A 50800-nucleotide genomic window follows, 5' to 3' on the forward strand; every position below is an offset into this window, starting at 1 on the left:
GTCCGCGGTCGCCGGGCTGCTGTCCCCGATCACGTTCGCGGCGCCCGCGGCGGCCCCGCTCATCCCGGCGGGACGCGTCGGCGGCCTGCTGGTCAGCGGCATCTCCGGAGCCCGCCTGGCAGGCGCCGCGTAAGACGAGCAAGCCCGCCGGGCCGGCACCGCGCAGCGACGGGCAAGCCCGCCGGGCCGGCACCGAGCAGCGACGGGCAAGCCCGCCGGGCAAGCGCCGCGCAGCGACGAGCAAGCCCAGCCCGCTGGTACCGCGTGCTTACGCTCAGGTGATGACTCCCGTCAATCGCCTGTCGCGTCGGGGAATCAACTACGACACCGGCATCAACTTCATGCCCGGTTACCTCTCCCGCGAGTTCTGGCACCGCAGCGCGGTCGAGCGTGACATGCGCGCCATCGCCCACGACCTGCACTGCGACACCGTCACCGTGCTCGGCTCAGAGATCGAGCGGCTCCGCGACGCCGCCGAGATCGCCCTGGCCGAGGGTCTCGACGTGTGGATCCAGCCGCGGTTCGTCGAGGGCACCCGGACCACCACTCTGGAACACCTGGCACGCGCCGCCGACCTCGCCGAGGAACTGCGGATGGCCCACCCCGACCGCATCACGCTCAACGTCGGCTGCGAGCTCAGCCTGTTCATGAAAGGCATCCTGCCGGGCCGGACGTTCATGAGCCGGATCCGCGTCCTCACGGTCGCCTGGCTGTTCATGCCGCTGTTCAGCCACCGCCTCAACGCCCATCTGCGCGCCGCGTGCGAGCTGGCCCGCAGCCGCTTCCACGGGCCGCTCACCTACTCGTCCGGCGAGTGGGAGGGCGTGGACTGGGCGCCGTTCGACTACGTCGGCGTCGACTACTACCGGCAGTCCAGCAACGCCGCGACATACGTCGAGCAGCTCCGCCGGTTCCGGCGGCACGGCAAACCGGTGGTGATCACCGAGTTCGGCTGCTGCACCTATCAGGGCGCCGAGAACAGGGGCGGCGCGGGATTCATGATCGTCAAGTGGGGTGATCCGCCGACCATCAAGAGCGGCTACGTGCGCGACGAGCGGGTGCAGGCCGACCACCTCGGCGAGCTGCGCGAGATCTACGAGCGGGAGGGCGTCGACGCGGCGTTCGTCTACGCGTTCAGCGAGCCGTCCAACCCGTTCGACCCCGACCCCACCCGCGACCTCGACATGGCCGGTTACGGCATCGTCAAAGTGGTCCGGCTGGCCACCGCGGACGAGGTGGAGGAATGGGAACCGAAGGCGGCGTTCGCGCGGCTGCGCGACCTCAACAAGCGGTAGCGGCCAGGGCGTCACCGAGCGGCGTGCGCCGGTAGAGCACGGAACGGCCGGACCGGGCCCGGCTCACCAGGCCCGCACGGTGCAGCACGGCCAGGTGGTCGCCGACCGCGCCGGTCGCCATACCGTACGCCCGCGCCAGCTGACTCGTGCTCGCCGCGTCGGCGAGGGTGACCAGCAGCAGCGCTCGCGACCGCCCGAGCAGCGCCGACAGGTGCTCGGGCGCCTCCGGCGGGCCGTGCTCCAGCAGCGTCGCCACACCCCGCGCCGGATAGACGATCGCTTTCGGCCACGGCTCGTCCGCATAGACCGCGAACTCGGGCCAGACGAACACCGACGGCACCAGCAGCAGCCCGGCGCCGCCGAGCGCGATCATCCCGCCCTCGCGGCCGGCCAGGTCGATGCCGCCGTCGCGCCAGCGGACCTTCGGATGCAGGCCGGCCAGCGCCGCCGCCCACCCCTCGCGGCCCAGCTCACCGGAGCGGTGCACCACGTCGCGCTCGCACAGCAGGCGCAGCCGCGGCCAGTCGCCGGCGAGCAACTCGGACCAGGCCACCGCGAGGAAATCAGCCAGCCGGTCCAGCACGTCCGGCGCGTTCAGCACGGATCGGGCGGCGTCGGTGGCGTCCGGGCGGCGCCGCAGATAGAAGTCGATCTCGGCGCGGGCCACCTCCGGCGCGGTCGCCCGCAGCGCGGCCAGGTCGTCCTCGATGGTCTGCCCGAGCCGCCGCGGCGGCGGACACAGGATGTTCGCCCCCGAGCGCGGCAGGCGCAGAGCCAGCAACGCGTCCATGACGGGATCGGCGCGCAGCGGCGCGAGTCGCGGCCGCAGCCGCTTCAGCCACGCCTCGGGTACGCCGTGAGGATGCGGACCGGCCAGCCCGCGGATCAGGTGCTGGAGTTCGAAGATCGGCGAGAGCGCGAACCGGGTCCGCAGGAGGTCCTCAGCGCCGGCCTCGAAGCGGATCACCCCTCGACCTTACGCCTCACGGCGAAACATTCGAGGTTCCCCGGACCGGTTGGCACGCTCACCGCATGACCGTCACCGACCGGCCGGCCACCTATCGTGAGGTGTTCGCGGAACCCACCTTCCGCGCCCTGTTCGTCGCGCGGACCCTCGCGATCGGCGGCCACTCGCTGCAGATCTTCGCGCTGTCGGTCCTGGTGTACGCCGGGACCGGCTCGCCGCTGCTGAGCGCGCTGGCGTTCGGGGCCGGGTTCCTGCCGCAGTTCGTCGGCGGCATGCTGCTCGGGTCGCTCACCGACCGGCTGCGCCCGAGGCGGCTCATCACCACCGGCTTCGGGGTGGAGGCGGCGCTGGCGGCCGTACTCGGGCTGGTCGTCCTGCCGGTGCCGGCCAGCCTCGGGCTGGTCGCGGTGGTCGCCTGCTTCGTCCCGGTCTTCAACGGCTCCGCGGCCCGGGTGATCGCGGAACGGCTCACCGGTGACGCGTACGTCCTCGGCCGCTCCGTGACCAGCATGTCGTCGTCGGCCGCGCAGCTGGCCGGCCTGGCCGGCGGCGGCGTCGCGGTCGCGGCGCTCGGGCCGCGACCGGCGCTGCTGATCGCGGCCGGTTGCCAGCTGGCCGCCGCGCTCGTGGTACGAATCGGACTCCCGCTGGACAGGCCGCCGGTGGGTGGGCGTGGGGGAGCGGTGCGGGACAGCTGGACCGGGGCGGTCAGCCTGCTGCGGGACCGCACCATCGGGCGGTTGCTGTTCGCGCAGTGGCTGCCCTCGGCGTTCGTGGCGGGGGCGGAGGCGCTGCTGGTCGCCTACAGCGCGCGGCGCGGCTTTCCGGCCGGCGCGGGCGCGGTGCTGATGGGGGCGTCGGCGGTCGGCATGTTCGTGGGCAACTTCGTGGTGGGGCGCTTCGTGCGGCCGTCGCTGCGGGAACGGTACGCGGCCGCTTTCGTGGTCCTGCTCGGCGCGCCGCTGATCCTGCTGCCGCTGTCGTTGCCGCTCGGGGTGGTCGCCGGGTTGCTGGTGCTCGGGGGGACCGGCTTCGCCTACGGCCTGGGGTTGCAGCGTGAGTTTCTGCAGGCCGCGCCCGACGGGCGCACCGGCCAGCTGTTCGCGCTGCTGTCGACCGGGTTGATGGCGTTGCAGGGCGTCGGTCCGCTGGTGCTGGGCGTGCTCGCCGAGTTCACGTCGCCGTCGCTGGCGATCGCGGTGGCCGGGGCGGCGACGGTGCTGGTGGCGCCGCTGGTGCGCCGCCGCCGAGACGCCGGTGCCACTCGCTGAACGTCAGCGGCTCGCCGTCCGGGCCGGTGATCGGGGTCAGCGGGACGTCGCTGCCACGGGCGTCGTCCCACACGGTGCCACGATGGGGGCCGGAGACGGCAAGCCGCCAGACGTGCCCGCAGCCCTGGTGGGCGAGAACGAGCGTGCCGTAGGCCTCCTCGTCGTAGAGGTCGTCCTCACGCTGGATCCAGGCGCGGCAGGCCGCCTCGAACGCCGCCGCGTCGGCGAAGTCGCCGGCGACCGGCCGGGCCCGCTCGTGCTCCTCACGGACGGCCGGGTCGAACGGCTGGAACGGCGTGCCGAGCCGGGCGATCAGCGCGGGGTCGTTCCCGGTCCAGCGCCAGCCGTCGCCGTCCCGGACGACGCGGGTCAGCTCGAACCCGCCCACCGGCCCGCCGTTGCCGACCTCGGTGAGGAACGTGCGGTAGTCCTCGGGCAGGCGCACGCCGACGGCCCGCTCGATCTCCGCCAGCTCGGCGAGCGTCAATGCCTCTGTCACGCTGCCACGATAGTCAGCGGCTCGGTTACGGTGCAGCGATGGCGAACTTCGTCTTGGTCGCGGGCGCGCGGCTCGGGGCGGGGGCGTGGGCCGACGTCGTGCCGCATCTGCGGGCGGCCGGCCACGGTGCTCACCCGCTGACGCTGTCCGGGCTCGCGGAGAAGCGGGGTGTGCCCGCCGGGCAGCAGACGCACGTCCGGGACATCGTGGACGAGGTCGTGTCGCGGGATCTGCACGACGTCGTCCTGGTGGGTCACAGCTACGCGGGTATCCCGGCCGGTCAGGCCGCGCAGCGGATCGGGGACCGGCTGGCCCGGGTGGTCTTCGTCGATTCCAGCGTTCCGGCCGACGGCGAGGCGTTCGTCGCGGCCTGGCCGGACGGCGGGGTGATGATGACCGAGGTGTTCGCCGCGAACGGCGGGTTCTGGCCGCCGTCGCCCGCGGCGCACTTCGCCGGTCACGGTCTCACCGATGAGCAGATCGCCCGGATCGTGGCCGGGGCGACGCCGCACCCGGGTGCCACGCTGACCGAGCCCGCCGCGCTGGTGCGGCCACTGGGCGAGCTCCCGGCGACCTATGTCCACTGCACGCTTCCCGGCGATGAGCTGAGCGAGGACGTGGCCGGTCTGCTGGCCGGCGGACGGTGGCGGCTGGTCGAGTTGGACACCGGCCACTGGCCGATGTTCTCGCAGCCACGTGAGCTGGCGAGGGTTCTCCTCGACGCCGCCGCGGAGTGACCGCCGACTCCCCTTGTTGCGTGATCAATTGAATGGTGGTTCACTTCTTGACCTAGCTCTGAATCTGGATTCAAAACTTGGGGGCCTCCGGATGCCATACCGGCAGACCGCGTTGACCAGGAAGAACGCCGAGGACAAGCGGGAGGGCCTGCTGCGCGCCGCGCGTTCACTGGTGGCGGCGGACGGGTTCAAGGCGGCCACGGTCGCGGCCATCGCGGCTCGGTGCCAGGCCAGCGTGGGGTCCGTGTACTCGTACTTCGACGGGCGCGACCGGCTCCTCGCCGAGGTGTTCCGGAGCGCGGCCGGGCACGAGATCGACGTGGCGCGCGCGGCGGTGGCCGCGGCGGGGCGGCCGGTGGAGCGCCTGGATGCGCTGATCCGCACCTTCACCTCGCGGGCGCTGCAGGGGCGGCGGATGGCCTGGGCGCTGCTGTTCGAGCCGGTCAACCCGGCGGTGGAGGCGGAGCGGCTGATGTACCGGCGGTCCTACACCGACCTGGGCGAACAGATCATCGGCGACGGCACCGCGGCCGGGGAGTTCGTGCCGCAGGACGCGCGGCTCGCCTCGGCGGCCGTGATGGGCGCCATCTCCGAGGCGCTGGCCGGGTGGATCCGGCCGGACAGCCCCGAGCCGTCAGCCGACGACCAGCGGACCGCGCTCGACGGGATCCGGATGTTCTGCTTCCGCGCGCTCGGCGCGCGGCACCTGGCGCTCAGCGCGCAGCACCTGGCTACCGGGGGTGCGCGATGACGTCGCTGGCCACCGCGCAGCGGGTGCTGGCCGACCAGGCGGTCACCCGGATGCTCGGCACACGGCTGGTGTCGTTCGGCACGGACGGGGCGGTCGTCGAGGTCGACATCCGGCCGGAGATCACCAATCAGCACGGGGCGGTGCACGGCGGGATCGTCGCCTACGCCGTCGACTGCGCGGTGGCCTTCGCGGGCGGGGCGGCACTCGGGCCGGACGTGGTCACGGCCGGGCTCACCATCGACTATCTCGCGCCGGCGCGGGGCCGGACCTTGCGCGCGCACGGCAGCACGGTGCGCGCGAGCGGGCGCCGGGCCACCTGCCGTTGCGAGGTCGTGGCCGTTGACGCTGATGGCTCCGAGACGCTGGTCGCGGTCGCGCAGGCCACGATCATCACACCGGAGAAATCAGACAAGGCGGCGAACGCCGAGACATCCGCCCCCTCCGGAATGCCCGGCGCAGCGGCAAGCACCGAGGTCGCGGGAATCGGGTCGGCGCAGACGGCCGAAGCCGCTGAGCGGGCCGCGCGAGCTCAGGAGGTCGCGGGTGCTGAGCGGACGGCGAGGACGGCCCGGCGGCGGCTGCGAGCCGGCCGGAAGCAGACGCCGACCGTGCAGGAGATCCTCCGCGCGCGCCGCCACAGCGGGGACAACGACGACGGGGCCACGGTCGCGCTGGTCATCGAGGGCGGCGGCATGCGGGGAATCGTCTCCGCCGCGATGGCCGCGGTCATCGAGCAGGAGGGCATCCTGCCGTCGGTCGACCTGATCGTCGGGACCTCGGCCGGCGCGGTCAACGCCGCCGCCCTGGCGGTCGGTGCGGCGGGGCGGATGGCCGAGTCCTACGCCGAGGTGTTCGCCTCGCCGGACTTCATCGACGTGCGGCGCATCGCCCGCGGCCGCCCGGTGATCGACGGCGCGCGCATCGTCAGCCACGTCGACCAGCTCTTCGACGTGGGCGCCGCGGCCGGCACCGCATGGGCGGCCGGGCGGCTCGCGATGGTCGCCACCGATGTGGACACCGGGCGGGCCGAGGCGCTCACCGACTTCACCGACCGGGCCGATCTGGTCACCAGCATCCACGCGTCCGGCCTGCTGCCGCTGCTCGCCGGGGATCCGGTGGCGCTGCGCGGGCGGCGCTGGCTGGACGGCGGGATCGTGCAGGCCGTGCCGGTGGTCACGGCCGCCGCGCTCGGCGCCACCCACGCGATCGTGCTGGCGACCCGGCCGCCGGGCACCCAGCCGGCCTACGGCGCCGCCGACGTGCTGGCCGAGCGGTATCTGCGCCGGCTGAACCCGGAGCTGGCCGCCGCCTACCGGGGCCGACCGCACCGCTACCGGGAGACCCTGCAGCAGGTCGGCGAGGGCTGGGCGCACGGCCTCAGCACGGTCGCGCTCACCCCGCGCCTGAGCGACCCGCTTCCCTCCCGCCTGGAACGCGACCAGGCCGCGCTGCGCGCCGCCCGCGCCGCGGCCACCGACGCGGCCCGGCAGCACCTCGCCTTCTTGCTGGAGAGCGGCCGGTGAGCGGCCTTGTTGCGGGGCGGCCGGTCAGCAGACTTCCTGTTGACGGGCGGTCGGCGAGCGGGCGAGACGCCGCGAGCCTTCCTGCTGAGAGCGAAGGCGTGAGCCTTCCTGCTGATGGAGCAAGCCATGACCGGTACGCATGAGGTCCTCAACCAGGCGCCACCGCGGGCCGGGCTCAACGAATACCTGATCAACCCGGCGCTGACCGAGGCGGTGAGACGCTACGACGCGCAGTGGGCCACCGCGCACCTCAGCGACGTCGGCGCCCTGGTCGGGCAGGCCGGCTTCCAGCGCGACGCCGAGCTGGCCAACACCCATCCGCCGGTGTTCGCCAGCCACGACCGGTGGGGGCACCGGGTCGACGCGGTCGACTTCCATCCCGGTTACCACCGGGTGATCGCCGCGGCGATCGAGCACGGCGCGCACACCGCCTGCTGGTCGCAGCCGCGGCCCGGCGCCCACGTCGCGCGGGCCGCCACGTTCATGCTGTTCGGCCAGATCGAGCCCGGCCACGGCTGCCCGGTGAGCATGACCCACGCGGTGGTGCCGTCGCTGCGGTTCACCCCGGAACTCGCCGAGTTCTGGCTGCCCAAGGTCTACTCCCGCGACTACGACCCGGAGCTGCGCGACCCGGCCACCAAGACTTCCGCGATCTTCGGCATGGCGATGACCGAGAAGCAGGGCGGCTCGGACGTGCGCGCCAACACCACCCGCGCGGCCGACGCCGGCGACGGGACCTGGCGGCTGACCGGCCACAAGTGGTTCTGCTCGGCCCCGCAGTCGGACGCGTTCCTCGTGCTGGCCCAGGCGCCCGGCGGGCTGTCCTGCTTCCTGGTGCCGCGGGTGCTGCCCGGCGGGGAACGCAACGTCTTCCGCATTCAGCGGCTCAAGGACAAGCTGGGAAACAAGTCCAACGCGTCCTCCGAGATCGAGCTGGACGGCACCACCGGCTGGCTGGTCGGCGAGGAGGGCCGCGGTGTGCGCACCATCATCGAGATGGTGGCGCAGACCCGCCTCGACTGTGTGCTGGGCAGCGCGGCCGGCATGCGGCAGGCGGTCGCCGAGGCGGCCTGGCACGTGCGGCACCGCAGCGCGTTCGGCGCCCTGCTGATCGACCAGCCGGCGATGACCGCGGTGATCGCCGACCTGCAGCTGGAGGCCGAGGCGGCGACCTGGACGGCGATGCGCCTGGCGGCCGCCTACGACAGCGAGGACCGCGAGTCGGTCGCGTTCCGCCGGCTGGCCACCGCGGTCGGCAAGTACTGGGTGTGCAAACGCGGCCCGAACCACGCCTACGAGGCCCTGGAGTGCCTGGGCGGCAACGGCTACACGGAGAGTTTCCCGCTGGCGCGCCGCTACCGGGAGCAGCCGGTGATGGCGGTCTGGGAGGGTTCCGGCAACGTGATCGCGCTGGACGTGCTTCGGGCGATGAGCCGGGAACCCGACTCGGTCGAGGCGGTGCAGAACGAGCTGATGTCCGCGGTCGGGGTGCATCCGGCGTACGACGAGCATGTCGCAGCCACCCGCAAGCTGCTCGCCCAGATCTCCGCGAACCCCGCAGCGGCGGCCGGTACGGCCCGCCGCGTCGTGGAAGCGCTCGCCCTCGCCCTGCAGGGCGCCGTGCTGATCAAGGAGGCGCCGGCCGCGGTCGCGGACGGTTTCGTCGCCGCCCGGCTCGGCCCGGATCGCAGCCTCGAGTACGGCGCCCTCGACCCGGGCCTGGACCTGGCCGCGATCAGCGCCCGCGCCTGAGCCCGGCGATCCACGACAGGACCCGTTGGATGGCGCGGTCCCAGTACTGCCAGTCGTGGTCGCCGGCCCCGAACTCCACCGTCGGCTGCCGGCCGGCGCGGCGGGCCCGCTCGGCGAAACGCACGTTCGACGGGTAGGTCATGTCCTCGGTGCCGCAGTCGAGGTAGAGCGGCGGGACCGCGGCGCCGGGACGCTCCAGCAGCGACAGCAGGTCGTAGTCGCTGCCGGTCAGATCCCCGGCGGGGAAGGCGTGCGGGACCCCGTCGTGCAGCATCTGCCGGACGACGGGGTGGGCGACGTCCAGCACGCCGGAGAGGCTGGCCGCGCCGGCGAAGCGGTGCGGGTGGTGCAGCGCCCAGTGCAGGGCGCCGTAGCCGCCCATCGACAGGCCGGCCACATAGGCCGGCTGGTCGGCGACCCGCAGCCAGCGGGCCACCACCCGCGGCAGTTCCTCGGTGAGGAACCGGCCGTGCTCGCCGACGTAGAAGCTGCGGCCGCCGCGCGGCATCACCACGGCGAGGTCGTACGCGGCGGCGTACCGTTCCAGCGCGGTGTTGCGGGTCCACGACGTCTCGTCGTCGCCGAGCCCGTGCAGCAGGTAGAGCACCGGCGGCGGCTGCGCCGAGTCCGGCATCAGCACCGTCACCGCCGTGCTGGTGCCGAGCGTCTCGGCGAAGAAGTTGCCGGTGAGCAGTGCCATCAGCAGGCTCCGGGCAGGACACCGGCGCGGGCCAGCTCGCCGTACCAGCGGGCGCTGGGCTTGACCGTGCGGCGAAACGTCTGCCGGTCGACGGCGACCAGGCCGAAGGTGTGCGCCCAGGAGCCCCACTCGTAGTTGTCCAGCAGCGACCAGTGCAGGTAACCGCGGACGTCGAGGCCGTCGGCGACCGCCCGGCCCAGCCCGGCCAGGGCCTGGTGGGTGTATTCGCGGCGTTCGTCGTCGTCGGCGGTGGCGATGCCGTTCTCGGTGACCAGGATCGGCACCGAGATCCGCGAGGCGGTGTGCCGGACCGCCGCCTCCAGCGCGCCGGGGTAGAACTCCCAGCCGATCTGGGTGCGCCGCGCGGCCGGATCGGCCGGCACCGGCCCGTCCGGGCCGATCACCACCCGGGTGTACGCCTGCACCCCGATGAAGTCGTCGTCGCGGGCCGCGTCGATGAACTGGTCCTCCCGTGCCCACGCCCACTGCTCGGCGTGCTCTTGCGCGCCGGGAACGGCCTGGAAGGTCTGGTTGGCGATGGTCCAGCCACTGGCGACAGCGTCCAGTTCACCGCGAGCCGCGTGGTGCGCCGCGATGAGCGCCTCGGCGACCCGCTGGTCCGGCGGCGGCAGCGCCCCGGCGACCAGGTTCGGCGCGCCGGAGTGCAGCCGCGCGGCCACCATGGCCAGCATGTTCGGCTCGTTGATCGTGCACACCCACGGCACCCCGTCGAGGATCGGCCGGACCGCGCGGACGTAGCCGGTGAACTGCCGGATCGCGTCCGGCCCGGTCCACCCGCCGCCGTGCCGGAACCAGGCCGGTGAGGTGAAGTGGTGCAGGGTGACCACCGGCGTCACACCGCGTTCCAGGCAGCCCTCGATCATCCGCCGGTAGTGGTCGAGCGCCGCCCGCGACACGTGACCGGGCGCCGGCTCGACGCGGGCCCACTCGATGCCGAACCGGTAGGCGTTGAGGCCGAGGTCGCGCAGGATGTCCAGGTCCTCGCGCCAGCGGTGGTAGCTGTCGCAGGCGTCGCCGCTGCGCTCGGGCAGCGGCGAGCCGGCCATGTTCTCGATGGCCCACAGGTCGCTGGCGGTGTTGTTGCCCTCCACCTGGTGCGGCGAGGTCGCCGCACCCCAGAGAAAGGACGAAGACACGGGTACGGGCACGGGTGTTCCTTTGCGGGGGAGGGGGTTCACCGGTCGCGGTACGCGCCGGAGCGGATCAGTTCGGCGCGGTCGTGTTCGGCCTGGCCGACGAGCAGGTCGACGACCTCGGCGGTGAGCCCGACCCCGAACGTGCGCAGTTTGATCAGCGGCATCCCGTCGACCATGCGCAGCAACTCGGGGGCGATCTCGGTGGCCCGCCCGGCGCGGGCCTGCTGCAGCAGCCGGCCGAGCAGCGGCCCGCCCGCCGGGTGGGCACGCCACTCGCCGACCGTCGAGTCACCGGTCAGCGGCGGCAGGAACCGGTCGCCCTCGGTGTGCAGGTCGCCGGTGAGCCGGATGTCGCGGGACGAGGCGCCGACCCGGATCTGGCGAGCACCGGCGTCGACGGTCCAGCGCTGGTGCCGTACGTCCCAGATCGCGAGGTCTCGCGCGGTGAGCGCGAGGGTGACGCGCTGCTCGCCACCCGCCTCGAGGGTGATCTTTTCGAAGCCGCGCAGCTGGTGGCCGACGTAGAGCTGGACCACCTCCTGCCCGTCGCGCTCGCCGGTGTTGGTGATCGTGCAGCCGACCTCCCAGGTCAGCTCGCCGGTCTCGGTGATCGTCAGGTCGCGGTAGCCGAACGTCGTGTAGGTCAGCCCGTGGCCGAACGGGTAGGCGACCGGCGTGCCGAGCGCCTCGAAGTGCCGGTAGCCGACGTGCACGCTCTCGCCGTAGACGACCTGCCCGTCGCGGCCGGGAAAGTGCAGGTGGCTGGGGTGGTCCTCCAGCCGCAGCGGGATCGTCTCGGCGAGCCGGCCGGACGGAGCCAATACGCCGAGCAGCAGATCGGCCAGGGCTTCGCCGCCGGCCTGACCGGGCAGCCAGCCCTCCAGCACGGCCTGGGCGTGGTGCTGCCACTCGGCGACCGACACCACGCCGCCGTTGGCCAGCACCACCACGATCCGCGGGTTGACCCGGGCCACCTCTTCCAGCAGGCGTAGCTGGTCGGCCGGCAGCGCGAGGGTGGTCCGGTCGTAGCCTTCCGACTCGGCCTCCGCGGGCAGGCCCAGCATGACCACCACCGCGTCCGCGCCCTGCGCCACGGCAACCTCGTCGCCGGCGAACGCGACCACGTCGCCGAGCCGTGCGGTCAGCGCGTCCAGCAGCGACGACAGCGCGGTGGGCACCACCCGCGACGAGCCGCCGCCCTGGTAGCGCGGGGTGCGGGCGAACTCGCCGAACACCGGCAGCCGGCGCAGCCCGGTGGGGGACAGGGGCAGGATCGCACCGTCGTTCTTCAGCAGCACGGCCGCCTCGGTGGCGGCCTGCCGGGCCACGTCCTCGTCGGCGACCGGCGCCGGATCAGCGCCGCTGACCCGCTGGTGCAGCAGCCGCAGGCGGTCGCGGACCCGGTCCAGCACCGCCGGGTCCAGCTCGCCGGCCCGGACCGCGTCGGCGACCAGGTGATCGGTTCCGGTCGGCGGCATCTCCACGTCGCAGCCGGCGCGGACCGCGGCCACCCGGTCGCCGACCGCGCCCCAGTCGGAGACCACCACGCCGTCGAAACCCCACTCGCCGCGCAGCACGTCGGTGAGCAGCCACGGGTGCTCGCTGGCCGGCACGCCGTTGACCCGGTTGTAGGCGCTCATCAGCGCCCACGGCCGGGCGGTGCGCACCACGTGCTCGAACCCGGCCAGGTAGATCTCGCGCAGCGCCCGCTCGTCGACCCGGGCGCTGACCCGCATCCGGTCGGTCTCCTGGTTGTTCACCGCGAAGTGCTTCACACAGGCCCCGACGCCGGCCGCCTGGATGCCCTCGACCATGGCCGCGGCGAGCACCCCGGTCAGGTGCGGGTCCTCGGCGAAATACTCGAAGTTGCGCCCGCCCAGCGGCGACCGCTTTATGTTCATGCCGGGGCCGAGCAGCACGTCGACCCCGAGAGCCCGGGCCTCCTGGCCCAGGGCCCGCCCGACCCGGCGCAGCAGGGCCGGGTTCCACGTCGAGCCGAGCGCCACCGCCGGCGGGTAGCAGGTGGCCGGGATGCTGTCGCCGATGCCGAGCGCGTCACCGCCCTCGCGGGCGCGCCGCACGCCGTGCGGGCCGTCCGCCAGGGTGAGCGCGGGCAGCTCGCCGTCGCCGGTGGTGTGCCAGGTGTCGCTGCCGGAGGTGAGCGCGGCGCGGCCGTCCAGATCCATGTGGACCCTTTCTGAACAGGCGAAACAACGATCGGGAAAGAGAATCTACCACTTGGTAGATTTTTCGCTATGCTCGGTTCCCGCACCGCGGTGTCCCGCCGTGCGTCCCCCTTTCACAACGAGGTGTTCGTCCATGAACCGGACTCTGCGCACCGCCACGGGCGTGCTCGCTCTCGGCGCGCTCCTCGCCCTGGGCGCCTGTACCGCTGACGCCGGCACCCCCGCCGGCGAGAAGCTGAAAACCTTGACCATCGGCACCATGACGCCGGCCCGCAGCATGGACCCGGTCGACGCGGGCGGCGGGAGCATCCCCTTCTACCAGGCCGTCTACGACACGCTGATCAAACGCGAGCCGGACGGCAAACTCAGCCCGATGCTCGCCAGCGACTGGAAGTACGACGCCACCAACACGGCGCTCACCCTCACCGTCCGCGACGGCGTCACCTTCGACGACGGCACCCCGGTCGACGCCAAGGCGGTCAAGGCCAACCTCGACCGGTTCCGTGCCGGCGGCGCCGCCGAGAACGCCCAGGCGCTGAGCACCAAGTCGGTCGAGGTGACCGACCCGAAGACGGTCGTCATCAAGCTGACCGGACCGGACCCGGCGCTGCTGGACAGCCTCTCCGACGCCTACGGGCTCGTCGCCAACCCGGCCAAGTTCAGCCAGGACAAGCCGTTCGCCACCGTCCCCGACGGCACCGGGCCGTACCGGCTGGTCGCCGACGCCACCATGGCCGGCACCCAGTGGACGTTCGCCCGCAAGGAGAAGTACTGGGGACCGGCGCCGGCGTTCGCCACGGTGACCATGTACGTCTTCGACAACGAGAACGCGATCGTCAACGGGCTCAAGACCGGCCAGATCCGCGCCGCCGTGCTGCAGAGCGTCGACCAGCAGATCGCCGCCACCACCGGCACCCAGCTCAAGACCACCACGCAGGAGATCGACCTCAAGCTGCTCAACATCTTCGACCGCAAGGGCGCCAAGGTGCCCGCGCTCGGTGACCCGCGGGTGCGGCAGGCGATCAACTACGCCATCGACCGCGACGTGCTGGTCGAGCAGATCCAGCAGGGCCGCGGCACGGCCACCAGCCAGATTTGGGGCAGCCAGGCGCCGGGTTACACCAAGGAACTGGACTCCTTCTACCGCCACGACCCGGCGAAGGCCAAGTCGCTGCTCGCCGAGGCCGGTCACGCGGCCGGGTTCACCCTCACCCTGCCCCGGCTCACCGCGCTGGTCCCGGACTCGCTCGCCGAGGCGATGAAGGCCGACCTGGCCGCCGTCGGCATCACGCTGAAGTGGGACGACCTGGACCGGGTCTCGTTCCTGACCAAGACGTTCCGCGAGTTCCAGTACCCCGGCGTGGTGATGAACGGCGGCCAGCCCGCCAAGGACTGGGCCACGGTCAGCGGCTCGATCCTGCCTAAGACCATCGCCAACCCGTTCGGCGACACCGACGCGACCATCCAGGACCTCACCGCGAAGATCCGCGCCGCCGACCCGGCCCAGGCCGCCACCCTGGCCCAGCAGCTCAACCGGCACATCGTCGAGCAGGCCTGGTACGTGCCGCTCTACCGCATGCAGTACCTGCACGTCACCGTCCCGACGATCAGCGTCGTCCCGCAGGCCGGCCTGGCCGTCCCCGCCCTGTACAACTACCAGCCGGCAGCCTGATGCTCGGCTTCGTGCTCCGGAGGACGGGCGCGGGCGTGCTGCTCGTGCTCGTCATCTCCTTCGTCACCTACCTGCTGCTGTCGCTGCCGGACAACGACGTGGCCCGCAGCCTGCTCGGCCCGGACGCCCCGGCCGAACTGGTCGCGGCGACCAACGCCGAGCTCGGCGTGGACCGCCCGGTGCTGGTCCAGTACGCCGACTGGCTCGCCCACGCGGCCCGCGGCGACCTCGGCACCTCGTGGTTCACCAGCGAGAACGTCGGTACCGCGATCGCCGGCCGGCTCCCGGTGACACTCAGCCTGATGCTCGGCGTCACCCTGGTGACCGCGGTCGTCTCCTTCGCCCTGGGCATCTGGGCCGGGGTCCGCCGCGGCGCCGCCGACCGCCTCGTGCAGATCCTCGGCGTCCTCGGCTACGCCCTGCCCGGCTTCCTGGTCACCCTGGTGATCGTGCTGGTCTTCGCGGTGCGCCTCGGCTGGTTCCCGGCCATCGGCTACATCCCGCTGACCGAGTCGGCCGGCGGCTGGCTCTCCACCGTGACCCTGCCGATCGTCTCGCTGTCGATCGGCGCGGTCGCCGGCACCAGCCAGCAGGTCCGCTCCGCGGTGATCGAGGTGCTGCGCCAGGACTACGTGCGCACGCTGCGCTCCCGCGGCCTGTCCCGGCGCAGCATCCTGGTCAAGCACGTGCTGCGCAACGCCTCCGCCCCCGCGCTGACCGTCCTCGGCATGCAGTTCGTCGGCCTGCTCGGCGGCGCGGTCCTGGTCGAGCAGATCTTCGGCCTGCCCGGCCTGGGCAGCATGGCGGTCACCTACACCACCCGCGGCGACATCCCGGTGATCATGGGGATGCTGATGGTCACCGTCGTCGGGGTCGTCCTGGTCAACCTCGCCGTCGACGTGGCCATCGGCGTGCTCAACCCGAAGGCGAGGCGCGCGTGAACGCCTGGCACCGCTTTCTGCGCAACCCCCTCGGCGTGCTCTCCGCGCTGGTCCTGCTGGTGGTTATCGGCGCGGCGCTGGCCGCGCCGCTGCTCACCGACGCGCGCCCGGACGCGGCCGTGCTGCGCGACGCCTTCGGCGCGGCCCGCGACGGCCACCCGCTGGGCTTCGACTCGGCCGGGCGCGACATCTTCAGCCGCCTCGTTCACGGCGCGCGCAACACGCTCGGCGGTGCGGTGCTCGCGCTGGCCGTCGCGGTGGCGCTCGGCATCCCCGCAGGCCTGCTCGCGGGGTACGCGGGCCGCTGGTTCGACGCCGTCTCCAGCTGGCTGGTGAACCTGGTGATGGCCCTGCCGGCGATGATCGTGCTGCTCGCGTCGCGGGCGGTGCTCGGCCCCACCGTCTGGGCCCTCATGATCATCCTCGGGGTGCTGGCCGCGCCGAGCTTCTTCCGGCTGGTCCGCGGCATCGTCGTCAACGTGCGCGGCGAGCTCTACCTCGACGCGGCCCGGGTCGCCGGGCTGCCGGCCTGGCGGATCATCACCCGGCACGTGCTGGTCGTGGTCCGCGCCCCGATCATCATCCAGCTCGCCCTGGTCGCCGGCGTCGCCCTCGGCCTGCAAGCCGGCCTGGAGTTCATCGGCGTCGGCTCCAGCGGCAGCCTGCCCACCTGGGGCGCCATGCTCAACGAGGGCTTCCAATACGTGCAGCGCGCCCCGCGGCTGATGCTCTGGCCGGGCCTCGCCCTCGGCCTGACCAGCGCGGCCCTGGTGCTGCTCGCCTCCGCGCTGCGCGATGCCCTGGAAGACCGCGCCACCGGGCCCCGGCAGGCCCGCCGCCGGCTTCCCGCAGACGTACGCCCGGCGCGGCTGGACGGCGAACCCCGGGCCGCCCTGCTCTCGGTCCGGTCGCTCGCCGTCTCCTACCGGCTGCCCGACGGCTCGGAACGCGAGGTGGTCCACGACGTCGACCTCGACGTCGAACCCGGCCGCATCGTCGGCCTGGTCGGCGAGTCCGGCTCCGGCAAGACCCAGACCGCGTTCTCGATCCTCGGCATCCTGCCCGAGGGCGGCCGGGTCAGCGGCGGCAGCATCACCGTCGACGGCACCGAGGTCGTCGGCCTGGGCGCCCGCGACTGGCGCCGGCTGCGCACGAGCGTCGTCGCCTACGTGCCGCAGGAGCCGATGAGTAACCTCGACCCATCGTTCACCATCGGCTCCCAGCTGATCGAACCGATCCGCGCCGCCGGGGTCTCCCGCGCCGCCGCCCGGCAACGCGCCGCCGACCTGCTGCGGGCCGTCGAGATCCGCGACCCCGACCGGGTTCTGCGCAGTTACCCGCACCAGATCTCCGGCGGCATGGCCCAGCGGGTCCTGATCGCCGCCGCGATGGCCGGCGACCCGCGGCTGCTGATCGCCGACGAGCCGACCACCGCCCTGGACGTCACCGTGCAGGCCGAGATCCTGGCCCTGCTGCGCCGGCTGCAACGCGAACGCGGCCTCGGCGTCCTGCTGGTGACCCACAACCTCGGCGTGGTCGCCGACCTGTGCGACACGGTCGCCGTCATGCGGCAGGGCCGCATCGTCGAGACCGGACCGGTCGCCGAGGTGCTCGGCGCACCCCGCCACGACTACACCCGCTCGCTGGTCGACGCCGTCCTCGACGAACTGCCCCTCACGGAGTCCCGATGACCACATCCCCGCTGCTGCGCCTCGACAGGGTGCGGGTCAACTTCCCCGGCAAGGGCTGGCGCGCCGCGCCGACCGAGGTGCTCAAGGGTGTCGACCTGGTCGTCGAGGCCGGGCAGACGCACGGCCTGGTCGGCGAGTCCGGCTCCGGCAAGACCACCATCGGGCGGGCCGTGCTCGGGCTGGTCCCGGTGGCGGCCGGCACGATCCACCTCGACGGCTCGCCCATCCACGCGTTGACGTCGCGCCGGCGCCGGGCGCTCAGCCGCGACCTCCAGGTGATCTTCCAGGATCCCTACACGTCGCTGAACCCGGCGCGGCCGGTGGGGGACACCCTCGCCGAACCGCTCTACGGCCAGGGACAGCGGCCACGGGAGGCCCGGCAGCGGGTGGCCGGGCTGCTGGAACGCGTCGGGCTGCCGGCCGGCGCGATGGACCGGCTGCCCCGGGAGTTCTCCGGCGGGCAGCGGCAGCGGATCGCCATCGCGCGGGCCCTCGCCATCGGGCCCCGGCTGATCGTCTGCGACGAGCCGGTGTCGGCGCTCGACCTGACCACCCAGCGGACCGTGCTCGACCTGCTGCAGGAGATCCAGCGCGACACCGGCGTGGCCTACCTGTTCATCTCGCACGACCTGGCGGTCGTGCGGCACATCAGCCACGTGGTCTCGGTCATCCGGCACGGGGAGATCGTCGAATCCGGTACGGCCGAGCAGGTCACCGCCGAGCCGAAGCACCCGTACACCCGGCGGCTGCTGTTGTCGGCGCCGGTCGCCGACCCGCAACGGCAGCGACTGCGGCGTGCGGCGTACGAGCGCGAGTTCGCCGGGGAACGGTCGTGAACCCGCCCGTCGTCCCCGCGCCGCAGCGGGTCACGTGGACCGGCACCGCCCGCCACCTCGGTGTTGACACGCTGCGCGTCTGCGGGCCGGCGTCGCTGGTCGAGGCCGTCGCGGAACTCGCCGAGCGGTGTGCCGGCCGCAAAGTGCTGACGGCGGGGGCGGACGAGGCGGACGTGGTCGTCGAGATCGACCCCGCACGGCGGTCGGGGTCGCCGAGCGGGCTGGCGCCCGGCTTCGACGGCGACGAGTCGTACACGGTGGAGCGGCGCACGATCCGGGCCGCGACCGAAGCCGGCGCGTTCCGGGCGCTGACCGTGGTCGTTCAGGCGGCCGGGCCGTCAGGGCTGTTGCTGTTCGAGGCGGCGGACGCGCCGGACCTGCGGTGGCGCGGGCTGACGCTGGACGTGGCGCGGCACTTCCTGAGCGTCGCCGAGCTCGAGGCCGTGGTGGACCTGCTCGCCTGGTACCGGCTCAACGTGCTGCACCTGCACCTGACCGACAACCAGGCCTGGCGGGTGGAGATGCCGGGGCGGCCCGCGCTCACCCCGGCCGGCAGCGGCAGCTACAGCGCCGCCGAGATCGCCGGGCTCGCCGAGTACGCGCGGCGGCGGCACATCACCCTGCTGCCGGAGTTCGACATGCCGGGACACGTGGGGGCGGTGCTTGCCGCGTACCCCGAACTGGCCGGCGAAGGGCCGGCCGCGCTGCCGGGCCTGGGCCACCTGCGGCCCGGCGTGCCCGCCGCCGTCGCCTTCGCCGAGCAGGCGGTGGACCTGCTCTGCTCACTGACCCCGACGCCCTACGTGCACGTCGGCGGGGACGAGGCGTTCAGCATGGACCCGCAGGAGTACGCCGCCTTCGTGCGGCTGCTGCACCGGCGGGTGCGGGCCAACGGGAAACGGCCGGTCGCCTGGCAGGAGGCGGCGCGGGCCGGAGCCTTCACCGAGGGCGACGTGCTCCAGCAGTGGATCTCGCCGCGTGACGCGCCGGGACCCGACGTGCTCGATCGGCTGCCGCCCGAATACGCGGCGCTGCGTGACACCCTGTCGGCGACCTTCGCGCAGGCGCCGCACGACCAGCCGCGGGCCATCGCCGACGGGGCGTGGCTGCTGCTGTCGCCGAGCTACCCGTTCTACCTCGACCGGCGATATGCCGAACCGTCGCTCAACACGTCCCAGAACACGCTGATGGCGCGCCTTGGGCACGGCGGGTACCCGGCGGCGCGTACCCGTGACCTGCATGACTGGGCCTGGGATGAGCTGCCTGCCGTGGCCGGGGCGCAGGCGGCCCTCTGGGCCGAGACGATCGGCGGCGTCGACGACCTGGCGGCGTTGCTGCTGCCGCGCCTGCCGGTGCTGGCCGAGATGATGTGGAACCGGCAGCGGCAGCCGTGGCCGCGGCTCGCCGCCCGGATCGCCGCGCACGCACCCGTCTGGGAACGGCTCGGTTTCGGCGGCTACTACCGTTCGGTTGACGTTTTCCCCAAGGAGTTCCTGTGACACAGACGCCCGAGCGCCTCACCAAGGGCGAACGGACCCGGCGGCGGATCCTGCACACCGCCCTGGAGATCTTCGCCGAGCGCGGGTACGCCGGGGTGTCGCTGCGTGAGGTCGCCGCCCGCGCCGGGATCACCCACGCCGGGCTGCTGCACTACTTCACCGGCAAGGACGACCTGCTGCTCACCATGATGATCGAACGGGACCGGGCGGAGATCGAGGCGATCCGCGGATACGTCGCCGCCGGCACCGGACCCGCCTCGGTCGACGAGGTGATCATCCGGTGGATGATCCGCGACATCGCCCGCAACCAGAGCCGGCCGGACATCGCCCCGTTGTTCGTCAAGCTCTCCACCGAGGCGACCGAGAGCAGCCACCCGGCGTACGACTACTTCCGCGGCCGCTACACCCGGCTGCGCGAGACCCTCGCCCGGGGATTCGCCCACGAGTTCGCGGCGGCCGACCCGCCGGTGACCGGACGGGACCCGCGGCTGTGCGCGCAGCAGTTCATCGCCATGGCCGACGGATTGCAGGTGCAGTGGCTGCTCGACCCCGCATCGACCGACATGGTGGCGTCGCTGCTGGACTACCTGCACGTGCTCGGCATCGACGCGCAGGGCTGGGCGGAGCTCACCGTGCCCGAGGACCGGCCGGCATGACGGGTCTGCTGATCTTCGCCGCCGTCGTCGTTGCGCTGGTGCTCGCCGCCTGGCTGGCGTTCCGGCTCAGCCCGTGGCCGATGGTTCTCGTCATCCGGCACCTGCCGGCGTTGAGCGGCGAAGGGATCAACGAGCGGCTGCAGCCCGCTGTGCCGTCGGGCATCGTCAGTGTGCTGGACGAGCGTTATGACCCGGCGGACCGCGACGCCTATCTCGATGTGTTCCGGCCGGACTCCGCGACCGGCCCGCTGCCGACGATCGTGTGGGTGCACGGTGGGGCGTTCATCGCCGGCACCCGGAAGGACCTGCGCAACTATCTGCGGATCCTGGCGGGCCGCGGGTTCACCACGGTAGGGGTGGAGTACTCGCACGCGCCGGAACGCCGGTATCCGACGCCGGTGCTGCAGGTGGCGGCGGCGCTGGCCTACCTGCGGCGCAACGCTGCACGGCTCGGTGTGGACCCGGACCGGATCGTCCTCGCCGGGGACTCGGCGGGGGCACAGATCGCCGGGCAGATCGCGCTGGCGCTGTGCGACGCGGCGTTCGCCGCGGCCGCCCGGCTGCCGCTGGTCGCGCCGGGCGTGCGGATCCGTGCGACCGTGCTCGCCTGCGGGCCCTACGACCTGAACCTGCCGGACTACCAGGGGGAGTACGGACGGTTCCTGCGGGCGATCATGTGGGCGTACACCGGAACCAGGGACTTCCAGAACGATCCACGGTTCGCCTTCGCGTCACTGCCGCAGCACGTCAGCGAGCACTTTCCGCCGACATTCCTGACCGTGGGCAACGGGGACCCGCTGCGGCGGCACTCGGTGGCGCTGGCCGAGGCGCTGCGGGCCAGGGGAGTGACGGTGGACGCGCTGTTCTATCCCGACGACCACAGCCCGATCCTCGACCACGAATACCAGATCGACCTCAACACCGACGCGGGAGCGGCCGCGCTGGAACGGATCGTGGCGCACGTCGACACCTACACCCGCGATCGGCGGCCGGCCAGGTAGCGCAGGCCCCGCTTGAGGTACGTGCGAGGGTTCGTGTCCAGGAATCTCGCCCATGACGGATCTTTCTCGCCGCGCAGCCAGGCGTAACGGGCCAGGGCGTAGCCGTACATCGGCTCGGTCAGGTAGCCCAGCCGGGACGTGCGGTAGCTGCCGGTGTCCTGGGCGAACGCGAAAGCCGAGTTGGCCGAGAAGATCCCCAGGCCGAAGAAGACCGTCAGCAGGTCGGTCAGCGGCTCATGGTCCCGGCGCTCGGGCGTGATCCGGCCGTCGCCGAGCAGCAGGACATGGCCCAGCTCGTGGGCGATCGTCGCGACCAGCGCCATCGGGGCGGCGGCCTGAGCGTCGTCGACCGCGACGATCGCCCGGCCGTCCCGGATGCGGAAGTGGCCGGCGGCGCCGGACGACCGGCTGCTCAGCGGAACGTGGGCGGCCAGCTCGGCGGCGTCCTCGTCGTCGGCGTAGTGCTCCAGCGTGATCCGGGCCGGGTCGACGCCCATGTGCGCGCAGACGATGCCGAGCACCGACCGGACGTCGTCCCGGCCGGCCCGGTAGGTGCCGGGGAAGAAGTCGTCCGTCGGCAGCACCACCGTGCCGAGCAGCCGGTCCCGGCCGAACTCGGCGACCATCCAGTCCAGCGAGGTCTCGATCCACTGCTGCTCGACCGGCCGCATATCTGGAGTGTGCGGGCACGCGTCAACGGCGATGAACAGATCCGGGTCATCAGGGTGCGCGCGTTCCGGATTGCTAGAGTTCCCTCAAGTTGAACGTGTTCAACAATGGGGAGCGGTCGTGTGGGCGCTGGTGAATCTGCTGGTCACCGTAGGGATGCTGGTGGTCGTGCCGCTGGGGCTGCGGCTCCTGGCGGACCCGGCGGGGGAGGCGGCCCGGCGGTGGTGGCCCGTCGGGGCCGTGGCGGGGGCGGTCAGCCTGTGGCTGCCGCGGGGGCCCCTCGCGGTGGGGCTCGCCGTGATCTACGCGGCGTCGGCGGGGGTGCTCGGTGCGTACGCGATCCGGGTGTTGTGGCGTGCCGAGCGTGACCGGCCCGCCCAGCTCGCGGTGGTGACCGCCCTGATCAGCCCGGCGATCGCGGCGAGCGCGCTGATCGCCGAGCGGGCCGGCTACCGGCTGTTCGGCTTCGAGCTGGGGGTGCTGGCGCTGACCGTGGCGCATTTCCACTTCGCCGGGTTCGCGGCCGCGCTGATCGCCGGGCTGCAGCGTCAGATCGCGCCCGGGCGCTGGGCGGCCGCTGCCGCGCTCGCCGTGCCGGCAGGCACGATGCTGGTGCTGCTCGGCTACTTCACCGGCGAGTTCGTGGAGCTGGCCGGAGCGCTGGTGCTGACCGCCGGCATGTGGACGGTCGGGCTGCTGACCTGGCGGCACGCCAGAAACGGCCGGCACGACCGGCTGACCGCGGTGCTGCTCGGCACGTCAGCGCTCGTCCTCGCCGCGTCGATGCTGCTCGCGCTGAGCTGGGCCGTCGGCGAGGCGACCGGGGTCCCGCACCCGTCGCTCAGCTGGATGGCGGCCACGCACGGGGTGGCGAACGCGCTCGGTTTCGCGGTGTGCGGCCTGGTCGGCTGGCGGCGTGCGGGTGTCGTCGCGTCAGGACGCCGGTCGTGAGGGTGCGAGGTCGTTCGCGGCGGTTCGCGGCATGCTGCGCAGGCGCAACTCGTGGTGGAGTGCCATCGGGTCATGGGCGTTGGCGCGGCAGGCGAGGTCCTCGAAGAAGTCCATGAACAGGCCCTGCCGGGCCTCGCGTTCGGCGTGGATGTGCGGTTCGAGTGCCCGCCACATGCGCCGGATGCGGAAATTGGTCGTGGCCACCACGAGCCGTTCCTCGATGCAGCCGAAGGCCACCAGGATGCCCATCGAGTCATAACATGACGCGATCGAATATGCGGCGCTGCGCAACGGGTCCGGCAGTTCGGAGACCGGGGTGTCGGGGGAGACGTCGGCGAGGCCGCTGACCAGCAGTTGCTCCTGGTTCCAGAACTCGGCGAGGCCCATGTCGCGCGTGATCAGCTCGATCGCGACGGGCAGATGATTCGCGCTGCGCAACGATCGCAGTTGTCGCCAGGTGAGTGCGGATGAAACGGCGATAGCTGTCACTGACACCAGGACTGCCGCTATCGCTACGGCAACCTCGACGCTCATATTCACAGATTGTCATGCCGCGGCAACGCGCCGTCACGTGAGTGATGGCTCGTGAACGCCTTGGCGAGCGATCAGGGGATCAGGACGATCTTGCCGCGCAGGCCTCCGCCTTCGAGCCGCTGGTGGGCTTCGGCGGCGGCCGTGAGCGGGAGGGTGGCGGCCACCCGGGTGCGCAACGAGCCCTGCGCCACGGCTTCCAGCAGGTCGCGCAGGGCCGGCTGGTCCAGTCGCACCAGGACGATCTCCTGGCGCACCTTGCGGGCCGGGTCGAGAGGTGGCGTCGGGCGCGTGGTTATCACGGTGCCGCCGGGACCGACCGCGGCCGCGGCCGGGTCGCCGAGAGGGACCGCGTCGAGCGCGGCGGGCACCGGGCCGGCGTCGGCCAGGCTCGCTGAGCGGGGGATCACGGTGTGCGCGCCCAGGCTGCGCACCCACTCCTCGTCGCCGTTGCTGGCCTGCGCCAGGACCCGGTGACCGGCCTGGGCGGCGAGCTGCACGGCGAAGCCGCCGACACCGCCGCTCGCGCCGGTGACCAGGAAATCGGTGGGGACGGGCAGGTCGAGCATCCGCAGGGCGCGGTGGACGGTCAGCGCGTTGAGCGGCACGGTGGCGGCGGCCACCGGATCCAGGCCGGCGGGCAGCGGCACCAGCCAGTCGGCGTCGGCGGCGACGAGTTCCGCATAGCCGCCGACGGACCCGCGGGTGAGGAACCACGGGATCATGCCGGCGACGAGATCTCCGGAGCGCAGGGCGGTGACGTCGGCGCCGGTGGCCACGACCTCGCCGGCGATGTCCCAGCCCAGCGTGAACGGTGGCGGGACCGGACCGCCCGGGATGTGGCCGGTGCGGGCGGCGACGTCGGCCGGGTTCACGCAGGCGGCGCGCACGCGGACCAGCACCTGATGGGAGGCCGGCACCGGATCGGGCTGGTCGACGACCCGCAGAACCTCCGGTCCGCCTGCCGCGGTCACCGCAATCGCACGCATCGATACCTCCCTGGCGTTGTCGCCTACTCTCTCACCGGGCCGGGGGCGCGTCCAACATGGACGCCCGCGGACGGGTTGTGCGGGAAGATCTCGCGAAGGGGGTCTCCGCCGTCGATGAACACCCGGCCCGTGGGCCGGGTGACCGCCGCGATCCGGGCCAGGGCCAGCCGGCCGGCCGCGGGATGGCGGCCGTCGAGCGCGCCCACCCGCACGGCGAAGACCAGGTCGAAAGGCTCCTCACCCGGCTCCAGCGCGAACTCCTCGGCGGTGGCCCGGCGCACGCTCATCCGGCCCGCGGCGATCTCGGCGGCACAGGCGGCCGTGGCCTGCTCGACCGCGGTGGCGGAACGATCGATCGCCACGATGTGGCCGGTGGTCAGGCGGGCGGCGACGGCGCGGGCCGCCGCGCCGGGGCCGCAGCCGATCTCGAGCACGCGCAGGTGCGGGGTGAGGGGGAGAGCGTCGACGATCGCGGCCAGACGGGGTGAGAGGGCTGCCATGACTGCCGCGCGTCTCACTGTGCCGGGCTGGTGTGCACGTCGTCGCCCCTCTGGCGGGCGTGGTGGTGGCATGACGGGGCAACCTCGATCATGGCCGAAACCTAACACCGGGGTACGACAGGAATCGGCGCTCAGGCCACGTCCTGCCGGTGGGTGCTCCGGGCGGGAGCGACGGCGACCAGCAACGCTCCGGCCAGCACGGCGAACACCACGTTCCCCGCCCAGCGCACGCCGTCGTCCGGCTCCAGCAGGGCGGTGAGCACGAAACCCAGCCAGGCATAGACCGGCAGCACGCCGGCCACCAGCGCGTAGCCGTGCCACGCGGTCCAGCCGGGAGCCTGCGACCACCGTCGCACCAGGATCCACGCGACGATCAGGAGGCATGCGCCGAACACCAGGCCCGCCGCCGTCTCCGGCCGGGCGACGAAGACGCTCGCGGTGACGAACGTGCCCCAACCCAGCAACAGCGGCCGCGGCACCGGGCCGGTGCCCGGGCGAACGCGAGACGGCGCCAGCAGGCCCCACGCCACGAACGCGGCGATCGCCACCAGCACCGCAGCCACCTGTACGGCGGACGGGCGCACGGAAACCGTGTCGTACGCGTCCGAGAAGATCAGCGCGCACCCGGCCACGTAGACGACAGCGGTCACCACCAGTCCCCGGCCGCTCAGCCACGGTGTGCGCCCCCGCGGCCCGGCCACCCTCTCCGCGATGGCGATCGGGACCGTCACACTCCAGACGGCATGGCCGGCGACGAAGGAGACCGCGCTGACCAGGTCGAATCCCGCCCCGGCGAGCGGCGGGTTGAACAACGTCAGATCGGCGAGGCCGGCCTCCGCGATGCCGTAGGCGGCACCCAGCAGCAGCATCGCCGGATAGCCACGCCCGGCCCGGCGCACCACCTCGCGGATGAGCAGCGCGCCACCGCCGTACATCGGCATCAGGAAGACGATGAGCGGCAGCGTCCGGACGGACAGGTTGCCGAGTAGGTACTCGCCCACCCACGGAGCGAGAAAGATCAACGTCAGTACGGGGACAGCGCGTCGGCTCACACCCTGACGCTAGGGGCGGGCGCGCCGGGTGCGCTGGAGCCGAAGGTTCACCGCGCGATGACCAAAGTCGATGCCGGGTCCGCGGGACGAGCCCGGCACCGGGCGGTCAGGACTCCGGGGCGAAATGCTGCACGCCGAAGGCGACGGCCGCCGCCAGATCCTCGTCGCTGGTGCCCCAGGCGGACTGGACGACAGCGCCCCAGGCGTGGCAGCTGCGGGTGGCGAAATCCTTCGCCTCGGGAGCGTCCTCCCAGGTGGCGGGATCCATCGTGGCGCCCCGCAGGTGCATGTCGAGAGCGAGCACGGTCAGGTCCCAGCCGCCCCCGATGCCGATCGTGCCGCCGGGGCCGTAGGTGCGGACCATCTCGTCGACGATCTCGGCGGGGGAGGAGTGCTCCAGTTCGAAGACGGTGCGGCCCGGCGCGCCCGGGGTGAGACGGACCTCGACCTCGGTGGACATGCCTTCGCCGAGCACCCAGGTCACCTTGAGCAGGCGGGGGCGCTCGCAGCGCAGGACCTCGCCGCCCGCGTTGTCCTTGAGCTGGAAGGCGCCGCCGAGGCGGAAGTCGCCCTCGACCGGGCCGAGCCAGCGGTGCAGCCGGCCGGGATCGGTGCAGGCGTCCCAGACGTCCTCGACCTCGGCGTCGTACTCGCGGCGCAGAAGCAGCGAGCGCCCTTCGCCGGACGACACCGGCAGGGAGCCGAGCTCACGGTGGGTGGCGTTGATCTGGCTGACGATGTCGAACATCAACTTTCCTCACTGTCAGGCGAACGGTCGGAAGGGCGCCGGGCCGGGGGATCGGCCGGGCGATCGGGAGGATCGTCGGGTGGCGGGGCAGCCGCCGAACCGGGCCGGCTCGCCGTCTTGCGGCGGCCGCGTGCCAGTTCGGTGGCGAGAGCGTCCAGCCGCTGGGTCCAGAACGGGCGGAAGCGCTCGAGCCAGTCGTGCGCCGCCAGCAGCGGCTCGGCCTGCACGGCGTAAAGACGCCGGGTGCCGTCGGCCCGGACCGAGGCGAAACCGGACTCGCGCAGCACGCGCAGATGCTGCGAGACGGCCGGCGGCGAGATGCCGAACTCGGCCCGGACCACCTCACTGATGGCGCCGGCCGGCTGCTCGCCGGTGGCGAGCAACTCCAGGATCCGGCGCCGCACCGGGTCACCCAGGACATCGAACGCGTGCATGCGCCGACTATTTCAGTCGTCGCTTAATTAAGTCAAGCCTGAATCAGACGTCACACAGTGAGGACGACCCGGCCGCCGGCCACCCCGGCAGCCTGGCGCTCCCAGCCCTCCCGCACCTGCTCCAACGGCACCACCTCGTGCGCGACCGCCAGCCTTCCCGCCGCCGCGTGCTCGGCGACCACCGTCAGCGACTCCGCCCGCTCCGCCACCGTGAGCGCGTTGTTCGTGTACCCGAGGATCCGCAACGACCCGGCCCGCAGCGTCGCCGAATCGAACGGCGCCGTCGGCGCCGCCGAGCCACCGAGATTCACCAACCGCCCACCCGGCCGCAGCACCCGCAGCGCGGCCGCCGCCGGCACCCCGAAAACCGGATCCAGCACCAGGTCCAGCGGCCCGTCGGTCGCCGCGCGCAGGCGCGCGGCCAGAGTGGGTACGTCATCGTCCGCGTCGAGCGGCACCGCCGCCGCCGCCCCCAGCTCCAGGGCGCGATCCCGGGCGACCGCCGACCGCGCCACCGCGATCACCCGCCGCGCCCCGGCCAGCCGGGCGAGCTGGATCGCGCTCTGCCCCACCACCCCGCCGCCGCCGAGGACCAGCACCTGCTCGCCCTCCACCAGCGACCCGGTGCGGGTCAGCGCCGAATGCGCCGCCACCGCCGACAACCCCAGCGCCGCCACCGCCGTCAACGGCACATTCCCCGGCAGCGGCACCACATCCACCTCCGGCACCGCCACCGCCCCCGCCATGCTCCCGTCTCCCGGCCGCATCCCCGCGGACGTCGCGAACCACACCGGTGTGCCGTCCGGGCGGTGCCCCACCCCCTGCACCCCGGGGACGTACGGCAGCGCCGGCACCCCGAAGTAGCTGCTGCCGGACGCGCACAGCAGGTCGAGCGGCGTGATCGGCGCGGCGACCACCGCGATCGGCACCTGCCCGGGACCGGCGATCGGCACCGGCCGGGACCGCATCACTGGCGGCTGCCCACAGGCCGTCACCACCGCCGCGCGGATCATGTCGCGATGTCCGGGTACGGCAGGTCGAAGTGCGCCAGCCGGGCCCCGAACGCCTTCTGGTACTCCAGGGGCTCCCGGTTGTCCCGCTCGAACATGGCGATGAACAGGGTCAGGGTCAGGAACGGGTGGGCACCGAGCGCGAACAGCCGTACATGATCGTGGTTGGCCAATGCGGACCGCTCGTCGTCGGTGAAGCGCAACCAGGTGCTCGCCTCGCCGGTGTGGCAGTTGAGCACCGCGTTCGCGCGGTTCTCCTCCCACCAGGTGACGAACGCGGCCGGGTCGTTGCGGTAGCGCTCCACGAGCGCGGGGTCCCGGTCCACGGTGTAGAGGAACTTGTCCAGCAGGTATTTGCTCATGCCGGTGCTCCGTTCGGGTACCAGGTGAAGTACGCCTCCATGGTGTGGAACAGGTCGAGCGTGTCGACGTGGTCGGCCTTCGCGCCGGCGCCGGCCACGCCCATCATCAGCATGAAGTCCATGAACCCGTGGGTGGCGTTGCCCGGCGCGTGCAGGCTGTCCAGCGTCACTTCGCGCAGGCACCCGTCCAGGTCGCCGGTGGCGATCCACTCGACCGCCCGCTGGTCGAACTCAGGGTCGGGCCCGTGCGGCCCGAACTGGCGCGGCCCGCCGAGCTCCAGCGACAGGTGGCCGGTGCCGATGATCGCGACCCGCAGGTGCGACGGCCACTGCTCGACGATGCGGCGGATGGCCGCGCCGAGCTGCACGAACCGGGAGGGCTGCGGCAGCGGCGGCGCGAAGATGTTGGTGTAGATCGGCACGATCGGCAGGTCGGCTTCCGGCCGCAGCGTGATGATCGGGCAGGTGATGCTGTGGTCGATGCGCAGTTCGTTGCTGAACGCCAGGTCGAAGCCGGCGTCCAGGCCGGAGCGCAGGATGTGCGCGGACAGGTCCTCCTGGCCCTTGAGCAGCATCCGGGGCAGGCCGAACTCGCGTTCCTCGTTGTACCAGTTCGCGTCGTAGAACGGCGCCTTGCCGACCAGGAACTGTGGCATGTTGTCCAGCCACAGCTGGTGGAAGTGGTCGGAGCCGACCATCACCAGCACGTCCGGGTTGGCCCGGGTCAGGGTCTCCCGGAAGGCGAGGATCTTGCGGGTCCACTCGTCGGCGAACGGGGGACGGTCCGCGCCGGTGGCGGTGCTGGCCCGCAGGTAGAAGGGGTGGTGGGTGGAGGCGATGACCGCGACGATGCTGGCCATGGTCGATCCTTAGGGTTCGTAGACGGCGTTGCGGTCGACGGTGCGGTAGACGTCCATGCCGACCGGATGGCGGCGTTCCTCGGCGAGGTGCCCGAGCAGGCCCGCGGCGCGGGCCAGCAGCGCGAAACCGCGCAGCAGATCCACCGGCAGGCCCAGGTCGGCGAGGGCGGCGCCGCAGACGCCGGCGCCGTTGAGCGGCAGCTTCTTCGGGTGTACGCGGCCGACCGCCTCGAAGAGTTCCAGGTGCCGCCCGTAACACCCCTCCTCCTTGGCGATCCGGATCAGCACCGGTGTCCGCGGATCCTGTTCCTTGTGGACGGGATGGCCCAGGCCGGGCACCCGACGGGTGGCCTTGACCGCTCGCAGCGCGATCTCGTCGCAGCTCTCGCCCGGTTCGGCGTCGTCGAGCGCCTCGCTGAGGAACCGGGCGCAGTCCTCGGTCACCCCGAGAAACCGCGATCCACCCCCCAGCAGGCCGGCCGCCAGCGCGCCCTGCAGGGCTTCCGGCGCCGAGAGGTACGTCAGGCGCGCGGCGATCGCCGTCGGGGTGAATCCGTGGTCCGCGAGCGCGACCAGGACGGCCTCGAACACCCGGGTCTCGCCGGGACTCGGCCGCCGCCGGGCGACCAGCCAGAACGCCAGCTCCCCGAAGCCGACCCGGCCCATCAGGTCACCGGCCAGGTCGTGCCCGAGCAGGGAGATCGTGGTCGCGTCCGAGGTGCCCAGACCGGTGGGGAAGCTCAGTTCCTCAGCCACGCGCGGATCTCCTCGCCGTGCTCGTCCAGCCCCGGCGGCGGCAGCTCGTAGCGCGCCGGGGTTTCGGAGAAGGTGATCGGGTTGCGGACGCCGGGCACCCCGCCGGTGGTCACCACCGGGTTCAGGCCCAGCTCCTCGGCGAGCCCGAACCCGCCGTCGATGGTGTTGATCGGCGCGCACGGCACCCCGGCGGCGGTCAGTTCGCGGAACCACTCGTCGCGGGTGCGCTCGCGCAGGCGGTCCACCAGCAGAGGCCGCAGCTGTTCGCGGTTGGCGGTGCGGTCCTGGTTGCGGCCGAACCGCGGATCCTCCGGCAGGCCGGGCAGCCCGAGGACCTGGCAGAGCCGGCGGAACTGGCCGTCGTTGCCGGCGATCACGATCAGCTCGCCGTCGGCGACGGGCAGCGGCTCGTAGGGGAACAGGCTCGGGTGCGCGTTGCCCATCCGGTAGGGCACGGTGCCCGAGGCGACGTATCCGCCGGAGTGGTTGACCAGCCCGGACAGCGCCGACGACAGCAGGTTGACCTGGACCTGCTGGCCGCGGCCGGTCCGGTCGCGGTGGTGCAGGGCGGAGAGGATGCCGATGACGGCGTGCATGCCGGTCATCACGTCGAAGACGGAGATCCCCGCGCGGTAGGCGGGGCCGTCCGCGTCCCCGGTGAGGCTCATCAGCCCGGAGATGGCCTGGACCATCAGGTCGTACCCCGGCAGGTCGGCGCCCGCGCCGGCGCCGAAGCCGGTGATGCTGGCGTAGACGACCCGCTCGTTGCCGGCGGCGACGGTGTCGTAGTCGAGCCCGAACCGGGCCAGCCCGGCCGGTTTGAAGTTCTCGATCATTACGTCGGCGCGGCGGGCGAGCTCCTGGGCGGCGGCCCGGTCGTCCGGGTCCTTCAGGTCCAGGGCGATCGACCGCTTGTTGCGGTTGATCCCGAGGTAGTACGTGGAGACGCCGTCGCGGACCGGCGGCATCCAGGTGCGGGTGTCGTCCCCGGACGGACCCTCCACCTTGACCACCTGGGCGCCGAGATCGGCCAGCAGCATCGTCGCGTACGGACCGGCGAGGATCCGGGAGAAGTCCGCGACGAGCAGTCCGTCCAGTGGTGGGTGTTGCTGCGTCATCATCACCGACCGTTCTACGGACACTTGTCCGCCGACCCAGACTGCGCGCATGATGCTCACGTGTCAACGGCCTGCCCGGACAGCGGACAGCCGTCCGAGAGGGGGAGACGATGAGCGCTAACGACCGGCCGGTGCTGCTGCGCAACGGTCTGGTTCTCACCATGGACGATTCACACACGGTCCTGCCCGGCGGTGACGTGCTGGTCGCCGGCGACCGGATCGTGGAGGTCGGGCACCGCCTCGACGCGCCCGGCGACGCGCTGGAGATCGACGCGTCCGGCGGGATCGTGATGCCCGGCATGATCGACACCCATCGGCACATGTGGCAGACCGCGATGCGCGGCTACGGCGCCGACTGGACGCTCACCCAGTACTTCGTCTGGTACTACCTGGAGTCCGGCAAGCTGTTCCGGCCCGAGGACGTCCACGCCGGCAACCTGCTGTCGGCCATCGAGGCGATCGACGCCGGGGTCACCACCAGCGTGGACTGGTCGCACGGCCTGCAGAGCGCCGACCACGCCGACGCGGCGGTCGACGCCCTGGAATCGGTGCCGGGACGCTTCGTCCTCGCCTACGGCAACATCCAGCAGGGGCCGTGGGAGTGGTCCACCTCGGAGGCCTTCCACGACTTCTACCGGCGGCGCGTCGACGGCGGGAAGCTGGCCGGCTTCCAGCTGGCCTTCGACGTGACCGGCGACCCGGCGTTCCCGGAGAAGGCCGCCTTCGAGGTGGCGCGCGAACTGGGCGTCTCGGTCACCACCCACGCCGGGGTGTGGGGCGCCACCAACGACGAGGGCATCCGGCTGATGTACGAGAACGGCTTCATGGCCCCGGGCACCGTCTACGTGCACGCGGCCACGCTGGGCGCCGACTCGTACCACCGGATCGCCGCCACCGGCGGCTCGGTCTCGGTCTCCACCGAGAGCGAGCAGAGCGCCGGGCAGGGCTACCCGCCCACCTTCCAGCTGCGCGACTACGGCATCCCGGTGTCGCTGTCGATGGACACCAGCGTGTGGTGGAGCGGCGATCTGTTCACCGCGATGCGCACCACGCTCAGCGCCGACCGGGTCCGCGAGCACCTCGAGGCGCACGGCCGGCAGGAGACCGTCACCCACCACAAGCTGCGCGCCGAGCAGGTCGTCGAGTGGGGCACCCGGGGCGGCGCGCGAGCGCTCGGCATGGACTCCCAGGTCGGCGCCCTGACCCCCGGCCGTAGGGCCGACATCGTGCTGATCAAGAACGACGCGTCGCCGGCGATGTCACCGATCCTCAACCCCTACGGCCACGTCGTCTACCAGGCCCAGCGCGGTGACGTGCACACCGTGCTGGTCGGCGGGCGCCTGGTCAAGCACGAGGGCCGGCTGCTCGGCGTCGACCTCGCCGCGGCCCGCGCCAAGGTGGCCGCCACCGTCGACCACCTGCGCGAGACCCTCGGCGAGGAAGCCTGGCAGCGCGGCATGAACCCGGACATCCCGGAGACCAGCGTGCTGGAGAACCCCTACCAGTACACCGAATACGACGCCGGATCGGCGCAATGGAAGCATTAGGGGTATGACCGACTGCACCGAGCGGCACTCAGCCGCACCTGCGGACGACCTCGCAGGCGAGGGCCAGGAGGGCATGCCGAAAGCTGGCACGTCATGACCGACACGAGGGGCGCGGGTCCCGACTTCATCGAGGCCCTCGCCCGGGGTCTCGACGTCCTGCGCTCCTTCCGGTCGGGCAGCCCGGCGCTGACGCTCAGCGAGCTGGCGGCGGGCACCGGGCTGGCCCGGCCCACCGTGCGCCGCATCCTGATCACCCTGGAGCAGCTCGGTTACGTGCGCGCCGACGGCCGCGGCTACGCCCTCACCCCGCGGGTGCTGGACCTGGGCATGGCCTACGTGCACTCGCTGACCATGTGGGAGGTCGCCCGCCCGCACATGGAGAGACTGGTCGCCCAGACCAACGAGTCCACCTCCATGGCGCAGCTCGACGGCTCCGACATCGTCTACGTGGCGCGCGTGGCCGTACCGAAGATCGTGACGCTCGGGGTGAGCATCGGCACGCGCTTTCCCGCGCCGCCGACCTCGATGGGCAAGGTCCTGCTGGCGGCGCTGCCGCCGGCAGCGGTCGCCGGCGTGCTCGCCGAACCGTCCCGGTCCGGCATCACCCCGCGCTGGCAGCCTTCGGCCGCCGAGCTCGAAACCGCGTTGCGAGAGGTCCGGGCGAAGGGCTGGGCGCTCGCCGACCAGGATCTGGCGCCGGGCATCCGGTCCGTCGCCACCGGGGTACGCGACGGGGAGGGCCGCGTCGTCGCCGCGGTGAACGTGACCGTGCACGCCGCCGAGACCACCGTCGAGACCCTGGTCGAGGAGCACCTGCCGAAGCTGCTGCGGACCGCCGCCGACATCAGCCACGACTGGTCGCTGACCGCGAAGATCCCCGCCGTCACGGTGTGAAATGGGTGCCGGCCCGGATGGTCGGCGCGCCCGCCATCCGCCAGCCTGGAGAGCATGACCGTCGAACGCACCGTCCTGCCGGGTGTCGGAGTCGCCCACGCCATCACCACCCGGGCGAGCCAGCGGGCCGGCGTCGTCTGCCACCTCGACGGGCGGCGCGAGATCGTGCTCTACGACCCGGAGGACGGTGAACGGGCGATCTGCCTGCTCGTTCTGGAGGCGGACGAGGCCCACCGGGTGGCCGACCTGCTCTCCGCCACGGTGACCGTGGACCGTCTCGCCGAACTGGAGCAGGAGCTCACCGGGGTGATCGCGGCCCGTGTCCGGCTGCCGGCCGGGTCACCGTTCGACGGGCGGCCGTTGGGGGAGACGCGAGCCCGCAGCCGTACCGGGGTGTCGATCGTCGCGGTGGTGCGCGACGGCGAGGTCATCGTCGGCCCGGCCCCGGGGTTCGTGCTGCGCTGCGGCGACCTGCTGGCGGTGGTCGGCGCCCGCGGTGCGGTCGCCGACCTGGTCGCCCTGCTCACCTAGCGGACCAGTTCGCGGCCGCCGGCCACGGAGAGAACCTGGCCGTTGACGTGGCCGTTGGCCGCGGAGGCCAGGTAGGTGACCGCGGAGGCGACGTCGTCGGGTGTGCAGATGCGCCCGGTCGGTGTCTTCGCCGACTCCTCGGCGACCGCCTTCGGGCCGAGGAACGGCGCGGTCAGCGCCCGGTCGGTGAGCGTGAAACCCGGGCGGACCACGTTGGTCAGGATCCCGTGCCGCGCCTCGCGGACGGCCAGCACCCGCGCGGCGGTCTCCATCGCGCCCTTGGCGGCCGGGTAGGCGAGCGGTCCGCCCATCGGCTGCTCCACGATGTCGGTGGAGACGATCACGATCCGCCCCCAGCCGGCGGCCCGCATCCCGGGCAGCGCGGCGTCGATCAGCGCGGCCGGGTCGACGGTGTTGGCGGCCAGCGACGCCGCGAGGCCGGCGATCTCGTCGTCGTCGAAGGACGGCCACCGCACCGCGTTCGCCACCAGGACGGTGACCGGGCCGGCCGCCGCCACCGCCCGGCGGGCGTCGGCCGGATCGTTCTGGTCCAGGCGCACCGCCCGGGCGCTGCCACCGCGCTCGGTAATGGCCGTGACCAGGTCGGCGGCGGCGCGCTCGTTGGTGTGCCAGGCGACCACGACGGTGGCGCCCTCGGCGGCCAGGTGCCGGGCGATCGCGCTGCCGATGGCGCCCGAGGCGCCGGTCACCAGTGCGGTCCGGCCGGCCAGTTCTGTCTCCACACGCACTCCTTAGTCGGCTAACTATTAGCCGACTATGCATCTCTCGGGCGGCCTCGGTCAACACCCGTAGACTGCCGGGGTGGAATTCGAGGAAGCCCTGGCCACCAACCGCGCCCTGGTCAAGGTGGCCCGGCTCTACCGCGCCGCGCAGGCCGCGTCGCTGAGCGAGCTGGGCCTGCACGCGGGCCAGGACGTGCTGCTGTGGCACCTCGGCCGGCAGCCGGACGGCATGCTGATCAGCGAACTCGCCGGGCGCCTCGGGGTGGAGCAGCCGACCGTGACCCGCAGCCTCAGCCGGCTCGCCGGCGGCGAGTGGTTCGTGCGCGAGGCGGTGCCGGGCGACCGCCGGGCGAGCCGGGTCCGGCTGACCGGGAAGGGCGCCGCGGCGATCCCGCGGATCGAGGCGGCCTGGCAGGCCCTGGCCGAGACCGCCACCGCCGGCATGGACGCCGGCCAGCGGGCCGACCTGACCGGCCTGCTGGAGAAGGTACGCGGCAACCTGCTCGGATTAGGGGTGGATGAAGTGCTGGTTAGGGGTGACAGTGCCTCGTGAAAAGTGTCGTACCCCAGGTCTAATTTGTGCGATGAGTCTCAGAGAGTCGGAGGGTCATAACCGTCGAGGACATCGCACAGGAGGCGATCACGATGACGACCGAGACCACGATGCTGACCGCGGCCCGCGCCGAGGCACTGTTCACCAGCCCGCTCGCCACCGGTAGCCGGCCGGCCCACGACGTCGTCGACGCGGCGATCCGCCTCGCGGTGCGCGCCCACGGCGGCGTGCGGGGATGCGCCGGCGAGGTCGCCGCTGAATACGGCGACCATCCCGAGACCGCGGTGCCACGCATGCGCTGGGCCCGCGAGCTGATCGACGAGCTCTATGTGGTGCGCCGCCCGTTCCACGGCTGGGCTCTCGTCGCCTGACCAGCCCCGGATGCACCGCTGTTGACGGTGATGGTCATGATGTCGCGGTGAAGAACGAGGAACCCGTGGTCTGGCTCGCCACGAGCGACGACCCCGGCTACGCGTGGCGCCGGGGCGGCCAGATCCTGATCGCGTCCCTGGTTCCGGCGGCGCTCATCTTCTGCGGCTCCGGCGTTGCCGGCGAGCTGATCCCGGCCTTCTGGCTGTCGCTGCTGCTGGTCCCGGTCGCCGGGGCCTACGCGCTGGCCGCCGTCGCGGCCGACCGGCGAGCCGCCGTCGAGGTCCGGGTGGCCGGCGGCACCATCACCCTGATCCGGCCGGACGGCAGCACCACGACGATCCAGACCCGCGACGTGCGGCGCGTCGACGTGTTCCGCACGGTCTACACCGGTGGCGCCACCCCCGACACGGTCCGGCTGCGGCTGCACACCGGCGGGCGGGTCGAGCGCACCCGTCCCGGCCCCGCCCTCTCGCCGGAGTTCCGGCAGGCCCTCACGATCGCCGAGCTCGACCTGCGGATCAGCGTGAAACACCGCGAGGAGTGACCCGGAACCACGCGGTCCGGCCCGGCGTCATAGCCGGATGCGATCAACGGGATGGCCGGTTGCCCTCGCCGCCGCGTGCGTGCTGACCCTCTCGGCCGGATCCGCGCCGCCACGTGCCGGCGGTGAGCCGCCCTCCGACCCCGGCACCCTGGTGCTCCAGCTGCACCTGTGGGAGAGCATGACCGGCCCGGCCGAACGGGCCGAACTGCCCGAGTTCAGCCTCTACGGCGGTGGCCGGGTGATCGTCGGCGCCGGGTGGGACGGTTCGCTGCTGCGGGGCCACGAGTTCACCCTCGATCCGCGCGACTACCGGCAGGTCTACCGGCTCGCGCACGCGGCCGGGCTGGCCCGCCCGCGGCATCTGCGCGAGCCGGCGACGACCACCGACGGCACCCTGCTCGTCGCCGAACTGCGGGCCGGCGAGCGCCTGCGGACCACCACCGCGATCTCGCTGGGCCGCCACGACGACACCGGGCAGCGGCTGCGGCTCACCGAGCTTCGCGAGGAGCTTCAACGACACGTGGTGGCGCCCGCCCGGATCACCGCCGGCGAGTACCGGCCGGACCGGGTCGCGGTCCTGACGGCCGGCGGGCTCGGCGCGTCCGACCCGCCCGTGCCGCGGCCCTGGCCGTACCGGGACCCGGCGCAGGGCGAACGGACGGTACTCGGCCTGTGCACGATCCACCACGGCGCGGAGGCGGCGGAGATCCAGGAGCTGGCCCGCATCACCGGTCAGGACTCCCGCTGGTGGAACGCCCGTACCGGGACCCACGACATCGCGGTACTGGTCCGGCCGCTGCTGCCGGAGGAAGCCGGCTGCGCCGACCTGGGCTACCCGGCGCAGCGGTAGGCGCTAGGGTGAGCGCCCGTGGGGATGGAACTGATCGGGCACCGGCTGTCCGCCGCCCGGCTGCAAGAGGCGTTGGACGACCCGTCCGTCGTCGAGACGCTGCTCTTCGGCGACCTGGACGACGACGACGCCGAGATGCCCGAGCCGGAACTCGATCTGGACAAGTCCTGGCACGGGCTGCACTACCTGCTGACCGGCACGGCCTGGGAGATCGGCCCGGGCGCCGGCGCGGCGATCCTCGGCGGCGAGGAGGTGGGCGAGGACGGCGGTTACGGCCCGCCCCGCGTCCTCGGCCCGGAGGCGGTGCGGTCGATCAGCGCCGCGCTGGCCGCGATCGACCCGGCCGCGCTGCGCGAACGGTTCGACCCGGCGGCGATGACCACCGCCGAGATCTACCCCGAAGTGTGGGACGAGGGCGAGGAAGTCTTCGACGACTTCCTCGCCCCCCGCTTCGAGCAACTGCGCGAGTTCTACCGGGCCGCGGCTTCCCACGGCGACGGCGTCGTGCTCGCCATCACCTGACCGGCGCGCAGATCACGTCGTCGACGGCCTTCATGGCGCGCTGGTGCACGGCGAAGGCGGCCTTCTCGTCGGCGAGCTGGGTGGTCAGCGACAGCACCGCCACCCGGTCACCGTCCGGGCTGACGCCGTTGGCGGTGCTCATCCCGGGCACGTCACCGCCGTGCGACCAGTAACCGCCGCAGTCGTTCGGGATGAACATGATGCCCAGGCCGTAGCGGGCCCCGGGCATGAAGTCCTGGAACGTCTCGGCCAGCACGGTCTCGTGCAGCTGCTTCATCTGCCGCGGCTTGAGCAGCTTGCCGCGCTGCAGCGCCTGCCAGAACCGGGCCAGGTCGGTGGGCGTGGTGATCAGGTTGCCGGCTGCGCCGGCCGCGGTGGTGTTCCACATCGTGGTGTCGGTCAGCTCGCCACCCGGCTCCCACTGCTGGTAGCCCTTGGCGTGCGGGTTCGGCACGGTGGGGCGGTCGCCGGGCGCCGACGTACGGTGCAGGCCCAGCGGCCGCAGGATGCGCGAGCGCACCTCGCGGTCCCAGGAGCGGCCGGTCACCGCCTCGATGATCATGCCGGCCAGGATGTAGTTGGTGTTCGAGTAGTCCCAGCCCGTGCCGGGCGCGAAACCGGGCTCGTGCTTCATCGCGAGGGCGACCAGCTCCTCCGGTTCGTAGTGGTCGAACCGGTGCCCCAGGTAGCCCTCCTTCGAGCCCAGCGCCGCGATGTCGTTGGTGTAGTTGTAGATCCCGCTGGTGTGCTGCAGCACCTGGCGGACGGTGATCCGGCGCCCGTCGTTGCCGTTGCCCGTGACCACGCCGGGCAGCCACCGGTCCACCGTGTCGTCGAGCGAGAGCCGTCCCTCCCCGACGAGCTGCAGGACGACGACGGCGACGTACGTCTTGGTGTTGCTGCCCATCCGGAAGTAGCCGTCGCGCGGCACCGGCGTGCCGCGCTCGAGGTCGGCGAAGCCGGCCCGGGCGCTCGTGGTGACGCCGTCGACGCGGGCGAGCGCCTGCACCCCGGTGATCCCCAGCCGGTGCAGGTCGTCAGCCGCGGTCTGCAGCGGGCGGCTCGTGGCGGCCGCCGGGATCGCGCTCCCGGCGATCACGGTCATGGTCAGTGCGCTGGCAAGGCCCCAACGGGCGAATCGTCGCATGAGGAGAACCTATGAGGACGCTGGATGCGTTCCCATCCAGCGACCACCCCGGATAGTGGTAGGGCTGGCCCCACCCCCTAGGTTGGGAGCGTCATGGGAACGCACCGATCCACGCTCGGAACCCTGCTGCACCACGTGCACGTGAGCGGGCCCCTGACGCGTGCCGCGCTGGCCGAGCGGATGGGCGTCAACCGCAGCACCGTCCTGGCCCTGACCGCCGAGCTGGCCGCCGCCGGCCTGGTCCGTGAGGAGCATCCCGCCGCGACCACCGGCGCCGGCCGCCCCTCGCTGCTGGTGCGGCCGCAGTCGGAGCGGGTGTGCGTGCTCGCCTTCGACGTCGCGGTGGACCGGCTCGTCGCCGCGCGGGTCGGGCTGGGCGGGCCGGTCCTGGACCGGCGCGAGACGGTACGTCCGCGCGCCGGCGTCGACCTGGACACCGTCGTCGGCAACCTGGCCGCCCTCGGCCGCGAGCTGATCGAGGCGATGCCGCCCGGCACGACCTGCGTCGGGGTGGGCGCCTCCTACTGCGGCATGGTCCGCCCCGGCGACGGCATGGTCCGCTACGGCCCGGAGCTGGGCTGGGTCGACCAGGCGTTCGGCGCCGAACTGGAGCAGGCGCTCGGCCTGGGCCTGCGAGTCGCCGTCGGCAACGAGGCCCACCTGGGCGCCCGCGCCGAGTTCGAACGCGGCGCCGGCGTCGGCTCACCCGACCTGATCTACCTGCACGGCGACGTCGGCGTCGGCGGCGGCATCCTGGTCGGCGGCAAACCGCTCGGCGGCGAGAGCGGCTACGCCGCCGAGGTCGGGCACATGCTGGTCAACCCGGTCGACGGCCGGCCCTGCCTGTGCGGTTCGGCCGGTTGCCTGGAGGCCGAGACGGGGGAGTACGCGCTGCTGGCCGCCGCCGGCCGCGGCGACGGGCCGATCGGCCGGGACGCGGTGCGCGCCGTGGTCCGCGACGCGGCCGCCGGAGACCCCAGAGCGGCGGCCGCGGTCGCGGAGATCGGCGACTGGCTGGGCATCGGCGTCGCCAACCTGATCAACCTGTTCAACCCCGGCGTGGTGATCTTCGGGGGCATGCTGCGTGACGTCTACACCGGCGCGGCGCCGCAGGTGGCGGCCCGCATCGCCCAGCACGCCATGCCGGTGTCGCGGGAGCGGGCCAGGCTGCGCCTGTCCGGCCTGGCCGACGACGCCACCCTGATCGGCGCCGCCGACCTCGGCTTCGCCGGCCTGCTCGCCGACCCGCTCCCGGTCGCTCAGGCCGGCTGAAATCCCCGTGGCTGTCTCGCCACCTGTTCTCGCAGCCGGCGTGAACGCTGATCGGCTGATCTCTGTCTCTGCCGTCCGTGTGAACGTCACGCTGACGGCAGTCCGAACGCCGCCCGCGTTCAAGCTCAGGCGCGGGCGCCCCGCATCGCTTCCAGCAACGCCGTGCGTACGGGTTCGTGGACGAGCGGCGGCAACTCCTCAGGCCGGAACCAGCGAATCTCGTCATGTTCCTGGGGAGCGACGTTTGCCGGTGTCCCGTCCCAGTCGTCGACAAGCCAGGCGCTGATGCGCACGGACTGCTCTCCGCGGCCGACCTCCAGCCGAACCAGGTGGATTGCCGTCCCTGTTGTTATCCGCACGCCGAGTTCCTCGCGCATCTCCCTGGCGAGCGCAGCCAGTTCTGTCTCGCCTGCGTCGATGTGTCCGCCGGGCAGATCCCACACGTCCGGGTAGACATGGCGATTCGGACTGCGGTGGACGAGCAGGACCTGACCTTCGCGAACCAGCGCCGCGGTGACGATCTCGGGCATGGGCGGGATTCTGGCACGACCCTCCGACAGGAACGTCCGCAACTGCCACAGGCTTCTGGACCGCTACGCACCAGCCGCGCCAGCACCACCAAGCATCATCGCCGGTCCGGCGCGCCTACGTCGTCGGCACCAAGGGTGCGGTCGAGCCGGCCTCGATTGCCTCTTGGACCCTGTTGAGGGCGTCGCGGATCATGGCGCCGTAGTCATCCGCCGGGAGTTCGTCGAGCGCACCGGTGGCCTCGCCCAGGAAGTGCCGCGCCTGCTTCTCGTGTCCGGCCCGGCGGTGGACGTCGGCCAGATTGAGGTGCAAAGAAGGCAGGAAGGCACGCGCCCGCCACGAATCGTCAAAAGCGCGGGTCCGCTCGTCGGTGAGATCCGTGAACGCCGCGAGCGCGAGTTCGTCCCACCGCAGCTCGTCTTCCACCGAGTCCTGCAGGTCAGCGAGGTAATGGGCGATGGTGCACCGGTGAAGGGGGTCTTCGGTGGTCCCCCACAAGCGCTCCAAGGTGGCGCGGGCACCGGCCCTGTCGCCTGCGACGTTCAGCTCCTGGGCCTTGCGGATCTCTTCCATCACGACATCGGTCATAGCTCTTCCTCTGGTCAGCGGTCCCGCGACGCGCAGGGCGGCACGTCGTCCAACCCGGGACAGAGCTTTGACCCTCAACCAGGTCGAGGGTCAAGCAACAGACCATGAAACCGACCCGACGTCCGCGGTTGACACCGCCAAGCCGGCCGAGCACCAGCCGTGCCCACTCGTCATCGGGCTCGCTCTGGAGGTGCGGGATGACTAGCGCCGGCCTTAATACTGCAACCCGGTGTTGCGACGTGAGCTGCGGTGGATCGTTGACTGGTCATGCTGGGTGGCGAGGTGCTCGCGGAGTGGCAGTCGGGTCTGGATGATCTGTTCGCGGTGATCGCGGGCCGGTTTTCGCGGGTGGAGCCACGTCGGTTGGCGTTCGCCTATATGCGGGGGCTGCTCGCGCCGTTGGAACGGCGTAACGGGTGGACGATCGCTGAGCATGCCGGCCGCCGGGCCGGTCGAAGTCGGCGTGGATGTCGTTGACGAACGTGGAATGCCAGTCGCCGGTCAGCACCACCGGGTTGCTCACCCGATGGCCGGTCCACGCCCGGGTCAAACGGTTGCGCGCCGCCGGATAGCCGTCCCAGGCGTCGTGCCACAGCCGCTGCCCGGCGTCGCCGTCGTGGTCGAGGCGGGCCACCATGACGTTGCTGCCGAGGATGTTCCAGCGGGCAGTCGAGGCGGCCAGGCCGGCGTAGAGCCACTTCTCCTGGGCGGCGCCGAGCATCGTGGCCTGCGGGTCGTACTGGGCGGCGCAGGCGTCGCCCTCACCCCACGAACAGGCCGGCGCGGTCCGGTACTGGCGGCCGTCCACGATGTCCAGCTGGGCCAGGCGGCCCCAGTGCAGCCGCCGGTAGATCCGCGGTCCGGCACCGGTCGGCCGGGCCGGGGCGCGGACCGGCTGGTGCTCGTACCAGGCCTGGTAGGCGGCGGCGCGCAGCGCGGAGATGTCCGGGTTGTGCTCCTGCGAGGTGCCCGCGTAGTCGTTGACCACCTCGTGGTCGTCCCAGGTCACCGCGAACGGCACCCGGGCGTGCGCGGCCTGCAGGTCGGGGTCGGACTTGTAGAGCGCGTACCGGATCCGCCACTGGTCCAGGGAGACCGGGGCGGGCCGCGCGGACTCCGGCACGGCCACGTTGCGGTAGCCGCCGGTCGCGGAGATGCCGCCCTCGTAGACGTAGTCGCCCAGGTGCAGCACCAGGTCGACGTCGTCACGGGCGATGTGGGCGTAGGACGGGTAGTAGCCGTCGCCCCAGGCCTGGCAGGAGACCACGGCCAGGTCCAGCGCGCCGCCGGCGGCGAACCGGGCGGGCGCGGTGCGGGTCCGGCCCAGCGGCGAGCGCTGGTCGCGGTAGGCGAACCGGTAGAACCACTCGCCGTCCGGGGCGAGACCGTTCACCTCGACGTGCACGCTGTGGCCCAGCTCGGGCAGCGCCCAGGCGACGCCTTCGCGCACCACCCTGCGGAACCGTTCGTCCCGGGCGACCTGCCAGCGCACCGGCACCGGCACCGCGGGCATGTCCCCGCCGGCGGCGAACGGCTCGGGCGCCAGGCGCGTCCACAGCACCACCCCGCTCGGCGTCGGATCCCCGGAGGCGACGCCGAGCGTGAACGGGTACTTGCTGCCGGGCAGAGCCGGCGCGGCCGCGGCGGAGTCGGCGGGGGTCTGCGCCAGCGCGGCGGCGCCGGCGACCGCGGCGACACTGGCGATCAGCCGGCGACGGTCCACGGTATCGGTCCTCTTCGTTGTCATGAGCCGGTTGTAGGCGGCACAGCTGACGTTCGCCTGGATCGCGTGTGACGCCCGGGTGTCCACTAGTGGATCATGTCCGGATGGGCATCCCGACCGACCGGCAGATCCGCGCCTGGCACGAGCGGTTCGCGCCCAGCCGCGCGGCGTTCGAGCTGGTCCACACGCACTGCGAGATCGTCTGCGCGGTGGCCGAGGAGTTGTTCACCGACGGCGACCTGGAACTGGTCCGGGCCGGCTGCCTGCTGCACGACATCGGCGTCTACCGGCTGCGGGAGAGCGACCACTACATCCGGCACGGGGTGCTGGGCGAGGAGTTGCTGCGCGAGCTCGGCCTGCCGGAGGAGCTGGTCCGGTTCTGCTCGCACCACACCGGCGTGGGCCTGACCCGCGACGACGTGCTCCGGCAGGGCCTTCCGCTGCCGGCCGGCGACTACGTCGCCGAGACCGACGAGGAACACCTGGTCATGTACGCGGACAAGTTCCACTCCAAGTCCAGCCCGCCCGCGTTCGTCTCCGCCGACTCGTACGCCCGCCGCGTCGCCCGGTTCGGCGCGGACAACGTGGACCGCTTCGCCGCCCTGCGCGCCCGATACGGCGAACCGAACCTGGCCGCGCTGGCAAAACGCTACGGCCACGCCATCGTCTGACCGCCCCACCCGGGCGGCCTCGCCGGCTGCCCTCGCTCGCTGGCCTCGCTAGCTGCCTTACTCGCTGGCCGCCTCTACTCGGTGGCCTCGTTTGCCGCCGCTGGCTGCCGCAGCGCGAGGGTGGCATGCAATTGCCCGAGCCGGACGGTGGTGTCGAGGAAACCCCAGACCGCCTGGTCGACCTTGCCGCCCGCCTCGACGTCGTGCCGGAGATCGGCGTACAACTGCTCAGCCTCGGCAACCAGTTCCGCTGCCCGCGTGGCGTGCTGCTCCGGATTCATGCCGCTCATGCTCCCAGCCGCGCGCAACGTCCCACCAACACCAACACCAACACCTGCCCGGCCCTACCCCGGCCCGGCCTCGGCCTGGCCCTGCCCGGCCTGCCTCGCCCAGTTCGGCGCAAGCCAGCCTGCACTGCACTGCACTGCACCGCACCGCACTGCCCGGCCCAGCTCAGCGCACCGCAGCCCAGCCCGACTCAACTTGTCCGCATCGTGAAGGCGCCCTTCCGGGTGCCGAGTCGTCGCGGTCGCAAAGCACGTCGCTCGGCGGAGGCGGGTCGAAACATTGGCGCCCGGTGCTTACGCTGAGGCCTGCGGAACCGGGCTCACAGGCGAAGGGCTACGGCGATGGCGCAACCGAGAAGGCGTTCCCGTCCCCATCGACTGACCGGCTCGCACGGCGAGCCGACCCTGCCGGCCGAGCAGCCCCGGCAGACCGAGCAGCCCCGGCAGACCGAGCAGCCCCGGCCGGTTCAGCCGCCGGCTGAACAGCCCCAACAGACACCGCCAGCTCAATCGCAGGCCGAACAGCCCGAGCAGACACCGCCAGCTCAACCGCAGGCCGGGCAGGCCGGGCACGCTCAGCCGCAGGGCGGGCAGGCTCAGCCGCAGGCCGAGCCGGGGCCGGAAACGCCCGGCCGGATCAGCACCCGTGAGGTGCTGGCCGTCGGATCAGCGCTGCTCCTCCTCCTGTTCCTCATCAAGATCTACGGCGTGGCGCGTTACTCGCTGACCACCACGACAGCGCTGCTGGCCGCGACGCCGGTGCAGGTCGCCCTCGGCACGGTGACGATCTACGCCTACTACGTGCTGCCGGCGGTGGCGCTCGGCACGATGTGGTTCGCCGTCCGCTACCGCAGCCGGGTTCAGCCCGCACTGTGGCCACTGATCATCATCGTGGTGGCGGTGACCGCGCTGGCGTCTCCCTTCAAGTACCTGATCCGCGGGGTCGCCGTGGTCCTGGCCGCCCTCTGCGTCGAGATGCTGATCCGCCGGTTCCGGCGGCGGCGCCAGGCCCTGGCCGGCTGGCAGGGGCTCTCCGTGGTCTACCTGGGTGCCGCCGCGCTGGCCTTCCAGTTCATGCACAGCCTGGACGCGCCGTGGGTCTCCGCGCAGGCCTTCCTGCTCAGCGAGAGCGCGGTGACCTCGACCCAGCGGATGACCGTGGACCGCAACCAGCTGCGGGTGGTCCCGGAGAGCCGGTTCGTCGGTTACCCGATCGCCGAGACCGAGCAGTGGCTGACGGTGCTGCACGCCGACACCCGTTACGTCATGCGGATCCCGCAGTCCGCCGTCGATGCCCGGCTCACCTGCCACAACGAGGACGACCAGCTGGCCGGCGACCAGCCGCTGCTGGAGACGCTGCAGGGCAACGTCTACAACTCGCCCAACCTGGACTGCCGCAAGGTCCTGCAATATCTCGGCAGCAAGACCCCGGGGAAACCGCTGCCCACCTGGAACTGACTCCTCACCACGGCTCGGCGCCGTCCTCGCTGAAGAAACCCGCGGTCGGCCCGTCGGGCGGCAGGGTGGCGAGCCGGATCGCGGCGATCGCGCCCTGCTCGGGGCTCCGCGGGCCGGCGTGCCCGTTCATGTCGGTCGCGCAGTAGCCCGGATCGGCGGCGTTTACCCGGATCGGGGTGGCGCGCAGCTCGTTGGCGAACGACACGGTGACCGCGTTCAGCGCGCTTTTCGACGCGTTGTAGGCCAGCAGTGGGAACTGCGCATAGGGCCCCTGTGGATCGCTGGTGATGCCGAGCGAGCCGAGCCCGCTGGACATGTTGACGATCCGGCCGGCTGGTGCGCGCCGGATCAGCGGCAGCAGGGCGTTGGTCACCGCCACCACGGCGAACACGTTGGTGGCGAAGGTGCGCTCCAGCATCTCGACCGGCACCGCGCTCGGCGCCTGACCGCGCTCCAGCAGGATGCCGGCGTTGTTGACGAGGATGTCGAGCCGGCCGAACTCCCGGCCGATGCGGGCCGCGGCGGCCGACACCGACACCGGGTCGGTGACATCGAGCTCCACCGGCACCGCGGTGATGCCCTCGGCGGCGAGTTTCTCGGCGGCGGCCGTGCCGCGAGCCGCGTCCCTGGCCCCGATCAGCACGGTGGCGCCGGTGGCGCCCAGACCGCGTGCGATCTCATAGCCGATGCCCTTGTTGGCCCCCGTGACGAGGGCGATCTTCGGTTCGCTCATGCCGTCGAGCCTGCGCCGCCAGCGCCGCCGTGAGGAGAGACCGGCCGAACCACGGACTGGCAGTCCCTGGTTGGCGGTGGCCCCGCCGGTGTTGGATGGTCGGCATGGATCGCCGTCAGTTGGCCGAGTTTCTGCGCGACCGCCGGGCCCGGGTGCAGCCCGGTGACGTCGGGTTGACCGCCGGTGCCCGCCGCCGCACGCCAGGCCTGCGCCGCGAGGAGGTTGCCGGGCTGGCCGGCATCTCGGTCGACTACTACGCCCGCCTCGAGCAGGCGCGCGGCCCACGGCCGTCCCGGCAGGTGCTGTCGGCGCTGGCCCGGGCGTTGCGGCTCTATGACGACGAGCGCGCCCATCTCTATCGCCTGGCCGGCGAGGTGCCCGACGCCCCGGCCGGCCCGAGCCGCGACGTGCCCGCCGGTGTCCTGCACCTGCTCGACCGGCTCGACGACACCCCGGCCTATGTGATCGACGTGAAATACGACATCCTCGCGTGGAACTGGATGGCCGCCGCCCTGCTCGGCGACCCGTCGACCTGGCCGGCGGACCGCCGCAACATCATCTGGAACCTGTTCACCGGCGAGCATTCGGCGGCGGCGCTCACCAACCCGCAGTCCGCCGCCTTCGCCGCCGAGTGCGTCGCCGACCTGCGCGCCGCCGCCGCCCAGTTCCCGCGTGACCCGGGCATCCGGCAGCTGATCGCCCGGCTGCGCGCGGCCAGCCCGGAGTTCGTCCGGCGATGGGAGCAGCTGGAGGTGTGCGTGCGGCGCGGCACGACGATCAAGCAGGTGCATCATCCCGTGGTCGGTGACCTCACGCTGGAGTGCGAGGTTCTCGACGTCGCCGGGCACGGCCAGCGCCTGATCATCTATGGCGCCCGGCCGGAGACCCCGACCGCGGATGCGCTGAAACTGCTCAGCGTGGTGGGGACGGATTGGACGGCGTCCCTGCCAGGTTGAGCATCAGCTCGGCGAGGCCCTTCGCGGCGCGGGCCGGGCGAGCCTCGGGCCGGGTGACGGCGTGGGCCAGCACACCGTCGACCAGAACCAGGTACTGCTCGGCGGCGAGGTCCGGGTCGGGGTGGCCGGCCTTGGCGAGCTCGCCGGCGAAGATCTCGCGCAGCTCGTCCTTGTAACCGCGGATCTCGCCGTGGGCCGGGTGCCCGGGGTCCGCCAGGGCGAGTTCCGCCGCGGTGTATCGGCAGCCGCGGAAGCCGGGCTGCTCGGTGATCGTCTCGAGTTCGTCGAAGACGGCCAGCAGCCGCTCCCGCGGATCGGTCCCGGCGGCGTCCATGACCTGCCGGTAACGGGCGGCACTGAGATCGCCGCGCAGCACCTCCACGATCAGTCCGTCCTTGCCGCCGAAGTGCTGGTAGAGCGAGCGGCGGGCGACACCGGCGGCCTCCAGGATGGCGTCCACTCCGACGTGGACACCGTGCCGGTAGGTGAGGTCGCGGGCAGCGGTGAGCAGGCGTTCGCGGGGTCCCGGTCGTTCGGTCACGACCGGAGTCTGCCATGTCCCTTGACGGATAGACCAACCGTTCTATCTAATTCGATAGACCAGTCGTTCTACTGAGGGAGTGCGGATGCATCCGGAGGGTATTGCCGAGCGCTACATCGGTTTGTGGAACGAACCCGACGCCGGCCTGCGGCGCCGGACCATCGAGGAGTTGTGGGCCGTCGACGGCACCCATCTGCTGGAGCCGCCGGAGGAGGCCCGCGCGGCGGCGGACCGGCTCGGCATCCCCGGCGCCACCTTCGAGGCGGCCGGGCACGACGCCATCGAGCAGCGGGTGACGGCGTCCTACCGGGACTTCGTCGCCGCCCAAGGGATGACGTTCCGGGCGGCCGGCCCCGCACGCCGGGTCAAGAACACCGTCATGTTCCGTTGGGACGCCGTCCGCGACGGCGCGGTCGTCGGCGGCGGAGTCGAGTTCGTCGTCCTGGACGTGCGCGGGCGGATCACCGCCGACCACATGTTCCCGGGCTGAGATCCGGCGCCAGGCCAGGCCGCGGCCGGCCCGGACCCCGCCGGGCCGCCCCCGCCAGGAACCAGCGGCGGTTCGGGGTGCGACCTGGCCCGGGTTCAGAGGCCGCGGCGTTGGATGGCCGGGCCGGCCGCGGCGGGGTCCGGGTTGCGACCTGGCCCGGGTTCAGAAGTGGCGCCTGGACCCGCTGAGGCGACTGCGGGAGATCGGCGGGGCCCAGGCCACGGTCCGGCTCGGATCACAGATCGCGGCGCTGGAACGCCAGGCCGGCCATGGCCAGCACCAGCAGGACCCAGGCCACCACCCACATCAGGTACGGCGCGGACAGCGACGCCACGCTCAAGAACGGGTGCCCCTGGAACGCCTCGGAGAACTGCGCGAACAGCGTCGGATCCTGGAACGCCCGCATGGCGCCGCGCCACAGGCCGTCGGTGGGCAGCAGCACCTGGGAGACCGTGCCCACCCGTTCGACGCTGGCGTTGCCCAGCGCGACGCCCAGGTTGCCGACCACCCCGGCGATCCAGGTGGCGCCGAACAGGCCGACCGCCACGATGCCCGAGGCCATCGGGGAGATCGCGGTGGACAGCAGCAGACCCAGGGTGAGCAGCGTGGTGGCCTGCGCCGCGAGCAGCGCCAGGCCGGTCACCGGCTGCGGCGGCCAGTACCCGACGGTGAACCACACGATGAGCAGCTGGGCGAAACCGGCCACGGCCACGAAACCGCTGCCGAACGCGACCAGGCCCAGCCACTTGCCGAGCAGCACCGCCGCCCGGTGCACCGGGCGGCCCAGCACGGCCAGGGCGATGCCCGACTCGATCTCGCCGGACAGCGTGGGCCCGGCCAGGAACGCGGTGCCCAGCGCGGCGATCAGGCTCAGGCCGAACATCACCAGGTTGAGCACCATGGCCGCGGCCAGTTTGGACTCGCCGCTGGTCAGGCCGCCGAACTCGGCGTCGATGCGGGAGAAGCCCCAGGCGCTCAGCGACAGCAGCACCACGGTCAGCACGCCCAGCGACCGCAGCACCCGCCGGCGGGCGGCCTCCTGCAGGGTCAGGGCGGCGACGGTCAGGATGATCATCAGTGCTCCCCGCGGATGATGTCGAGCAGCCGTTCCTCCAGGCTGATCCGGCTCGGTTCGACGGCGTGCACCCGCACGCCGAGGGCGACCAGGTCGGCGATCAGCTCCGGGACCGCGGTGAGGTCGTCGAGGGCGACGGCGTACTCGTCGCCGCTGTGGTGCAGGCCGCCGGCGGCGGACAACCGGGCCAGCGCCTGCGCGCTCACGTCGGTGAGCCGCATCCGCAGCTCGCTGCGGCCGAGCAGTTCGGGCAGCGTGCCCTCGGCGGCCACCCGGCCCCGGTCCAGGATGACCACGCGGTCGCAGACTCGTTCCACCTCGCCGAGCAGGTGCGAGTTGAGCAGTACCGCGATGCCGCGCTCCTTCAGCGAGAGCAGCAGGTCGCGGACGTCGGCGCGGCCGAGCGGGTCGAGCGCGCTGGTCGGTTCGTCGAGGACGACGAACTGGGGGCCGGCCACCAGCGCGACGGCCAGGCCGAGTCGTTGCTGCATGCCTTTGGAGAAGCCGCCGACGCGGTCCCCGGCCCGGTCGGCGAGGCCGACCAGGCCGAGGCATTCGCGGCGCTGCCGGTCCGCGACGGTGGCGCCGGCCAGCCGTACGTGCAGGTTCAGCACCTCGGAGGCGGTCAGCCACGGTTGATAGCGGAACAGCTCTGGCAGGTAGCCGACGTGGGTGCGCGAGGCCGGGTCGCGGGCCGGCCGCCCGAGCAGCAGCACCTCGCCGGCGTCCGGGCGGACCAGGCCGAGCAGCATCTTGATGACGGTGGTCTTGCCGGCGCCGTTCGGGCCGAGCAGGCCCATCACCTCGCCGCGCGCCACGGTGAACGAGACCCCGTCCACCGCGGTGCGTTTGCGGTAGCGCTTGCGCAGGCCGGAACACCACACCGCGGCCGACGGCGGCAGGCCGGCGACCACCTCGGCGGCCGGCTTGCCGACGGCGGTCACCGCACACCCCGGGTGACGACCGTCGGAGCGGCCGACTTGCCGGCGGCGGTCACCGCAGGCCCCGCGCGACCGTCAGCACCTCGTCGTCGCTGAGCGGCCCGGCCACCGCGGTGATCACGCCGTCCTGCACCCAGACCACCGCGGCGAGCACCTCGTCGCGGCTGGTCAGCACGGTCGCCGGGGTGCCGTTGACGTCGGCGGGCCGGCTGGTCAGCTCCTCGGCCATCACGTGCACCGGCAGGGTCCGGCCGTCGCCGGTGAAGCTGCGCAGCTGGGCCGCGACGTCCTCAGGCAGCCCGGACAGCGACAGCAGGTAGTCGCGGGCGGTGGCGAACGGCACCCCGGAGGAGTACGCGGTGGGGGAGACCGCCCGCCCGACGATCAGCGCCGGCATGCCCCGGTCCTCCATCCAGGCCGCGGCGACGCCCGGCCCGGCGGTCAACCGGAAGCGGCTGCCGTCCAGCCCGGCGGGCGGCGCCGGCAGCGTCTGGCCGGCGGCGGCCGCGGTCTGTGCCGCCTTCGCCGCGGAGAAGGTGAACTCGGCGCTCACCCGGCCGCCGACGTGGAACTCCGGGTCGCCGGAGACGCCCCGCGGCAGGTCGGCGACGCGCGGCACGGACAGGCGGCGGCGCACGGGGCCGCCTATCCCCACTCGCAGCTGGACCGGGCGTGGCGGCAGCTCGTGTTCGGTGCGCACCACGACGCCATCACCGGTTC

Annotated in this window: 53 protein-coding genes and 3 pseudogenes; 28 read left to right on the forward strand and 28 right to left on the reverse strand. The window is 72.7% G+C overall.

Annotated features, from left to right (window positions below; all coding sequences use genetic code 11):
- The first annotated feature begins 281 nt into the window (after nucleotides 1-281).
- Nucleotides 282-1295, forward strand: coding sequence for a hypothetical protein (locus AB0F81_RS25440; protein ID WP_360201086.1), 1014 nt, complete (start codon nucleotides 282-284; stop codon nucleotides 1293-1295).
- Here AB0F81_RS25440 and AB0F81_RS25445 read toward each other — a convergent pair.
- Nucleotides 1282-2262: a DUF5937 family protein gene (locus tag AB0F81_RS25445; RefSeq protein WP_360201088.1), complete on the reverse strand. Its 981-nt coding sequence runs from the start codon at nucleotides 2260-2262 to the stop codon at nucleotides 1282-1284. The genes AB0F81_RS25440 and AB0F81_RS25445 overlap by 14 nt on opposite strands.
- Nucleotides 2263-2327: 65 nt before the next feature.
- Here AB0F81_RS25445 and AB0F81_RS25450 point away from each other — a divergent pair, with 65 nt between their 5' ends.
- On the forward strand, nucleotides 2328-3533 hold the full coding sequence (locus tag AB0F81_RS25450; protein ID WP_360201090.1) for an MFS transporter: 1206 nt from the start codon (nucleotides 2328-2330) through the stop codon (nucleotides 3531-3533).
- On the opposite strand, the gene AB0F81_RS25455 is transcribed toward AB0F81_RS25450, so the two are convergent.
- The gene (locus AB0F81_RS25455; RefSeq protein ID WP_360201092.1) at nucleotides 3436-4032 is read right to left on the reverse strand and encodes an SMI1/KNR4 family protein; all 597 of its coding nucleotides are present in this window, start codon (nucleotides 4030-4032) and stop codon (nucleotides 3436-3438) included. The genes AB0F81_RS25450 and AB0F81_RS25455 overlap by 98 nt on opposite strands.
- 38 nt (nucleotides 4033-4070) lie before the next feature.
- Between AB0F81_RS25455 and AB0F81_RS25460 the strand changes: the two genes are divergently transcribed.
- The 4 genes from AB0F81_RS25460 to AB0F81_RS25475 all read left to right on the forward strand — a co-directional run bounded on the left by AB0F81_RS25460 (nucleotide 4071) and on the right by AB0F81_RS25475 (nucleotide 8795).
- Nucleotides 4071-4769, forward strand: coding sequence for an alpha/beta hydrolase (locus tag AB0F81_RS25460; protein WP_360201093.1), 699 nt, complete (start codon nucleotides 4071-4073; stop codon nucleotides 4767-4769).
- A gap of 91 nt (nucleotides 4770-4860) precedes the next feature.
- Complete coding sequence (locus tag AB0F81_RS25465) at nucleotides 4861-5520, forward strand: TetR family transcriptional regulator (protein ID WP_360201095.1); 660 nt, start codon at nucleotides 4861-4863, stop codon at nucleotides 5518-5520.
- Entirely contained in the window at nucleotides 5517-7043 is a 1527-nt protein-coding gene (locus AB0F81_RS25470) for a patatin-like phospholipase family protein (protein WP_360201097.1), read from the forward strand. Before AB0F81_RS25465 ends, AB0F81_RS25470 begins: the two co-directional genes overlap by 4 nt.
- Before the next feature lie 126 nt (nucleotides 7044-7169).
- Complete coding sequence (locus AB0F81_RS25475; RefSeq protein WP_360201099.1) at nucleotides 7170-8795, forward strand: acyl-CoA dehydrogenase family protein; 1626 nt, start codon at nucleotides 7170-7172, stop codon at nucleotides 8793-8795.
- On the opposite strand, the gene AB0F81_RS25480 is transcribed toward AB0F81_RS25475, so the two are convergent.
- The 3 genes from AB0F81_RS25480 to AB0F81_RS25490 are packed head-to-tail and all read right to left on the reverse strand — an operon-like array spanning nucleotide 8779 to nucleotide 12838.
- Nucleotides 8779-9495 (reverse strand): alpha/beta hydrolase family protein, encoded by a 717-nt coding sequence (locus AB0F81_RS25480; RefSeq protein ID WP_360201101.1) that lies wholly within the window; start codon nucleotides 9493-9495, stop codon nucleotides 8779-8781. The two genes, AB0F81_RS25475 and AB0F81_RS25480, sit on opposite strands and share 17 nt — an antisense overlap.
- The gene (locus tag AB0F81_RS25485) at nucleotides 9495-10664 is read right to left on the reverse strand and encodes a family 1 glycosylhydrolase (protein ID WP_360201103.1); all 1170 of its coding nucleotides are present in this window, start codon (nucleotides 10662-10664) and stop codon (nucleotides 9495-9497) included. Before AB0F81_RS25485 ends, AB0F81_RS25480 begins: the two co-directional genes overlap by 1 nt.
- Before the next feature lie 26 nt (nucleotides 10665-10690).
- Nucleotides 10691-12838: a glycoside hydrolase family 3 C-terminal domain-containing protein gene (locus AB0F81_RS25490; protein ID WP_360201105.1), complete on the reverse strand. Its 2148-nt coding sequence runs from the start codon at nucleotides 12836-12838 to the stop codon at nucleotides 10691-10693.
- A gap of 133 nt (nucleotides 12839-12971) precedes the next feature.
- On the opposite strand from AB0F81_RS25490, the gene AB0F81_RS25495 reads away from it, so the two are divergent.
- Genes AB0F81_RS25495 through AB0F81_RS25525 form a run of 7 tightly spaced genes read left to right on the forward strand, consistent with a single transcriptional unit; the run spans nucleotide 12972 to nucleotide 21134 of the window.
- Entirely contained in the window at nucleotides 12972-14510 is a 1539-nt protein-coding gene (locus tag AB0F81_RS25495; protein WP_360201106.1) for an ABC transporter substrate-binding protein, read from the forward strand.
- Between the two features lie 11 nt (nucleotides 14511-14521).
- Nucleotides 14522-15451, forward strand: coding sequence for an ABC transporter permease (locus tag AB0F81_RS25500; RefSeq protein WP_360201108.1), 930 nt, complete (start codon nucleotides 14522-14524; stop codon nucleotides 15449-15451).
- The gene (locus AB0F81_RS25505; RefSeq protein ID WP_360201110.1) at nucleotides 15448-17142 is read left to right on the forward strand and encodes a dipeptide/oligopeptide/nickel ABC transporter permease/ATP-binding protein; all 1695 of its coding nucleotides are present in this window, start codon (nucleotides 15448-15450) and stop codon (nucleotides 17140-17142) included. The genes AB0F81_RS25500 and AB0F81_RS25505 overlap by 4 nt, the downstream gene beginning before the upstream one ends.
- Nucleotides 17139-17978, forward strand: a complete 840-nt coding sequence (locus tag AB0F81_RS25510; RefSeq protein WP_360201112.1) for an ATP-binding cassette domain-containing protein — start codon at nucleotides 17139-17141, stop codon at nucleotides 17976-17978. Before AB0F81_RS25505 ends, AB0F81_RS25510 begins: the two co-directional genes overlap by 4 nt.
- A complete protein-coding gene (locus AB0F81_RS25515; RefSeq protein WP_360201114.1) occupies nucleotides 17975-19477 on the forward strand; it encodes a family 20 glycosylhydrolase in 1503 nt (500 codons plus the stop codon). Before AB0F81_RS25510 ends, AB0F81_RS25515 begins: the two co-directional genes overlap by 4 nt.
- A complete protein-coding gene (locus AB0F81_RS25520; RefSeq protein ID WP_360201116.1) occupies nucleotides 19474-20133 on the forward strand; it encodes a TetR/AcrR family transcriptional regulator in 660 nt (219 codons plus the stop codon). Before AB0F81_RS25515 ends, AB0F81_RS25520 begins: the two co-directional genes overlap by 4 nt.
- A complete protein-coding gene (locus tag AB0F81_RS25525; RefSeq protein WP_360201117.1) occupies nucleotides 20130-21134 on the forward strand; it encodes an alpha/beta hydrolase in 1005 nt (334 codons plus the stop codon). The genes AB0F81_RS25520 and AB0F81_RS25525 overlap by 4 nt, the downstream gene beginning before the upstream one ends.
- On the opposite strand, the gene AB0F81_RS25530 is transcribed toward AB0F81_RS25525, so the two are convergent.
- Nucleotides 21104-21805: a hypothetical protein gene (locus tag AB0F81_RS25530; RefSeq protein ID WP_360201119.1), complete on the reverse strand. Its 702-nt coding sequence runs from the start codon at nucleotides 21803-21805 to the stop codon at nucleotides 21104-21106. The two genes, AB0F81_RS25525 and AB0F81_RS25530, sit on opposite strands and share 31 nt — an antisense overlap.
- Nucleotides 21806-21923: 118 nt before the next feature.
- Between AB0F81_RS25530 and AB0F81_RS25535 the strand changes: the two genes are divergently transcribed.
- Nucleotides 21924-22754, forward strand: a complete 831-nt coding sequence (locus tag AB0F81_RS25535; protein WP_360201120.1) for a YndJ family protein — start codon at nucleotides 21924-21926, stop codon at nucleotides 22752-22754.
- Here AB0F81_RS25535 and AB0F81_RS25540 read toward each other — a convergent pair.
- The 11 genes from AB0F81_RS25540 to AB0F81_RS25590 form a co-directional block, all read right to left on the reverse strand.
- Nucleotides 22737-23192: a hypothetical protein gene (locus AB0F81_RS25540; protein WP_360201122.1), complete on the reverse strand. Its 456-nt coding sequence runs from the start codon at nucleotides 23190-23192 to the stop codon at nucleotides 22737-22739. The two genes, AB0F81_RS25535 and AB0F81_RS25540, sit on opposite strands and share 18 nt — an antisense overlap.
- Nucleotides 23193-23359: 167 nt before the next feature.
- A complete protein-coding gene (locus AB0F81_RS25545; protein WP_360201123.1) occupies nucleotides 23360-24274 on the reverse strand; it encodes an NADP-dependent oxidoreductase in 915 nt (304 codons plus the stop codon).
- Nucleotides 24275-24297: 23 nt separating this feature from the next.
- A complete protein-coding gene (locus AB0F81_RS25550) occupies nucleotides 24298-24774 on the reverse strand; it encodes a methyltransferase domain-containing protein (protein WP_360201125.1) in 477 nt (158 codons plus the stop codon).
- A 131-nt stretch (nucleotides 24775-24905) separates the two neighbouring features.
- Nucleotides 24906-25826, reverse strand: a complete 921-nt coding sequence (locus AB0F81_RS25555; protein ID WP_360201127.1) for a hypothetical protein — start codon at nucleotides 25824-25826, stop codon at nucleotides 24906-24908.
- 106 nt (nucleotides 25827-25932) lie between these two features.
- Complete coding sequence (locus AB0F81_RS25560; RefSeq protein ID WP_360201129.1) at nucleotides 25933-26574, reverse strand: SRPBCC domain-containing protein; 642 nt, start codon at nucleotides 26572-26574, stop codon at nucleotides 25933-25935.
- The gene (locus AB0F81_RS25565) at nucleotides 26574-27008 is read right to left on the reverse strand and encodes a metalloregulator ArsR/SmtB family transcription factor (RefSeq protein ID WP_360201130.1); all 435 of its coding nucleotides are present in this window, start codon (nucleotides 27006-27008) and stop codon (nucleotides 26574-26576) included. Before AB0F81_RS25565 ends, AB0F81_RS25560 begins: the two co-directional genes overlap by 1 nt.
- Before the next feature lie 50 nt (nucleotides 27009-27058).
- On the reverse strand, nucleotides 27059-27976 hold the full coding sequence (locus AB0F81_RS25570; protein ID WP_360201132.1) for a zinc-binding alcohol dehydrogenase family protein: 918 nt from the start codon (nucleotides 27974-27976) through the stop codon (nucleotides 27059-27061).
- 41 nt (nucleotides 27977-28017) lie between these two features.
- The gene (locus tag AB0F81_RS25575; protein ID WP_360201134.1) at nucleotides 28018-28380 is read right to left on the reverse strand and encodes a hypothetical protein; all 363 of its coding nucleotides are present in this window, start codon (nucleotides 28378-28380) and stop codon (nucleotides 28018-28020) included.
- Nucleotides 28377-29240, reverse strand: coding sequence for an extradiol ring-cleavage dioxygenase (locus tag AB0F81_RS25580; RefSeq protein WP_360201136.1), 864 nt, complete (start codon nucleotides 29238-29240; stop codon nucleotides 28377-28379). The genes AB0F81_RS25575 and AB0F81_RS25580 overlap by 4 nt, the downstream gene beginning before the upstream one ends.
- 9 nt (nucleotides 29241-29249) lie before the next feature.
- On the reverse strand, nucleotides 29250-29996 hold the full coding sequence (locus tag AB0F81_RS25585) for a citryl-CoA lyase (protein ID WP_360201137.1): 747 nt from the start codon (nucleotides 29994-29996) through the stop codon (nucleotides 29250-29252).
- Complete coding sequence (locus AB0F81_RS25590; protein WP_360201139.1) at nucleotides 29981-31117, reverse strand: CoA transferase; 1137 nt, start codon at nucleotides 31115-31117, stop codon at nucleotides 29981-29983. The genes AB0F81_RS25585 and AB0F81_RS25590 overlap by 16 nt, the downstream gene beginning before the upstream one ends.
- 107 nt (nucleotides 31118-31224) lie before the next feature.
- Between AB0F81_RS25590 and AB0F81_RS25595 the strand changes: the two genes are divergently transcribed.
- The 3 genes from AB0F81_RS25595 (at nucleotide 31225) to AB0F81_RS25605 (ending at nucleotide 34086) form a co-directional block, all read left to right on the forward strand.
- Nucleotides 31225-32661: an amidohydrolase family protein gene (locus tag AB0F81_RS25595; RefSeq protein ID WP_360201141.1), complete on the forward strand. Its 1437-nt coding sequence runs from the start codon at nucleotides 31225-31227 to the stop codon at nucleotides 32659-32661.
- Between the two features lie 93 nt (nucleotides 32662-32754).
- Nucleotides 32755-33555, forward strand: a complete 801-nt coding sequence (locus tag AB0F81_RS25600) for an IclR family transcriptional regulator C-terminal domain-containing protein (protein WP_360201143.1) — start codon at nucleotides 32755-32757, stop codon at nucleotides 33553-33555.
- 54 nt (nucleotides 33556-33609) lie between these two features.
- Nucleotides 33610-34086, forward strand: a complete 477-nt coding sequence (locus AB0F81_RS25605; RefSeq protein ID WP_360201145.1) for a TrkA C-terminal domain-containing protein — start codon at nucleotides 33610-33612, stop codon at nucleotides 34084-34086.
- Here AB0F81_RS25605 and AB0F81_RS25610 read toward each other — a convergent pair.
- Nucleotides 34083-34829, reverse strand: coding sequence for an SDR family oxidoreductase (locus tag AB0F81_RS25610; RefSeq protein WP_360201147.1), 747 nt, complete (start codon nucleotides 34827-34829; stop codon nucleotides 34083-34085). The two genes, AB0F81_RS25605 and AB0F81_RS25610, sit on opposite strands and share 4 nt — an antisense overlap.
- Before the next feature lie 79 nt (nucleotides 34830-34908).
- Here AB0F81_RS25610 and AB0F81_RS25615 point away from each other — a divergent pair, with 79 nt between their 5' ends.
- From AB0F81_RS25615 to AB0F81_RS25635, 5 genes are all read left to right on the forward strand, one after another.
- Nucleotides 34909-35382 carry a MarR family winged helix-turn-helix transcriptional regulator gene (locus tag AB0F81_RS25615; RefSeq protein ID WP_360201149.1) on the forward strand — a complete coding sequence of 158 codons (474 nt, stop codon included), beginning with the start codon at nucleotides 34909-34911 and terminating at the stop codon, nucleotides 35380-35382.
- Between the two features lie 92 nt (nucleotides 35383-35474).
- Nucleotides 35475-35753, forward strand: a complete 279-nt coding sequence (locus AB0F81_RS25620) for a hypothetical protein (RefSeq protein ID WP_360201151.1) — start codon at nucleotides 35475-35477, stop codon at nucleotides 35751-35753.
- A 47-nt stretch (nucleotides 35754-35800) separates the two neighbouring features.
- Complete coding sequence (locus AB0F81_RS25625; RefSeq protein WP_360201152.1) at nucleotides 35801-36298, forward strand: hypothetical protein; 498 nt, start codon at nucleotides 35801-35803, stop codon at nucleotides 36296-36298.
- A 37-nt stretch (nucleotides 36299-36335) separates the two neighbouring features.
- A complete protein-coding gene (locus tag AB0F81_RS25630; protein ID WP_360201154.1) occupies nucleotides 36336-37148 on the forward strand; it encodes a hypothetical protein in 813 nt (270 codons plus the stop codon).
- Nucleotides 37149-37172: 24 nt separating this feature from the next.
- Nucleotides 37173-37670: a YfbM family protein gene (locus tag AB0F81_RS25635; protein ID WP_360201179.1), complete on the forward strand. Its 498-nt coding sequence runs from the start codon at nucleotides 37173-37175 to the stop codon at nucleotides 37668-37670.
- Here AB0F81_RS25635 and AB0F81_RS25640 read toward each other — a convergent pair.
- Complete coding sequence (locus tag AB0F81_RS25640; RefSeq protein ID WP_360201156.1) at nucleotides 37663-38817, reverse strand: serine hydrolase domain-containing protein; 1155 nt, start codon at nucleotides 38815-38817, stop codon at nucleotides 37663-37665. The genes AB0F81_RS25635 and AB0F81_RS25640 overlap by 8 nt on opposite strands.
- 93 nt (nucleotides 38818-38910) lie before the next feature.
- Here AB0F81_RS25640 and AB0F81_RS25645 point away from each other — a divergent pair, with 93 nt between their 5' ends.
- Complete coding sequence (locus AB0F81_RS25645) at nucleotides 38911-40089, forward strand: ROK family protein (protein ID WP_360201158.1); 1179 nt, start codon at nucleotides 38911-38913, stop codon at nucleotides 40087-40089.
- Between the two features lie 125 nt (nucleotides 40090-40214).
- Here the strand turns inward: AB0F81_RS25645 and AB0F81_RS25650 are convergent, their stop codons facing one another.
- Entirely contained in the window at nucleotides 40215-40619 is a 405-nt protein-coding gene (locus AB0F81_RS25650; RefSeq protein WP_360201160.1) for an NUDIX domain-containing protein, read from the reverse strand.
- A 115-nt stretch (nucleotides 40620-40734) separates the two neighbouring features.
- Nucleotides 40735-41205, reverse strand: a complete 471-nt coding sequence (locus AB0F81_RS25655) for a hypothetical protein (protein ID WP_360201162.1) — start codon at nucleotides 41203-41205, stop codon at nucleotides 40735-40737.
- 267 nt (nucleotides 41206-41472) lie between these two features.
- Between AB0F81_RS25655 and AB0F81_RS25660 the strand changes: the two are divergent.
- Nucleotides 41473-41646 (forward strand): annotated as a pseudogene (locus AB0F81_RS25660) (IS701 family transposase); the annotation flags it as partial.
- A 55-nt stretch (nucleotides 41647-41701) separates the two neighbouring features.
- Here the strand turns inward: AB0F81_RS25660 and AB0F81_RS25665 are convergent.
- Nucleotides 41702-42952, reverse strand: a pseudogene (locus AB0F81_RS25665) (alkaline phosphatase D family protein); the annotation flags it as partial.
- An 80-nt stretch (nucleotides 42953-43032) separates the two neighbouring features.
- Between AB0F81_RS25665 and AB0F81_RS25670 the strand changes: the two are divergent.
- Nucleotides 43033-43599 (forward strand): HDIG domain-containing metalloprotein, encoded by a 567-nt coding sequence (locus AB0F81_RS25670; RefSeq protein WP_360201164.1) that lies wholly within the window; start codon nucleotides 43033-43035, stop codon nucleotides 43597-43599.
- 74 nt (nucleotides 43600-43673) lie between these two features.
- Here AB0F81_RS25670 and AB0F81_RS25675 read toward each other — a convergent pair whose 3' ends face one another.
- The gene (locus AB0F81_RS25675; protein ID WP_360201165.1) at nucleotides 43674-43880 is read right to left on the reverse strand and encodes a hypothetical protein; all 207 of its coding nucleotides are present in this window, start codon (nucleotides 43878-43880) and stop codon (nucleotides 43674-43676) included.
- 348 nt (nucleotides 43881-44228) lie between these two features.
- Between AB0F81_RS25675 and AB0F81_RS25680 the strand changes: the two genes are divergently transcribed.
- Nucleotides 44229-45344 carry a hypothetical protein gene (locus AB0F81_RS25680; RefSeq protein WP_360201167.1) on the forward strand — a complete coding sequence of 372 codons (1116 nt, stop codon included), beginning with the start codon at nucleotides 44229-44231 and terminating at the stop codon, nucleotides 45342-45344.
- 4 nt (nucleotides 45345-45348) lie between these two features.
- Here AB0F81_RS25680 and AB0F81_RS25685 read toward each other — a convergent pair whose 3' ends face one another.
- Complete coding sequence (locus AB0F81_RS25685) at nucleotides 45349-46077, reverse strand: SDR family oxidoreductase (RefSeq protein ID WP_360201169.1); 729 nt, start codon at nucleotides 46075-46077, stop codon at nucleotides 45349-45351.
- Nucleotides 46078-46181: 104 nt separating this feature from the next.
- Between AB0F81_RS25685 and AB0F81_RS25690 the strand changes: the two genes are divergently transcribed.
- On the forward strand, nucleotides 46182-47033 hold the full coding sequence (locus AB0F81_RS25690) for a helix-turn-helix transcriptional regulator (RefSeq protein WP_360201170.1): 852 nt from the start codon (nucleotides 46182-46184) through the stop codon (nucleotides 47031-47033).
- Here the strand turns inward: AB0F81_RS25690 and AB0F81_RS25695 are convergent.
- Nucleotides 46990-47574 carry a TetR/AcrR family transcriptional regulator gene (locus tag AB0F81_RS25695; protein ID WP_360201172.1) on the reverse strand — a complete coding sequence of 195 codons (585 nt, stop codon included), beginning with the start codon at nucleotides 47572-47574 and terminating at the stop codon, nucleotides 46990-46992. The two genes, AB0F81_RS25690 and AB0F81_RS25695, sit on opposite strands and share 44 nt — an antisense overlap.
- 85 nt (nucleotides 47575-47659) lie before the next feature.
- Between AB0F81_RS25695 and AB0F81_RS25700 the strand changes: the two genes are divergently transcribed.
- Nucleotides 47660-48064: a hypothetical protein gene (locus AB0F81_RS25700; protein WP_360201174.1), complete on the forward strand. Its 405-nt coding sequence runs from the start codon at nucleotides 47660-47662 to the stop codon at nucleotides 48062-48064.
- A gap of 235 nt (nucleotides 48065-48299) precedes the next feature.
- On the opposite strand, the gene AB0F81_RS25705 is transcribed toward AB0F81_RS25700, so the two are convergent.
- From AB0F81_RS25705 to AB0F81_RS25715, 3 genes and pseudogenes are all read right to left on the reverse strand, one after another.
- Complete coding sequence (locus AB0F81_RS25705) at nucleotides 48300-49139, reverse strand: ABC transporter permease (protein ID WP_360201176.1); 840 nt, start codon at nucleotides 49137-49139, stop codon at nucleotides 48300-48302.
- Nucleotides 49139-50083, reverse strand: coding sequence for an ABC transporter ATP-binding protein (locus AB0F81_RS25710; RefSeq protein WP_360201178.1), 945 nt, complete (start codon nucleotides 50081-50083; stop codon nucleotides 49139-49141). Before AB0F81_RS25710 ends, AB0F81_RS25705 begins: the two co-directional genes overlap by 1 nt.
- A gap of 49 nt (nucleotides 50084-50132) precedes the next feature.
- Nucleotides 50133-50800 (reverse strand): annotated as a pseudogene (locus AB0F81_RS25715) (hypothetical protein); the annotation flags it as partial.

The organism is Actinoplanes sp. NPDC024001 (genome assembly GCF_040638955.1).
Taxonomy (GTDB): domain Bacteria; phylum Actinomycetota; class Actinomycetes; order Mycobacteriales; family Micromonosporaceae; genus Actinoplanes.

What these genes read in the sequence shown, in the direction of transcription:
- AB0F81_RS25440 (WP_360201086.1), top strand. Translation starts at nt 282, where the DNA reads ATGACTCCCGTCAATCGCCTGTCGCGTCGGGGAATCAACTACGACACC.
- AB0F81_RS25450 (WP_360201090.1), top strand. Translation starts at nt 2,328, where the DNA reads ATGACCGTCACCGACCGGCCGGCCACCTATCGTGAGGTGTTCGCGGAA.
- AB0F81_RS25460 (WP_360201093.1), top strand. Translation starts at nt 4,071, where the DNA reads ATGGCGAACTTCGTCTTGGTCGCGGGCGCGCGGCTCGGGGCGGGGGCG.
- AB0F81_RS25465 (WP_360201095.1), top strand. Translation starts at nt 4,861, where the DNA reads ATGCCATACCGGCAGACCGCGTTGACCAGGAAGAACGCCGAGGACAAG.
- AB0F81_RS25470 (WP_360201097.1), top strand. Translation starts at nt 5,517, where the DNA reads ATGACGTCGCTGGCCACCGCGCAGCGGGTGCTGGCCGACCAGGCGGTC.
- AB0F81_RS25475 (WP_360201099.1), top strand. Translation starts at nt 7,170, where the DNA reads ATGACCGGTACGCATGAGGTCCTCAACCAGGCGCCACCGCGGGCCGGG.
- AB0F81_RS25480 (WP_360201101.1), bottom strand. Translation starts at nt 9,495, where the DNA reads ATGGCACTGCTCACCGGCAACTTCTTCGCCGAGACGCTCGGCACCAGC.
- AB0F81_RS25490 (WP_360201105.1), bottom strand. Translation starts at nt 12,838, where the DNA reads ATGGATCTGGACGGCCGCGCCGCGCTCACCTCCGGCAGCGACACCTGG.
- AB0F81_RS25495 (WP_360201106.1), top strand. Translation starts at nt 12,972, where the DNA reads ATGAACCGGACTCTGCGCACCGCCACGGGCGTGCTCGCTCTCGGCGCG.
- AB0F81_RS25510 (WP_360201112.1), top strand. Translation starts at nt 17,139, where the DNA reads ATGACCACATCCCCGCTGCTGCGCCTCGACAGGGTGCGGGTCAACTTC.
- AB0F81_RS25525 (WP_360201117.1), top strand. Translation starts at nt 20,130, where the DNA reads ATGACGGGTCTGCTGATCTTCGCCGCCGTCGTCGTTGCGCTGGTGCTC.
- AB0F81_RS25530 (WP_360201119.1), bottom strand. Translation starts at nt 21,805, where the DNA reads ATGCGGCCGGTCGAGCAGCAGTGGATCGAGACCTCGCTGGACTGGATG.
- AB0F81_RS25545 (WP_360201123.1), bottom strand. Translation starts at nt 24,274, where the DNA reads ATGCGTGCGATTGCGGTGACCGCGGCAGGCGGACCGGAGGTTCTGCGG.
- AB0F81_RS25550 (WP_360201125.1), bottom strand. Translation starts at nt 24,774, where the DNA reads ATGGCAGCCCTCTCACCCCGTCTGGCCGCGATCGTCGACGCTCTCCCC.
- AB0F81_RS25560 (WP_360201129.1), bottom strand. Translation starts at nt 26,574, where the DNA reads ATGTTCGACATCGTCAGCCAGATCAACGCCACCCACCGTGAGCTCGGC.
- AB0F81_RS25565 (WP_360201130.1), bottom strand. Translation starts at nt 27,008, where the DNA reads ATGCACGCGTTCGATGTCCTGGGTGACCCGGTGCGGCGCCGGATCCTG.
- AB0F81_RS25570 (WP_360201132.1), bottom strand. Translation starts at nt 27,976, where the DNA reads ATGCGGTCCCGGCCGGTGCCGATCGCCGGTCCCGGGCAGGTGCCGATC.
- AB0F81_RS25575 (WP_360201134.1), bottom strand. Translation starts at nt 28,380, where the DNA reads ATGAGCAAATACCTGCTGGACAAGTTCCTCTACACCGTGGACCGGGAC.
- AB0F81_RS25580 (WP_360201136.1), bottom strand. Translation starts at nt 29,240, where the DNA reads ATGGCCAGCATCGTCGCGGTCATCGCCTCCACCCACCACCCCTTCTAC.
- AB0F81_RS25590 (WP_360201139.1), bottom strand. Translation starts at nt 31,117, where the DNA reads ATGATGACGCAGCAACACCCACCACTGGACGGACTGCTCGTCGCGGAC.
- AB0F81_RS25595 (WP_360201141.1), top strand. Translation starts at nt 31,225, where the DNA reads ATGAGCGCTAACGACCGGCCGGTGCTGCTGCGCAACGGTCTGGTTCTC.
- AB0F81_RS25600 (WP_360201143.1), top strand. Translation starts at nt 32,755, where the DNA reads ATGACCGACACGAGGGGCGCGGGTCCCGACTTCATCGAGGCCCTCGCC.
- AB0F81_RS25605 (WP_360201145.1), top strand. Translation starts at nt 33,610, where the DNA reads ATGACCGTCGAACGCACCGTCCTGCCGGGTGTCGGAGTCGCCCACGCC.
- AB0F81_RS25620 (WP_360201151.1), top strand. Translation starts at nt 35,475, where the DNA reads ATGACGACCGAGACCACGATGCTGACCGCGGCCCGCGCCGAGGCACTG.
- AB0F81_RS25630 (WP_360201154.1), top strand. Translation starts at nt 36,336, where the DNA reads ATGCGATCAACGGGATGGCCGGTTGCCCTCGCCGCCGCGTGCGTGCTG.
- AB0F81_RS25635 (WP_360201179.1), top strand. Translation starts at nt 37,173, where the DNA reads ATGGAACTGATCGGGCACCGGCTGTCCGCCGCCCGGCTGCAAGAGGCG.
- AB0F81_RS25640 (WP_360201156.1), bottom strand. Translation starts at nt 38,817, where the DNA reads ATGCGACGATTCGCCCGTTGGGGCCTTGCCAGCGCACTGACCATGACC.
- AB0F81_RS25645 (WP_360201158.1), top strand. Translation starts at nt 38,911, where the DNA reads ATGGGAACGCACCGATCCACGCTCGGAACCCTGCTGCACCACGTGCAC.
- AB0F81_RS25650 (WP_360201160.1), bottom strand. Translation starts at nt 40,619, where the DNA reads ATGCCCGAGATCGTCACCGCGGCGCTGGTTCGCGAAGGTCAGGTCCTG.
- AB0F81_RS25655 (WP_360201162.1), bottom strand. Translation starts at nt 41,205, where the DNA reads ATGACCGATGTCGTGATGGAAGAGATCCGCAAGGCCCAGGAGCTGAAC.
- AB0F81_RS25670 (WP_360201164.1), top strand. Translation starts at nt 43,033, where the DNA reads ATGGGCATCCCGACCGACCGGCAGATCCGCGCCTGGCACGAGCGGTTC.
- AB0F81_RS25675 (WP_360201165.1), bottom strand. Translation starts at nt 43,880, where the DNA reads ATGAATCCGGAGCAGCACGCCACGCGGGCAGCGGAACTGGTTGCCGAG.
- AB0F81_RS25680 (WP_360201167.1), top strand. Translation starts at nt 44,229, where the DNA reads ATGGCGCAACCGAGAAGGCGTTCCCGTCCCCATCGACTGACCGGCTCG.
- AB0F81_RS25685 (WP_360201169.1), bottom strand. Translation starts at nt 46,077, where the DNA reads ATGAGCGAACCGAAGATCGCCCTCGTCACGGGGGCCAACAAGGGCATC.
- AB0F81_RS25690 (WP_360201170.1), top strand. Translation starts at nt 46,182, where the DNA reads ATGGATCGCCGTCAGTTGGCCGAGTTTCTGCGCGACCGCCGGGCCCGG.
- AB0F81_RS25700 (WP_360201174.1), top strand. Translation starts at nt 47,660, where the DNA reads ATGCATCCGGAGGGTATTGCCGAGCGCTACATCGGTTTGTGGAACGAA.
- AB0F81_RS25705 (WP_360201176.1), bottom strand. Translation starts at nt 49,139, where the DNA reads ATGATCATCCTGACCGTCGCCGCCCTGACCCTGCAGGAGGCCGCCCGC.